This is a genomic window from Limnohabitans sp. (genome assembly GCF_040400975.1).
Classification (GTDB): Bacteria; Pseudomonadota; Gammaproteobacteria; order Burkholderiales; family Burkholderiaceae_C; genus Limnohabitans_A.
Map to the genome: position 1 here is coordinate 1 of NZ_JBBAPF010000023.1, position 47,180 is coordinate 47,180.

Here is a 47,180-nt window from a genome sequence, read left to right on the forward strand (position 1 = left end):
GTGAACCTGCGCCAGACCAGTGGCCCGGTGCTCGAAAAGCCCAAAGATTTGGCCGCGCTTCTCACCAACTTGGAGCGCAACGATGTGCTCTTCATTGACGAGATCCACCGCCTGTCGCCTGTGGTCGAAGAAATCCTCTATCCCGCGCTGGAGGATTATCAGATCGACATCATGATCGGCGAAGGACCTGCGGCACGCAGCATCAAACTCGATTTGCAGCCCTTCACCCTGGTGGGGGCCACCACCCGCGCGGGCATGCTGACCAACCCGTTGCGCGACCGTTTTGGCATCGTCTCGCGCCTGGAGTTTTACACCCCCGAAGAGCTGACCCGCATCGTGACCCGCAGCGCCGGTTTGCTCAAAGCACCGATTGACTCGGAAGGCTCCTTTGAGATCGCCCGTCGTTCACGCGGGACGCCGCGCATTGCCAACCGACTGCTGCGCCGGGTGCGCGACTACGCCGATGTGAAGGGCGATGGCACCATCCACAAAGGCTTAGCGCAAAAAGCGCTGGTCATGCTGGATGTCGACCCCGAAGGCTTCGATTTGATGGACCGCAAGTTGCTGGAAGCGGTGATCCACCGCTTTGACGGCGGCCCGGTTGGGCTGGACAACATCGCCGCCAGCATCGGCGAAGAGCGCGACACCATCGAAGACGTGATCGAGCCGTATTTGATCCAGCAAGGTTATTTGCAGCGCACCCCGCGCGGGCGCATCGCCACGCTGGCAGCGTTCCGGCATTTGGGTGTCACGCCGCCGAAAAACTTTGGGCAGTGAGTCGGCGGGGGCTGGCCAGGCTTGGCCCCGATAATCACACCATGAATGAAACCCCCCAAGACGCGAGACCAACGGGCTTTGCCCAGCTGAAACTGGCCCCTGCCACCCTTCAAAATCTGGAACAACTGGGCTACAACCAGATGACGCCCATCCAGGCGGCCAGTCTTCCGCTGACCTTGGCGGGGCAAGACCTGATTGCCCAGGCCAGCACTGGCAGCGGCAAAACCGCGGCCTTTGGCCTGCCCTTGATCGAGCGCTTGCAAACGGCGGGCTCGCCCAGCGCCGCCATTCAATCGGTGATTTTGTGTCCCACGCGTGAGCTGGCCGACCAGGTCACGCAAGAAATCCGCCGCTTGGCCCGTGCCCGCCAGAACGTGAAAGTCGTTACCCTGTGCGGCGGTGTGGCTCTGCGCGGCCAAACGCTGAGTTTGGAGCACGGCGCCGCCGTGGTAGTGGGTACACCTGGCCGCATCCTGGACCACCTGGAGCGCGGCTCTTTGAGTTTGGCGGGCGTCAACACGCTGGTGCTGGACGAGGCCGATCGCATGCTGGACATGGGCTTTTTTGACGACATCGCCAAAGTGGTGCGCCAATGCGCCAAAGACCGCCAAACCTTGCTGTTTTCGGCCACTTATCCCGAAGGCATTGCCAAGCTGGCCGCGCAGTTCATGCGTTCGCCACAGACCGTGAAAGTGGAGGCGCAGCACAGCGCGCACAAGATCCGACAAATCTATTACGAAGTGAGCGAAAGCCAGCGGCTGGATGCCGTGTCCAAATTGTTGGCGCATTTCCGCCCCGAGCGTACGCTGGCCTTTTGCAACACCAAGCAGCAGTGCCGAGATCTGGTGGCGGTGTTGCAGGCCCAGGGCTACAGCGCGCTGGCGTTGTTTGGCGAGCTGGAGCAGCGCGAACGCGACCAGGTGCTGGTGCAGTTTGCCAACCGCAGTTGCTCGGTGCTGGTGGCCACCGACGTGGCTTCGCGCGGGCTGGATGTGGAGGGCCTTGAAGCCGTGATCAACGTGGATGTGACGCCTGACCCGGAAATCCACATCCACCGCATTGGCCGCACCGGTCGGGGGGATGCTGAAGGGCTGGCCTTGACGCTGGCCAGCTTGGACGAGATGGGTGCGGTGGGCAAGATCGAGGTGATGCAAGGCCGCGAATCCAAGTGGGAGCCCCTCTCGGGCCTGAAGCCTGCAGCCGGAGGGCCCCTGCAAGCGCCCATGCGCACCTTGCAAATTGTGGGTGGACGCAAGGAAAAGATCCGTGCTGGTGACGTGATGGGCGCGCTGGCGGGCGAATGCGGCCTGACGCGAGAGCAGGTGGGCAAAATCAATGTGAACGAATTCTCGACCTATGTGGCAGTGCAAGCCGCCTTGGCCAAAAAGGTCGAGTCGCAGCTGTCGCACGGCAAGATCAAAGGCAAGACTGTGAAGGTGCGTTTGCTCTGAGGCATTTATGGAAACCAAATGGCTGGAAGATTTTGTGAGCTTGGCTGAAACCCGCAGTTTCAGCCGTTCGGCGCAGCTGCGCCATGTCACGCAACCGGCGTTTTCGCGCCGTATTCAGTCGCTGGAAGCGTGGGCGGGCGCCAACTTGGTCGACCGAAGCTCTTACCCGACCCAGCTCACCCCAGCAGGCGTGACCTTGTATGCGCAGGCGCTGGAGATGTTGCAGGCCTTGCAAAACACGCGGGCCATGCTGAGGGGGCACAACGCCGTAGGGCAAGACTTCATTCAGTTTGCTGTGCCGCACACCTTGGCTTTTACTTTTTTCCCGGCATGGATGGCGGCCTTGCGTGAGAGTTTTGGTCCGATCAAAAGCCGGTTGAGCGCGCTCAATGTGCACGACGCGGCCATGCGCATGGCCGAAGGCGGGTGCGACGTGCTGATCGCCTACCACCACCCATCCCTGCCTTTGCAGATCGACCCGGAACGTTACGACATGGTGGTGCTGGGCCATGAGGTCTTGGCCCCTTACTCCCCCACTCGCCCGGATGGGCGTGCGCTGTTCAGCTTGCCCGGTTTGGCGGCCAAGCCTTTGCCTTATTTGGGCTATGCGCCAGGGGCTTACTTGGGGGACATCACCGACTGGATTTTGAAGCAGGCCGGTATCCCTGTGCATTTGGAGCGTGTTTACGAAACCGACATGGCCGAGGGCTTGAAGGTGATGGCTTTGGAGGGTCATGGCGTGGCCTTCTTGCCCCGCAGCGCGGTGAAAAAAGAAGTGCAGTCGGGTGCGCTGGTGGAGGTGACTCTGCCTGAAGGGCAAGCTTTGGCGCTCAGCATGGAGGTGCGGGCTTACCGGGAAAAGCCCTTGTCCAAATCGCCCACGCCCGGGCCCGCACAGCTGCTTTGGCAGCATTTGACCCAAAGCAGCGGCCCCGTTCACTCCTCTCGTTGAGTGTTCATCTTTTGTTAATGCGTTTCCAGCCTGATGCTCAGGGAAAACCTGAGGCGAAGGGGTTTTAAAATTGACTATATTCACACCCTTGACTGGGCAGGCACGCTTTGTGCAAAAGACCGGTGTGGAGGTGATGGGCTGGCGCCAACTGGGTGCGGGCCTGAACCGAAGCCCTTGTCCATCAAAAGTCCTAGGGAACTTACCTAGGTGATCCATGTCTGGATTTGGCATCTAATCAAGTGGTGGTGATTTGCCGCTCAAACGTTCATCAGAGGATTCAACCCATGAAAAAATACACACAGACCGTGATCGGTACCGTGTTGGCAACAGCCGGTTTGTTGGCCGCGACATCTGCCATGGCCGGTAAAACACTGGACCAAATCAAGCAGCGTGGCCAGATTGTCTGCGGCGTCAACACCGGTTTGGCCGGTTTTTCGGCCGCTGACTCCAGTGGCAACTGGTCGGGTCTAGATGTGGACCACTGCCGTGCTGTGGCCGCCGCTGTCCTGAGCGACGCCACCAAGGTCAAATACGTGCCCTTGACCGCCCAGCAGCGTTTCACCGCTTTGCAGTCTGGCGAGATCGATGTGTTGGCCCGCAACAGCACCAGCACGCTCAGCCGTGACGCCTCTTTGGGCCTGCACTTTGCCGGCGTGAACTACTACGACGGCCAAGGCTTCATGGTTCCCAAAGGCAAGATCACCAGCGCCAAGCAGCTCAAGGGCGCTACGGTCTGCGTGCAGTCCGGCACCACCACCGAGAAAAACCTGACCGATTACTCGCGCGCCAACAAGCTCAACCTGAAGCCTGTGGTGTTTGAAAAAGTTGAAGCCGCTACCGGCGCTTACTTCGCTGGCCGTTGCCAGGCTTACACCACCGACACATCGGGCTTGGCCTCTGTGCGTGCCAAGGAAGCCAAAGACCCTGCAGCCCACGTGATCTTGCCCGACCTGGTCTCCAAAGAGCCCCTGGGCCCGATGGTTCGCCGCGGTGACGACGAGTGGTTGGCCATCAACAAGTGGGTCTTGGCCGGCTTGATCGAAGCCGAAGAGTACGGCATCACCCAAGCGAATGCTGACCAGATGAAGACCAGCGACAACCCACAAGTCGGTCGTTTGCTCGGCGCGACGGAAGATTTGGGCAAGCATTTGGGCCTGGACAAAGAGTGGCTCTACCGCGCGATCAAGGTCACCGGCAACTACGGTGAAATCTTTGAGCGCAATGTGGGCCCCAAGACCTCCATCAACCTGCCACGTGGCATGAACCGTCAATGGAACCAGGGCGGCTTGCTGTACTCGGCACCGCTGCGTTGATGTCCTGCCTCTTTTGAAGGCTCTGAATACGCCCCTTTTTGGGGCGTATTTTTTGCCAAACCGTTTTTATTCAGGCAGCCAACATGTCCCATTTTTCAATGATCGAGGCCAGACCCTCACCCGACAAGAAAAACCGGTCGATTTCGTGGAAAAGTCGCGAAGGGCGCTCGGTCATCTACCAAATCGTGGCGATCTTGTCGGCTTTTGCGCTGGTGGCTTTGTTGGTGCGCAACACGCTGGCCAACATGCGTTTGCGCGGTATCCAAAGTGGCTACGATTTTTTATTCCAACCGTTTGGCTTTGACATCAGCGAGACGGTGATCGAGTACGCACACAACAGCTCTTACTTTGTGGCGTTTGCGATCGGCATGCTCAACACCTTGAAGGTGGCCATCATCGGTATTGCCTTGGCCACCGTGCTGGGGGTCTTGATTGGTGTGGGCCGTTTCTCGACCAACTTTTTGGTGAAGAAAATTTGTTATGCCTTTGTGGAGTTTTTCCGCAACGTGCCGGTCTATTTGCAGTTGCTGATTTGGTATTTGGTGTTCGCAGAAGCTTTGCCTGATTTGGACAAAGCCTGGAATGCCGGCCATTTCTACCTGAGCAAAAACGGTATTTCTTTCCCTTGGCCCGTCTGGCAACTGGGGCAAACACTGGCCTTGGTGGGGGCGGGTTTGGGCCTGGTGTTCGGGCTGTATTACCGGCGCTTGGCACGCGCCCACTTTGACCGAACAGGTCAGCCGCGTCCCGTGTTGTGGGTGGCCTTGGCCGCGACCCTGGGCTTGTCTGTGTTGGGCTGGCTGGCAGGGGGGGCCCCTTCGGAGTGGGATTTGCCCAAGGTGGGTGATTTCCAAATCGAAGACGGTGGCGCCTTCAGCCCCGAGTTCATGGCCTTGCTCTTTGGCCTGGTGTTTTACACGGCAGCTTTCATTGCCGAGGTGGTCCGTTCGGGCATCGCCTCGGTGTCGCTGGGACAGCACGAGGCCGCCGCCTCTTTGGGCTTGACCAAAAACCAGTCCATGCGTCTGGTGGTCTTGCCGCAGGCATTGCGCGTGATCATTCCGCCGCTCACCAGCCAGTACCTGAACTTGACCAAAAATTCGTCTTTGGCCGTGGCGATTGGCTACCCCGAACTGGTGTCGATTGCCAACACCACACTCAATCAGACGGGCCGTGCCATCGAGGCTTTGTCGATCGTGATGTTGGTGTACCTGACCTTGTCTCTCATCACCTCGGCGCTCATGAACTGGTTCAACGCCAGTGCCGCCATCCAGGAGCGCTGACATGACCACTGTTTTTAAATCCTCTGAAGCGCGGCCCATGCCAGGTCGCAGCGAAGGTCTGTTGGCCTGGTTCCGGGCCAACTTGTTCTCCAGCATGGGCAACACTGTGCTGTCTGTTTTGTTGCTGGCTTTGGGCGTGTGGGTCCTGTCTGCTTCGATGGACTGGTCCGTGGTGCAAGCGGTTTTCGGTGCCAATTTGCAGGCTTGTAACGACGTGCGCGGCGTGGGCGCCTGCTGGGGCGTGATCACCGAAAAAGGCCGTTTGATCGTGATGGGTCGGTACCCAGAAGCCGAGCACTGGCGTCCTGTGATCGCCACAGCCTTGATGCTCGGCGTGGTCGTCATCAGCTGCATGCCGCGTTTTTGGAACAAGGCTCTGCCCCTGATTTGGGCCCTGATGCTGGTGGTTTATTTCATCCTCATGAAGGGTGGCTGGATGGGTCTGACCGAGGTCGACACCGACCAGTGGGGCGGCTTTCCGCTCACGGTCATGCTCACGGTGATCTCGATGACGCTGGCCTTCCCGCTGGCCATCTTTGTGGCGCTGGGCCGTCGCTCCAACATGCCCGCCATCAAGGCTTTGTGCACCCTGTATGTCGAGTTGATTCGCGGCGTGCCGCTGATCACCGTGTTGTTCATGGCCTCGTTCATGCTGCCTTTGTTCATGCCCGAGGGCGTGAAGATTGACGTGCTGGTGCGCGTGGTGGTGGGCATCACCCTGTTCTCGGCGGCTTATATGGCCGAGGTGATTCGAGGTGGCCTGCAGGCTTTGCCCAAAGGCCAGACCGAGGCTGCAGCCACTTTGGGCCTGACGTATTGGCAGACCCAACGCATGATCGTTTTGCCCCAAGCTTTGGCCACCGTGGTGCCGTCCATCATGAACACCTTCATTGGCTTGTTCAAAGACACCTCGCTGGTGACCATCGTGTCGCTCTATGAGCTCACGGGTGCTTTGGGCTTGGCGCTCAACTCGGATGCCGACTGGCGCCCCTTCAAGATCGAAGCCTACCTCTTCATCACCTTCATTTATTTCGCGTTCTGCTTTGCCATGTCTCGCTACAGCCTGTGGATTGAAGAACGCACGGCCGTGAGCAAAGTCCGCTGATCGAAAGACACCTATGACCTCCAACGCGACCCCTATCATTGAATTCAAAGGCGTGAACAAGTGGTATGCCAGCAATGGCTACCACGTGCTGCGCGATGTCAACCTGCAGTTCGCCAAAGGCGAAAAAGTGGTCATTTGTGGCCCCTCGGGCTCGGGCAAATCTACCCTCATCCGATGCATCAACGCCCTGGAGGAATACCAGGAAGGCACCCTCACTGTGGACGGCACTGTGTTGGGCGATGACGTCAAAGGCATCGACCAGGTGCGCCGCGAAGTCGGCATGGTGTTCCAGCAATTCAACCTGTTCCCGCACCTGACGGTGATGGAAAACCTGATCTTGTCACCCACCTGGGTGGCCAAGATGCCACGCAAGGAAGCCATCGACAAAGCCATGGTGCAACTGGAGCGTGTGCGCATTGCCGAGCACGCCCACAAATACCCCCTGCAGTTGTCCGGTGGCCAGCAGCAGCGCGTGGCGATTGCCCGTGCGCTGTGCCTGACGCCCAAGATCATGCTGTTCGATGAGCCGACTTCGGCGCTCGACCCCGAGATGATCAAGGAAGTGCTCGACGTGATGATCGAGTTGACCAGCCAGGGCATGACCATGCTGTGCGTGACGCATGAGATGGGCTTTGCCAAGGCGGTGGCCGACCGTGTGATCTTCATGGACCAAGGCCAGGTGGTTGAACAAGCCCCGCCCCAGCAGTTCTTTGATTCGCCGCAAACCGACCGGGCGCAGGATTTCCTGTCCAAGATCCTGGGGCACTGAGGCCAGTTGACCCCAAACTTTCGCGCCAGAGGTGGGGTCACGGGTTGGGGCGATTTTTGCGAGCGGACCGAGTATGAGCCCCGGCCCGTGACCCCGCCTCGGGCACCGCCCGGGCCAGTTCACCTGAACCCAGTCGGGACAAAGCCACAGCCCCAGTGACAGGTTTGAGACAATACGCCCCATGACCCAAGAACTCTCCCTCATCCGGCCCGACGACTGGCACCTGCATGTGCGCGATGGCGCCGCCCTGAACGTGGTGGTGCCCCATACCGCTGCGCAATTTGCCCGCGCGATCATCATGCCCAACCTCAAGCCGCCCGTGACCACGGCCGAGCAGGCCTTGGCCTACAAAAACCGCATCTTGGCCGCTGTGCCCCAAGGCATGGTCTTTGAGCCGCTGATGACGCTGTACCTGACCGACAACCTGGACCCGGCAGAGATCGCCCGTGCCAAAGCCGCAGGCGTGGTGGCTTGCAAGTTGTACCCCGCCGGTGCCACGACCAACAGCGACGCGGGCGTGACCGATCTGCGGAAGATTTACCCTGTGCTCGAAGCCATGCAACGTGAAGGCGTATTGCTCTTGGTGCATGGCGAAGTCACCACGTCCGACATCGACCTGTTTGACCGTGAAGCGGTGTTCATCGAGCGGCACTTGATGCCTTTGCGCCGGGATTTTCCGGCCCTCAAAATCGTGATGGAGCACATCACCACCGCCGAGGCCGTGCAGTACGTGTCTGCAGCCGACAGCCACTTGGCAGCGACCATCACGGTGCACCATTTGCTGTACAACCGCAACGCCATCTTCACGGGGGGCATTCGCCCGCATTACTACTGCCTGCCTGTGCTCAAGCGCGAGACGCACCGTCAGGCGCTGGTGCAGGCCGCCATCTCGGGCGACCCACGCTTCTTCTTGGGCACCGACAGCGCTCCGCACCCAGCCCATCTGAAAGAGCACGCCACGGGCTGCGCCGGTTGCTACACAGCGCACGCGGCCATTGAGATGTACGCCGAGGCCTTTGACCAGGCCGGCGCATTGGACAAGCTCGAGGGTTTTGCCAGTTTGTTTGGCGCTGATTTTTACGGCTTGCCGCGTAACACCGACCGCATCACTTTGCGCCGTGAAAACTGGACCCCGCCCGAGAGCTATGCTTTTGGCGAGGCCGAACTCAAGCCCCTGCGCTCCGGTGAGAGCCTGCCGTGGCGTTTGTTGAGCGCCTGAATCCCAACCGCGCAGGCAGTCGCTGCACAGTCGCCTCGGTGCTGGGCGTGAGCGACATCGATTGGTGTGCCCCTTGGTTGGCCGACTGGCGCGCTGTGGGAGAACCCATCGCCCAGCAGGTTGTTGAGGGTTGCCCCCAGCACCAAGCCCTGAACATGCCGCATCTGGCGCCCGTGCGTTTTGTTACTCAAGACGATTTGCCAGAAGGCCAAGCCTACGAGGACTTCATCTTTGCCACCGGCCAAGTGCCCACCCGCGAAGGCTTGCACGACTTTTTCAACGCCTTGTGCTGGATGCATTTCCCTTTGGCCAAGCAGCGCTTGAACCAGTTGCAAGCCCAAGAAATCGCACGTGCCGGCGTGGGGCAGGTGCGCGGTAAAGTGCGTGATGCCGCAACCGTGTTCGATGAGAACGCCTTGTTGATCCAGCCCTCGGATGCGCTGTGGGCTGCGCTGACCGAACACCGATGGTCTGATGCATTGGTGGGTTTGAGAAGTGAGTGGGCGCACACACGTGTGTGGGCCTTTGGCCATGCAGCCTTAGAAAAAGCGGTACAGCCCTACAAATCGATCACCGTGCACATGTGGCGTGTGCCACAGGATGTGCCACCACAAGACATCGATGCTTGGTTGGCGCAAGATCTGACCGAGGTCAAGCTGTCACAAAAGCCCTTCAGTCCTTTGCCCATGCTGGGCTTGCCCGGTTGGTGTCCTGGCAACGAAGACCCTTCTTTTTACGCTGACCCCAGCGTTTTCAGGCCCAAACGGCGCGCATTCGCCATTGAAAAACCACACGCCGATCAGGATTTCGACGCCCTGCCTTGAATTTGGTTTTTGAGACCCTAATATTCAATCCCACGTGCCCTCGTCTTTCGGGCTGAAAGTGAAACTCAACATGAAACGCATTTTTCTCTTTGTGATGACCAACCTGGCCGTGGTGGTCGTGCTGGGCATTGTGGCCAACTTGCTGGGCGTGAACCGATTCCTCACGGCCAACGGTTTGAACTTGGGCGCACTGCTCGGTTTTGCGCTGATCATGGGTTTTGGCGGCGCCATCATTTCTTTGCTCATCAGCAAGCCCATGGCCAAGTGGACATCCGGTGTCAAGGTCATCACCCAGCCTGCCAATGCCGACGAAGCCTGGATCCTGGACACGGTGCGCAAATTCGCTGACAAGTCTGGCATCGGCATGCCCGAAGTCGGTATCTTTGAGGGTGACCCCAACGCATTTGCCACCGGTGCCTTCCGCGATTCGGCCTTGGTCGCTGTGTCCACAGGTTTGCTGCAGAACATGACGCACGAAGAAATCGAGGCTGTTATTGCCCACGAAGTGGCGCACATTGCCAACGGTGACATGGTGACCATGACGCTGATCCAGGGTGTCATGAACACCTTTGTGGTCTTCATTTCGCGCGTGGTGGGTTATGCGGTGGACAGTTTCCTGCGCAAAGGAGACAGCGAGAACACCGGACCCGGCATGGGTTACTACATCACCACCATCGTGATGGACATTTTGTTGGGCTTCGTGGCCGCCATCATCGTGGCCTGGTTCAGCCGCCAGCGTGAGTTCCGCGCCGATTCGGGGGCCGCGCAGCTCATGGGCCGCAAGCAGCCCATGATCAACGCCTTGGCCCGTTTGGGCGGCGTGCACACCGCCGAACTGCCCAAAACCATGGCCGCCATGGGCATTGCGGGGGGCATTGGTCAGTTGTTCAGCACCCACCCGCCGATTGAAAAGCGCATCGCCGCGCTGCAGAACAGCGGTTCATAAAGACGATTCGTCTTTGGCCAGTGCGTCCAGGTGGGATGTGTCACCCCATCCCACCAAGGACAAGCCCTCAGGTGTCCAGAGCAAGCGGTTGACCGCTGTGTTGGTGAGCGACCAGGTGCGCGGGGCTTGAAGATCGAGGCGTGTGGCTGCGCGGTACAAGACGTCCAGTACACCGCCATGCGCCACCAGCACCATTTGCTGTCCGGTGTGTTGGGCGGCCAACTCGTTCACGGTGTCCACAATGCGTTCGTGCAAGCGCAGCAGCGACTCGCCCCCGCCCGGAGGTGTCCAGTCGGGTATCCGTTTGCGCCATTGCACAGCGTGCTCGGGCCACTCGGCTTCGACTTCCGCAAAGGTGTGCCCTTGGAACACACCAAAATGTCGCTCGCGCAAACCCACATGGGTGCGCACGGTGTGTCCCATGGCATGGGCCAGCGCTTGTGCCGTGGTGTGGGTCCGAGACAGGTCACTGGCATAGATGGCGTCCACCATTTCACGTCCAGTCAATGCGCGGGCCAAGCGATCGGCTTGCAGCAGCCCGGTGTCGTTGAGAGGGATGTCCAAGTGGCCTTGGAGGCGTGTTTCCACGTTCCAAGCGGTTTCTCCGTGGCGAATCGCCAAAATCCGGGTGACGTTCATGGGGCTGAAGCGCTCAGCGCGGCAATTCGATGTTGACCCGCCGTAAGCCTGCAGGTGGATTGGGGAAATTGGCCAGCGCGGCTTGAAACAGCGTGGCAAAAATCGGCACGCTGTCGCTCCACGGGCCCGCGTGGCTGGCACGTGTTTCGTAGACCACTTGGCCTGATTTGAGGTCACGCAGGATCAAGCTGACTTCGCGGCGGTAATGGGTGGGCGGAGGAAAGCGCATGCCCATGCCTATGCCGATGTGGGAGCCGAAGCCGCCGCCAAAACCCGTACCAATGGAGATGTTGCCATGCGGCGACCAGCCTGGTCCGAGAGGTCGGCCCCAAGGGTCGGCCAAGTAACTGTTGCCGCTGAAGCCCACCATCACACTCAGTTGGGCCCCCGCATCGTCACGCACCAAGCCCACGGCGGTCATAGCGGCTTGGGCTTGTTGTTCGGCCAGGCCCGCTTCGGGGTTGTTGGCCTGGGAAGGCAAACGTTCAAACCGGTAGGTGGCGCCTTGCAAGCTCATGCCGGGCGGCACCGCTGCCAATGAAACCACATCGCTGTCGATCAGGCGCATGGACGCACATCCCGACAGCAGACCCAAGGCCGCTGTGGCCAAGGCCAACAAAAAACGCCGAACGATCGTGTTCATGAAGATGCTCTCCTGAGGGTTCACATTGAGATGACCTGGATGCCCGGCAAGGAGGATTCCTTGAACTCTTCTTCGTCAAAAGCCTTGTCGCCGTCATCCGATTCGATGCCCGTGATTTTCAGGTCCTTGAAGCCGTGCAGTTTGGCGTCCATCAAATGCGAGGGCACCACATTTTGCAAAGCTGAGAACATGTTTTCAATCCGACCAGGGTGCTTCTTTTGCCACTCGCGCAGCATGTTGCCCACTTGCAGACGTTGCAGGTTTTCTTGGCTGCCACACAGAGTGCACGGAATGATGGGGAACTGTCGGTGCGCTGCCCAACGGATCAGGTCGGATTCGGCCACATAGGCCAGTGGGCGGATCACCATGAACTCGCCGTTATCACTGACCAGCTTCGGGGGCATGCCCTTGAGCTTGCCGCCAAAAAACATGTTCAAAAAGAAGGTCTGTAGCATGTCGTCGCGGTGGTGGCCGAGCGCCAGCTTGTTGCACTTCAACTCACGCGCCACGCGGTACAAAATGCCCCGGCGCAGACGCGAGCACAGGCTGCACATGGTCTTGCCTTCGGGGATCTTGTCCTTCACGATCGAATACGTGTCTTGCGTCTCGATGTGGAACTCCACGCCCAGCTCTTTGAGGTATGCAGGCAGGATGTGCTCAGGGAAGCCCGGCTGCTTTTGGTCCAGGTTGACCGCGACCAGCTCGAAGTCGACCGGGGCGCGGGCCTTCATCTTGAGCAGGATGTCCAGCATGCCGTAGCTGTCTTTGCCGCCCGACATGCAGACCATGATGCGGTCGCCTGCTTCGATCAGATTGAAGTCACTGATGGCCTGACCCATTTGGCGGCAAAGGCGTTTTTCGAGCTTGTGGGTTTCGCGCTCGATCTTGATGGTTTTGGCGGCCTCTGATTCAGCTTGTGCTTGTACCCAGGCGTTGTCGGCTTCTGTGTCTGTGTTCATAAGGTTCACCACTGTCCGGTTTCCATGCGAATGGCCACTTCGCAGTCTTCAAAAATTTCAAGTTTGGCAATCTTGACGCGCACGCCCAGCACGCCGGGCAATTGCATCAGGCGGTTCGAGACTTTGCCGATCAGCGTTTCCAGCAGGTTGATGTGCTCAGCCGTGCATTCATCGATGATGATCTTGCGCACTTTGCGGTAATCCAGCACCGAGTGGATGTCGTCGTCGCTGGGCAGCAGGGGTTGCGTGCCCAGGTTCAGCTCGGCGTCCACCTGAATCGGTTGTGGGTCGGTTTTTTCGTGTTCCAGGATGCCCAGGTTGGCGTCAAAGCGCAAACCGGTCAGCTCCAGGGTTTGATGTCCGGCAGGGGTTTTCATGTCGGGCTTTTGGTCTGAAAAATTTCAACCCCAACCGCTTCGCAGTCCGGGTACACATCGGGTTTGCAGCTCGACAGGCGCACCGCCTGCACTTGCGGGTGGGCGATCAGCTCGCGCATCAGGTCGTCGCACAAAGTCTCTTGCAACACGATGTGGCCCTGGGCCACGCGGCGGGCAATCACCTCGCGGATGAAGTCGTAGTCCACCACCTCGGCCAGGTCGTCCTGGGCAGGGGTCGATGCGCTGTAGGGCACAAACAGCTCGACATTGAAGACGATGCGCTGGGGGCCGAGCTTTTCAAAGTCGTGCGCGCCGATGCGCACGTCCACCGTGTGGTTGCGCAAAAACAGGCGGCGGCAGTTCAGCGCCAAATCGGTCATCAGGTCGCTCATGCAACGCCTTTCGGGTCGGCCAAAAACATCACGTCTCGCGCCAAAGGCACCAAGTGCTGGCCGTTGTCCACGCACACCGTGGTGCCGGTGATGCAGGGGTTTTGCGCCAGAAAAACGCAAGTCGCCGCCACCTGTGCCGGGTCGATTGGCTCGCGCAGCAGGTTCACGCGGCTGGCGCGATCAAAGTTCTCTTGGGTTTGCGGGCCGCTCAAAAACATCAGGCCCGGGGCCACGCCGCACACCCGCAAGGGCGCCAAGGCTTGCGCCTGCAGGGCCACAGCGCGTTCCAGCGCCAGTTTGGACACGGTGTACGAAAAATAGTCCGGATTCAGGTTGAACACCTTCTGGTCCAGGATGTGGACCACGCTGCGCTGGCCGGGTGTGGCCTTGGGCGCGGCTTGCTGGGCCATGAGTGAAGCCAGAATCATGGGCGCGATCAAATTCACTTCCAGCTGCAGACGGGCACCGGGCAAGTCCATGTGGGTGCCCTCGTCTGGCTCGAAGAGCGAGGCGTTGTTGACCAGGCAATCCAGCGGTCCGTGGCTCTGTGCGATCTGCGCCATCAACTGTTCGACTTGTTCGCTCTGGGCCAGATCAGCTTGCACGCATTCCACGTGGCCTCCTGCAGCTTGCAGTTCAGCCTGCAGCGCCTTGGCCGCATCGGCCGAGCGTTGGTAGTGGCACCACACGCGCCAACCCGCCGCAGCAAATTGGCGAACGATCTCTGCGCCCAGGCGGTGAGCGCCTCCGGTGACCAGAACTTGTTTCATGAAGGGGGCTGGGCAGATGGCTCTGCGCAGGAACATCCGAGGTGACAAAGGGCTGAATTATCGGGCAAGCCATGGATGAGGCCCCCGGCAACCTGGCAAACCCCCGTACACCTTCGGCGACAATCACCGCGTGAGCTCGCCGAATCCCCATCCCCCTTCCGAATTGACCCCGCTGATCCACCAGGCCATTGCCCAAGCCGGTGGCTGGATCGGTTTTGACCGTTTCATGGCCATGGCTTTGTATGAGCCGGGCTTGGGGTACTACGCCAACGCCCTGCAAAAGTTCGGCGCCATGCCCGCTTCGGGCAGCGATTTTGTGACCGCGCCGGGCATGTCCCCCTTGTTTGGCCAAACCCTGGCCATGCAGGTGCGCCAGGCGCTGCAGGCCACAGCTACCGATGAAGTTTGGGAGTTTGGTGCGGGCACCGGTGCCTTAGCCCTGCAACTGCTGGACAGCTTGGGCGATGCGGTGCGCCGTTACACCATCATCGATTTGTCGGGTAGCTTGCGAGCGCGCCAAGCCGACACCTTGTTGAAACACGCCGACAAAGTGCGCTGGCTCGACGCTTGGCCCGATGCCATTGAGGGCGTGGTGGTGGGCAACGAAGTGCTCGACGCCATGCCGGTGCAGCTCCTGCAGCGCACGCAAGGCGTCTGGCATGAGCGTGGCATCATCAGCGCGGGTGAGCAATTCGCTTGGCAAGATCGCTTGACCGATCTGCGCCCGCCTTTGGACATCGACGGCGAGCACGACTATTTGACCGAAATCCACCCCCAAGCCGAAGCTTTCATCACCAGCTTGGCCGAGCGTTTGCAGGCTGGGCGGGGTGGAGCGGCGTTTTTTCTGGATTACGGTTTCCCTGAGGCCGAGTACTTTCACCCCCAGCGCCACATGGGCACCGTGATGTGCCACCAACTGCACCAAGCCGACGACAACCCCTTGGTGGCGGTGGGCCATAAAGACATCACAGCCCATGTCAACTTTACGGGGGTCGCCTTGGCAGGGCAAAACGCGGGGCTGAATGTCTTGGGATATGCCAGCCAAGCTTGGTTTTTGTTGAACCTGGGGCTGGCCGAGCGCATGGCCGCCGCCAGCTTGGCTGAGCGCAGCCAAGCCCAGCGCCTCATCAACGAGCATGAAATGGGCGAGTTGTTCAAAGTGCTGGGGTTCGCCACAGCGTCCGATTGGGCGGCTCAGGGCTTTGCCCGAGGCGACCGTTCGCACCGCCTGTAAACGGCATTCAGGCAAGCTGTGTTGCGCTGGCTCATCGTCGTGTTTTTGGCCCTGATCATTTTCAGTGGCTTGCAAAAGTGGCTGGAAAAGCTGGGTTTTGGCCGCTTGCCGGGCGACTTCCGGTTTCGTCTGTTTGGGCGCGAATGGTTCATTCCCCTGACCAGCACACTGCTGTTGAGCATGGTGGCCGCGGCCATTGCGCGGTGGGTCTGAGGTGGAGTCGGTCTGGGCCTGCCACACGAACGTGTTACAGTGCGTCACGCCTTTGGCGACTGATGCCCATCTAGCTCCTTGCGAGCCGATAGCGCATCCCGGCAGAGGGATGCCAGTCCTGTCCTCCACTGTGCACATCGCCCGCCATGCTTTCAAAGCTGGGCCCAGACGATTTTTTGCTTCCCTTTTCATGCACCTCTGCACGGTGCGGTTGTTCGCCTAGCTTTGCAGCTGGCATTCGAGGGAGCTTTTTGGCAGCAGGACACGCCAAGAACCGTACCGCCAGACAGCTCCTCAGAGGGCCTTGTGTGCGGTTCGACCCCCTTCGTTAAAATACATGACTAACTTCTACTGTTCACACCAACCCATCTCCATGGGAAAATTCCGAATTCAACCGTGCTCCAGGGCTTTGCCCAATGGCGCATTTGGCGCGCAAGTGTCTGTGGCCAGTGGCCGCGGCAGCGCCAGCACAGACCGGGTGATGCGTTTTGTGCCTGAATTTGCAACGCCTGCCGCCGCCAGCCAATACGCCCTCGATGAAGGCGTGTTGTGGGTGGAGCGCCAGACGAACAAACCGATCCTGCTTTGAGAAAGACGTTTTAAATGGCTAAAGAAGAACTGATTGAACTGATGGGCGTGGTCAACGAGGTGTTGCCCGACACCCGTTTTCGCGTGACGCTGGACAACGGCCACCAATTGATTGCTTATTCCGCTGGCAAGATGCGCAAGAACCACATTCGTATTTTGGCGGGTGACCGTGTGACGCTCGAGCTGTCGCCTTATGACCTGAGCAAAGGCCGCATCAGCTTCCGTCACTTGGCTGGCCGCGCTCCCATGGCACCGCGCCGCCCACCTGCACGCTGATATTGTTTGGCGCCGGGTCTTGACCTGAGTCAGGGTCTCCCGGCATTGAATCGTGCAGCATGGCCCCCAAGTGGTTTTGAAACACAGGGGATTCCATGACCAATTCAGTCAGCACTTTGCACATTGTTTGTCCGCATTGCCACACCACCAACAGGGTGCGTGAGGCTGACCTGCACAACGCCCCCGATTGCGGACAGTGCCATCAAGCTCTTTTTGACGGACATCCGCTTTCGCTGGACGCGGCCAACTTTGACAAGCACATCGGTCGCAGCCAAATCCCGGTGTTGGTCGACTTTTGGGCCCCTTGGTGCGGCCCCTGCCGCATGATGGCTCCGGCTTATGAACAAGCCGCTGGCCTTTTGGAGCCCCAAGTGCGGGTGGCCAAACTCAACACCGAAGAAGCGCAAGCCATCGCTGCTCGCTTCAATATCCGCAGCATCCCCACGCTCGCATTGTTTGTGGGTGGCAAAGAAGTCGCCCGCCAAGCCGGCGCATTTCGCACGGCTCAAGACATTGCCGATTGGACGCGTTCGCACGTGTGAGAGGTTCAGGGCTCCTACAGAGAAGCTGCGACCGCTTTGACGCGTGCTTTGGAGATTTGTTCGCCAATTTGAGGACCTTTGAGGCCCTGAGCCGCCGCCGCTTGGGCAATGGGGGCGGTCTCCACAGACAACGCCGCCTTCTGCGCCTGCAACAGCCGGGCCGCTTGCGGGTATGCCGCTTCTTCAAACCCTTGCCGTCCGCGCGCATCGCATTCGCAGGCTTGCAGCACCTGCGCAAAACGTTCGGGTTGGCGTATTGCATCGCAGCGTTCCAGCAATCGCACCACCGCTTCGGCGTTCAGCTCGCCGCTGCGGTGGATGTTGCCGTGTTCGCGCGCCACCACTTCGGCCAGCTCTTTGCAGTCGGTCGGCACGCGCAGGCGCTCGCACACTTTTTGCAAGAGCTTGACGCTGCGCCCTTCGTGGCCGATGTGGCGTGGCAGCACGTCGGCAGGCGTGGTGCCTTTGCCCAGGTCGTGCATCAGGCAAGCCACGCGCACAGCAAGCGGCATGTTCAGCCGGGCGGCCATGTCCATCACCAGCATCATGTGCAAGCCCGTGTCGATCTCGGGGTGGTATTCGGGGCGTTGGGGCACGCCCCAAAGACGTTCCAGCTCGGGCAGTAAGGCCTTGAGCGCACCGCATTCGCGCAGCACCTCGAACATGCGAGAAGGCTTTTCGCTCATCAGTCCGCGAGCCAGCTCTTGCCAGACGCGCTCAGGCACCAAATGGTCGGCCTCGCCGTTATCCACCATATGGCGCATCAGCGCCATGGTGTCGTCTGCCACGCTGAAGTCGGCAAAGCGCGCTGCAAAGCGGGCGACGCGCAGGATGCGCACCGGGTCTTCGGCAAATGCGTGCGTGACATGACGCAGCACCTTGGCCTGCAAATCGCGCTGTCCGTTATAAGGGTCGACGATCTGGCCTGCCCAAGCGTCGTGCGCGGCATGGGCCAGCGCCTCGGGCACGGCCATGGCGTTGACGGTGAGGTCGCGTCGGGCCAGATCTTCTTCCAGCGTGACGCTGGGGTCGGCTTGAACCGCAAAGCCTTTGTAGCCGCGCGCCGTCTTCCGCTCGGTACGGGCCAGGGCGTATTCCTCGCGGGTCTGCGGGTGTAAAAACACCGGGAAGTCCTTGCCGACCGGGGTGAAGCCCAGGGCAGTCATGGCTTCGGGCGTGCTGCCCACCACCACCCAGTCGCGGTCGTTGACGCTTTGGCCCATCAAGGCATCGCGCACCGCACCGCCAACGACAAAAACGCCCATGGTGGCTTTCAGCGATGGAGCCGGAAAGGCTCTTCAAAATCGATGAAGTCCTGCTCTGCCAACGCGCCATCGATCCAGGCTTTCACACCGGGCAGGGCGCACACGCGCTGCATGTAGGCGGCCACATCGCTGGGCACTGGCAAGGCGTAGGTCTTGATGCGCATGACCACAGGGGCAAAGTAAGCGTCTGCCACACTGAAGCTGCCAAACAGCATGGGACCGCTGTGCTGTGCCAGCAAGCCGCCCCAAAGGCTGCAAATACGGTCCAAGTCGGCACGAAGCGCGGGTTTGTCGCGCAGCGCCAAAGCGCCGATCTCGGGCAGGTGCGCTTCGATGTTCATCGGGCAGGCGCTGCGCAAGGCCATGAAGCCGCTGTGCATTTCGGCGCAAACGCTGCGTGCACGGGCTCGGGCAGCGCGCTCTCTCGGCCAAAGTTGTTTTTCTGGGAACTGCTCGGCCACATACTCCGCAATCGCCAAGGTGTCCCAAATGGCCAGGCCATCGTGCACCAGCACAGGCACCTTGCCCACCGGGTTGATGTCTTTGAGCGCGGTCTTGAACTGAGAGTCAGGCGCAAAGCTGTCAAACCTCACAAAGACCTCTTCAAAGTCAATGCCCGCCTGGCGCAGCAGCACCCAGGGGCGCATGGACCAAGACGAGTAGTTTTTGTTGGCGATGTAAAGCTGGATCATTGTTTTCTCCCGTGAATCAGAGCCCACATGTTAGCGGTCATGCCGGTCGTCAACCGGCCGAATCAGCCACTCAAATGTGTGAGGGCAAGCGGCGGGTGACGATTTTCGGTACCCCGTCATGAGGAACCCGCTGCGTGCCATCGCACATCCACCCAAGCGGCTTGCAAGAGGAATCAGCGCCCCGCGCCCGATCGCCAGCGGTTCAACTTGCTGCGTGGACCGCGGTGCCCCAAATAGGTCGGTGCCACGCCTGCAGCCGATGCGGCTGTGATGCCCAAGGCCTCAAGACCTGGCAGCAGGCCCGTGGCCACGTTGTCCACTTTCATGGACGCCAGGTTATCCCGGCTCATCAAAGGCTCACCCGGAGCCAACTCCATGGCCGCCGCTTGCAGCCAGCCCACCCACATCGGTAGACCGATGACCGGGCGACCCCGGCCGTGGTTCACGCCTGCCCACTGGCCAGCGCGTTGCACCAAGTCGCCCAAGTTCAGCACGTCCGGGCCGCACAGCTCGTAGGTCTGACCGATGGTGGCGGGCTGTTGCAAGCAGGTCACGACCGCGCGCGCCACATCCCCCACCCACACCGGGGCAAAGCGTGTGCCGCGGCCTGCCAGAGGCATGAAAGGGGCCACCGCCTGCAGGTCGGCAAACAGGTTGAGGAATTTGTCTTCAGCCCCAAAAATCACGCTCGGGCGCAGCAGAGTCAGTTGCAAGCCTGCACCTTGCAAAACCGCTTCCCCGCGCGCTTTGCTGCGTTGGTACATCGACGGTCCCTGCAGATCGGCGCCTAGGGCGCTGACGTGAACCAGCCGCTGCACGCCCGCTCTTGTCATGGCGTTGGCGATTTTGCCGGGCAAGTTCACATGCACGTTCTCAAAGCGGTCTTCTTTGCCGTGCAGCACCGCCACCAAATTGACCACCGCATCATGTCCGGGCATCAGCCGGGCCAGATCGGCTTCGCTGTGCACAGAAGCTTCGATCACCGTGAGCCCGGGCAAACTTTGCACCTTGCCAGCGTTCACGGCGCGGCGGGTGGGTACGGTGATCTGCCAGCCCAAGCGGGCGAGTTGTTCGCACACTTGGCGGCCGACAAAGCCGGTACCGCCCAGCACCAGAATGCGTGGCGCGCTCATGTCGCGCTCAAACCGCTGACGGCTTGGTGCATGGCGTCCATGGCCTGAGCCACGATCTGGGAACGCCAATCGTCGGTGTCGACGTAAAACGCGTCCATCAGGTCTTGTTTGATCTGCTTTTTCAGGGCTTCAGGCGCTTCGGGGTGCAGGTGCAGCCAATGGTCGCCGCGCAGGGCGCCGATGACCTTGTCTTGGGTTTGCGTGCCGTATTCCATGGCAATGCCGGTGTACTCGGCTTGCGGGCATTCTTGGTAAGCCGCCATCCACATCAGGCCTGTGAGGAATGCCGAGGTGGATGAGCCGTCGTAAATGGAGGTGATGCCATGACCCCACCAGGCTTTGGCCCGGGCATAGGCCGCAGCATCGTCGGCGCAAGCAAAAATGCGCTCACCCACCCCGCTGGGGCCCAAGCCCGTGTGCAGGTCGATCCAGCCCATTTTTTGGCAGGACTGGGCGTACTTCTGCAGCACCTTGCGCAAAGTCAGGTTGCTCCAGGTGGGGGCCTGGCCACCAAAGAACAGGCCGTCCGGAAATTCATGCTGCCCTTGGGAGACGGCGGCCTGAAAGGCTTTCATGCCGCGCTCGGCGATGTACTGGGCGGTGGCCACCGCATTGGCGGCATCGGGTGGCCAGATCTTGGGCAACAACAAGGGGTGGATTTCGCGGTAAGCCGCGTTGTCGGGCAAGGGCTTGGAGAAGTCCTGGAAATTGCGGTTGATGTCCACGTTTTCGTGGGTCACCCGGCGCACATGCGAAAAACCGTGCGGGTTGAGCGCATGGATGTAAAGCACGGCCACACCCTGGGCTTTGGCCGCTGCGCGCCAGGCGCTGTTGTGCAGGGCATGGATTTGCACGCCGGAGCCGCAATAACCCTCTACACCGTGGCAAGCGCTGCTGATGACCAAAAGCTGCTGGGCATCGGCCGCGCCGTCCAGCACCACGTCCATGGCCAGAGTTTCACCGTCCCGACCGGACAGGGGGTGGAGGTTCGAGTCCACCTGCAGGCCAGCGACTTGGGCAGCGTTCAGGAATTTTTCACGGGCCTGCGCGTAGCTTTTGGAAAAGCCATGTTGGATGTCGTTCATTCGGGGCCCGGTCAAGCAGATTGGGTCGGGCTAGCCAGCCATTGCGTGGCCAGTTCGACCCAATAGGTGCCGCCCAAGGGGATCAGGTCGTCGTTGAAGTCGTAGCTCGGGTTGTGCAGAGTGCAAGGACCGCCGCCGTGGCCCATCTCGCGGTGCGCGCCGTCGCCGTTGCTGATGAACACATAGGCGCCCGGCTTGGCCTGCAGCATGTAAGAGAAGTCTTCCGCGCCCATGGTCGGCTCTTGAGACATCACGTGCTCAGCGCCCACGATGCCATTCATGACCTGGCGTGCGAAGTCGGCCTCCAAGGCGCTGTTGATGGTGGGTGGGTAGTTGCGCTCGAATTCGAATTCGCATTGCGCACCAAAAGCGGCGCAAATCGACTCGGCCACTTGCTTCATGCGGGCTTCGATCAGGTCCAGCACTTCAATGCTGAAGGTGCGCACCGTGCCCTGCAGTTCGCACGAGTCGGGCACCACGTTGGTGGCTTCCCCTGCATGGATCATGGTGACCGAGATCACGCCCGCATCCACCGGCTTTTTGTTGCGGGTGATGATGGTTTGAAAGCCCTGCACCATCTGGCAGGCGATCGGCACCGGGTCAATGCCGTTGTGTGGCAGTGCGGCATGGCTGCCCTTGCCGCGGATGGTGATCTTGAACTCGTTGCTCGACGCCATGACCGGGCCGGGGCTGACCGCAAAAGTGCCCACGGGTGCGCCGGGCCAGTTGTGCATGCCAAACACGGCCTGCATGGGGAATTTGTCGAACAAACCGTCTTTGATCATCTCGCGGGCACCGCCGCCGCCTTCTTCGGCGGGTTGGAAGATCAAATACACCGTGCCGTCAAAGTCGCGGTGCTTGGAGAAATGCTTGGCAGCGGCCAACAGCATGGCCGTGTGGCCATCGTGGCCGCAGGCGTGCATCTTGCCTTGGTGTTTGCTGGCGTGGGCGAAGGTGTTGAACTCCTGCATGGGCAGGGCGTCGATGTCGGCGCGCAAGCCAATGCCCCGCCCGCTAGCGCCGCCATCACGACCGTGCACGATGCCCACCACGCCGGTGGTGCCCATGCCGCGGTGGATGGGGATGCCCCAGTCGGTCAGCTGCTGGGCGACCACGTCGGCCGTGCGCACTTCTTGGAAGCACAGCTCGGGGTGGGCGTGGATGTCTTTGCGGATGGCTGCGATGCTGGCCGCATCGGTGAGGATGGTGTCGATGAGTTTCATGGTGTTCAGTCTAGCGATAGTGAGGCTATTTTGCCAACTCCCGCTTCGCCACCCGCAGCGCATCGGGGACATGCGCGTCTTTTACCCCGCACAGCGCATCGGCCACAATCGGGTTCGCGCTTTTTGGAAGACCTTTCATGTTGCCCCAGCCAGCTGCCCATGTGGCCCTTGACACCCCACAGACCGTGCGCGGCGCTTGCCCGCACGATTGTCCCGATACCTGCGCTTTGCTGACCACGGTGGAAAACGGCCGCGCCACCAAAGTGCAGGGTAACCCGGCGCACGCCCCCACCGATGGTGTGCTGTGCACCAAAGTCTCTCGCTACACCGAGCGCACTTACCACCCGGATCGCCTATTGACGCCGATGAAGCGCATCGGACCCAAAGGCGCGGGCCAGTTTGAGCCCGTGAGTTGGGACGATGCCCTGGACGAAATCGCGACACGCCTGAAAGCCATTGCCGCACGCGATCCGCAGGGGGTGCTGCCTTACAGCTATGCAGGCACGATGGGCTTGGTGCAAAGCGAGTCGATCGCGGCGCGGTTTTTCCACCAACTGGGCGCATCGCTCTTGGACCGCACGATTTGCGCCTCGGCCGGGGCCGAAGCCCTGACCCAGACCTTGGGCAACAAAGTGGGCATGAAGGTCGAGTTTTATGCCGAATCCAAGCTCATCGTCATTTGGGGCAGCAACTCGATTGGCAGCAACCTGCACTTTTGGCGCATCGCCCAAGAAGCCAAGCGCAACGGGGCCAAGCTGGTGTGCATCGACCCCCGGCGGAGCGAGACGGCCGAAAAATGCCACGAACACATCGCCCTGCGACCTGGCACCGATGCGGCGCTGGCGCTGGCCCTCATGCACGAGCTGATCATGAATGGCTGGCTCGACCAAGATTACATCGACCGTCACACCTTGGGCTGGGATGCCCTGAAGGCCCGAGCCCTGCAATGGTCGCCCGAGCGCGCCGCCGAGGTCTGCGGTGTGCCGGTCGAACAAATTCGCCAGTTGGCCCGCGACTGGGGCACGACCCAACCCGCCGCGATTCGCCTGAACTACGGCATGCAGCGCGTGCGCGGGGGCGGCAACGCGGTACGGGCGATCGCTTGCCTGCCTGCGCTGACCGGAGCATGGCGACACCGAGCTGGCGGCGTGCTGCTCAGCAGTTCGGGGCATTTCCCGGTGCGCCGGGCGGCTTTGCAGCGACCTGATTTGCTGGGTGAGCGGCGTCCCCGCACCATCAACATGAGCACCATTGGCGACGATTTGCTGCGCCCGGCATCGCCAGCGTTCGGCCCGCAAATTCAAGCCTTGATCGTTTACAACAGCAACCCAGTGGCCGTGGCCCCCGAGTCGGGCAAGGTGGTGCAGGGCTTTGGCCGCGAAGACCTGTTCACCGTGGTGCTGGAGCATTTCCAGACCGACACGGCCGATTACGCCGATTTCATCCTGCCCGCCACCACGCAGCTGGAACACTGGGACATCCACACCAGCTACGGCCACACCGATGTCTTGCTCAACCGACCTGCCGTTGCGCCGGTGGGCGGTGCGCGCACCAACACCGACATCTTCAGGGCACTGGCCGTGCGCATGGGGTTTGACGACCCGTGTTTCGCCGAGACCGACGAAAGTCTGTGCCGCAGCGCCATGGACGACGAAAAAGACTTTGAGCAGTTGCTGGCGCACGGCTTTGCCTCTTTGCCCGTGCCCGATGCGCCCTTTGCCCAAGGCGGATTTCCCACGCCCTCGGGCCGCTGCGAGTTTTTCAGCCAGCGCTTGGCCGACCAAGGCCTAGACGGTTTGCCCGACCATCTGCCCAATTACGAAGCGGTTGGCAGCGATGCGCGCTACCCGCTGGCGATGATTTCGCCACCTGCGCGCAACTTTCTCAATTCGACCTTTGTCAACGTGCAAAGTCTGCGCGACATCGAAGCCGAACCGGTGCTGGAAATGCACCCACAAGACGCGCAGGCCCGGGGCATTGCCGACGGCGCGGTGGTACGCGTGTTCAACGACCGGGGCACATACCACTGCAAGGCCAAGCTGAACCAGCGGGCGCGCCCCGGCGTGGTCCATGGTTTGGGTATTTGGTGGCGCAAGCTGGGCTTGAACGGCACCAATGTGAACGAACTGACCAGCCAGCACCTGACCGATTTGGGCCGTGCGCCCGTGTTTTACGACTGCTTGGTGGAGGTGGCTGCCGATGCAGAGTTCGTGCCCACCATCCATGTCGGCGCCACATCGAAAGAACCCCATGCCTGAATTGAAAATTGAACGTGAACACGCCCTGGGCCTGGACGGCGCGCGTTTGGTGGCCGAACGCTGGCGCGAGCAGGCAGAACGAGATTGGGGCATGACCTGCGCATCAGAGCCTGGCGAGGCCTTGGACCGCATGCACTTTGAGCGCAGTGGTGTGAGTGGCGAACTCTGCGTCAGCGCCACCCGCTTTGACCTGCAGATCAAGCTGGGATTTTTGCTGGGCGCCTACAGCGGCAAGATCGAAGAAAAAATCAAGGCCAACTTGGACGCCTTGTTGGGACCAGCCGCCTGATGCGCCTCAAGGCAGGTCATTGTTCACCGACGCCATGTTGTTGCGTGGCCCGATCTGCCCCAAACGTGCTTTGAGCGATTGCGGCTGGCGCGTCAGGATGGCGGCGTAGTTGGTGGTGTTGGCCAGCACTTTTTTAACGTAATCACGCGTTTCGGAAAACGGGATGTTTTCAGCCCAGATGGCCGCTTCGAGCACCGGTCCCTTGCGCCAGTTTCGGGGCCTGCTGGGGCCTGCGTTGTAGGCGGCGGTGGCCATGGGCATCGAGCCTTCAAAGTCGTCGAGCACCAGTTTCAAATAAGCCGTGCCAATCGTCACATTGGTTTCGCGTTCGTTGATTTGTTGGGGCGTGAATCCTGCGAGGCCGATTTTTTGGGCGGTCCATTTGGCCGTGGCGGGCATCACCTGCATCAGGCCCGAGGCGCCCACATGTGAGCGCGCATCCATGATGAAGCGGCTCTCTTGCCGGATCAGCCCATACACATAGGCCGGGTCCAGCCGGATGTCGCCAGCGCGGCGCACCACCAGCTCGCGCAAGGGCATCGGAAAGCGTTGTTCGTGGTCAAACACCTCCTTGGTGCGCTCGCTGGTGTTGATGCAGCGGTCCCACACTTGGCGCTGACAGGCCAAGTCAGCAGCTGCCAGCAGTTCGCGGTCGTTCATGCCGCCAGGCGTGTGCAGGTTGGTGCTGTAGTTCCATTCGCGGTTGCCCTCGGCCCTCAAGCCCAAGGCGATGGCATACAAGGCACGCTGCAGACCGGGGTGGGTGAGTGCAGCGGTTTTTTCTGAGGGTGTCAGGGGCGAGGGGCGCTCGGGTGTGCCAATGGTTTGGCCCAACTCTTCCAATGCCAACTGCTCGTAAAAACCGCGAACGCTGGCGATCTGGGTCAACAGGGTTTGCGCTTCGTGGCGCTGGGATTCGGTGGGCTCTAGGGCCAGCAGGGCGCGGGCGCGCCAATAGATCCAGGCCGGGTCGCTGCGCGTGGCCGCGCTCATCGCTTGGGTCGCTGAAAGCACTTGCTGCCATTGGCCTTGACGCAGGGCCGCACGCACCTTCCATATCAGCAAATCGTCGTTCAGGTCGCTGTCTTTTTGAACCTTGGCAAAGTAACTGCTGGCATTGTCTTGCAGCTTTTGTGCGGCTTGCTTGCCGATCACGGCCCAAGTCCAGTTGCGCTCTTCGGCACTCAGTTGGCGCCCCCATTGTTGTTCCAGCAATAGAGCTGCTTGTTCGGGCTGACTGGCCGCCAGGCGAATCAGCGCCAACACGGCCAATTCTTTCTGGTTGCGTGTGATGGCCAAAATGCGCTTGGCCAGATAACCCGAGGGGTCGGCGTGGATTTTGTTCACTTGCTCGCTGGCGCGCGGGGCCTCAATGTCCACCGCCGCTTGGGCGGTGCGAGGTCGGTTGGCGTCCATGGCGATGCGGGCTTTGCGCCAAATGTCCAGTGCGTTGATTTGGCGTCCAGAGTGCAGGTGTTCGGCCACATAAGTGCAGCCGTCGTCCGCCTCTCGCAGCGAATACCAAATGCGTTTGGCCTCTTCGGCCACATCGGCTTTGGTGTTCATGGCTTCGGTGGCCAACGCATAGCAGCGCACTTCGCGGTCATCGCGCATGCGATAGCGAGGGTACTCGGCGGTGAACGTGGCCCAGTTGCGGCGCTTGCCCAGTTGTTGCAACCAATCGTTGCGCAGGCGGTCTTCGTAGTAACTGCCTGCATAGGTGTTCAAAAAGTGGCGTATTTCCGTGTCTGATGCGGTGTCCAGCCGAACCCGCATGTCCCAATAGGCGGCCAAAGGCTCCAGCACGTGGCCACGCATTTGCGGCAGCAGGGCGGACAAGCGTTTGGCGTCGTTCTTGCCGTAGGCCCTGTGCATCTCCAGCAAGACCTCATCGCCCTTGTTTTGGGCCAGCGCAGGCGGACTGAACAAGCCTGTGGTGACCAGGCCAGCCAGCAGTGTCAAAATCAGTGTCAATTTCATGGGTGGATTATGGACAAAGCTGAAGCCAAAAAGGCCTTGCGCAAGGCCTTGATTGAAGAAAGACTGCATCTGCCAGATCGCCTGTCTCGGGCCGAAGCCTTGCAGCGCGTCATGCGTATTTGGTTGTTTGACCGCCCTGACACCGTGATTGGAGCCTATTGGCCCATCAAGGGCGAGTTTGACCCGCTGCCCGCGCTGCACCGCTGGAAAGAAGATGGCGAGCTGCATGGTGAGCCGCAGCGCCGCCAAATTGGTTTGCCCGTCATCAACAAACAGCACAAAACCCTGACTTTTCACACCTGGTACCCCGGTTGCCCGATGGAAGAAGACGCCTACGGCATTCCCAAACCCAAAGACACCGAGGTCATCGTGCCCACCTTGCTGTTTGTGCCCTGTGTGGGTTACGGCATTGGCGGCTACCGCTTGGGTTACGGCGGCGGCTTTTACGACCGCACCTTGGCCACGCTGCAGCCCAAACCCTTCACAGTGGGCTTGGGTTATACCCACGGCTTTTTGGACGATCTGGAGCCCGAAGACCACGACGAGCCGCTGGATGCGATCCTGAACGACAACGGGGTGGTGTGGCCGGTTTGAGCCAGACCCTAGAAAACCATGGCCCGACCCAAATCCGCAACCCACGACATCAAGCGCGACGCGATCCTGGACATTGCCGCGCAATGCTTTGCCCAGCGCAGTTACCCGGCCGCCAGCATGAACGAGATCGCCTCCGCGTGCGGCACTTCCAAAGCCAGGCTGTACCACTATTACGAGAGCAAAGAGGCCATTCTGTTTGATTTGCTGGATCGCCACACCCAGCAGCTTTTGGCCGTGATTGCGCAAACCGAAGCCACGGCCCAGCGCAAAGACCTGAACGAACGCGCTGCTTTGCACGAGCTGGTGCGCTCGTTTTTGCAGGAATACGAGACTTCGGCCACCCGGCATGCGGCGCTGCTCAACGACACGCAATTTTTGAGCGATGTGCCCGACCCCGCTTTGGGCGCGGCGCCCGTATCGCCGCGTGAATTGATCCTGAACCGCCAGCGCGACATCGTCGCGGCCATGACCCGTTTCATGAAGCGCGCCTACCCCGAGCGCCTGACCCCGACCAACCAAACGGCCCTGACCATGATGCTGCTGGGCATGATCAACTGGACCTTCACCTGGCTGCGCCCAGGGGGGCCGATCAGCTATGCGGCGTTTGCCGATGAGGTGATCGGCATGTTGGAGAAAGGTTTGGGCTGAGGATGAGGGGCAGGCTTGACTTGAGGGTTGGAATTTAACAATCCGTAATGGATTTCGTTTAGGTAAAATCACCTCCTCACTGATCGGAGCCTTTTCCATGTCCCAAACACCCGCCAAAGCCCCCACCAAAGCCTTCGCCAGCCAGGCGGACTTGACCGAAAAAAAGATCACGTTTGAGCAACTCAGCCCCCACTGCTGGGCTTATACCGCCGAAGGCGACCCCAATTCAGGCGTGATCATCGGGGACCGTTTCATCATGGTCAGCGACGCCACGGCGACGCCTGACATGGCGAAAGACCTGATCAAGAAGATCCGCACCGTCAGCGACCTGCCCATCAAATACGTGCTGCTGACCCACTACCACGCAGTGCGCGTGCTGGGTGCCTACGCCTATGCCGCAGAAGGTGCCACCGAGATCATCGCCAGTGAAGGCACTTTGGACCTGATCAAAGAGCGCGGCGCGCAAGACATGAAGAGCGAAATGGAGCGCTTCCCGCGCTTGTTCCGGGGCGCTGACAGCATTCCCGGCCTGACCTGGCCCACCATGGTGGTGGGCGGTGACAACCCCACAAAAGGCGAAGTGCCCGGCAAGCTCAGCATCAACTTGGGCGGCGTGGTGGTGCAAATCTGGCACCCAGGCCCGGGTCACACCCGTGGCGACACCATCGCCTGGGTGGAAGAAGAAAAAGTGCTGTTCTCTGGCGACTTGGTCGAGTACGAAGCCGGTGTCTACACGGGCGACGCCCAATTAGAAGAGTGGCCTGCCACGCTGGAAGCCCTGCGCGAACTGAAAGCTGAATTCATCGTGCCCGGTCGCGGCGAAGCCATGAAGGGTAACGCCAACGTCAACAAGGCGCTCGATTACACGCAGCGCTGGGTGACCACTTTGTTCCAAGCGGGCAAAGAGGCGGTTGCAGGCAAGATGGACCTCAAAGCCGCCATGGCCCACACCCGCAAGAGCATGGACCCGGTCTTTGGCCATGTGTTCATTTATGAGCACTGCCTGCCGTTTGACGTGACCCGGGCCTATGACGAAGCCAGTGGCATCAAGAATCCGCGGATCTGGACCGCCGAGCGCGACATGGCGATGTGGAAAGCGCTGCAAAGCTGAAGCCAGGCACTAACCCATAAATAACCCCGCACAGTCAGACTGGCGGGGTTTTTTGTTGGGAGGCCACAGCGTGTGCTGGTCCAGTCCGGTGTTCAGGGCCGGGTCAGGTCTTGGATGTCCCGCTCGTAAGCCCGCAAGCGCCGAGCCACCCGTACACGCTGCTCGGGTGTGGTGGTGTTGTGCAGTTGAGCCAGGTTCTCACAAGCCCTTTGCGACAGACTTTGCAAAACGGCACACTGTGCCGCATCCGTGGGGTTCAGCCAGCGTTGCCAAACGCCCCACAACTGGGCTTCGGCTTGGGCCGGTGTCATGCCACTTTGGGCCACGCGTTGCAGAGTGGACAGCAAGTCTTGTTGGCGGCGTTGACGGTCGCGTCGCCCCCATTCGGCGGTCCAAGGCGACTGTGCCAGTTGTGCCCTGACCATGCTGATTTGGGCCGAGTTCAGATCACCGTAAAACGAGTTGAAGCGGTTCACCGCCTTGTCCAAGCGGCGGTCCAGCCGGGCTTGTGCGTCACCCTGCAACCATTCTTTTTCCCAATCTTCGTTTTTGCTTTCCCATTGGCGAGCGATGTGGCTCAGTTGCCTTGGGCCCAGCGCCAACACCACCGGCGCCGCTTGCACCACCGCTTGACGCATCAGGACATCCAGACGGGTTTGGACCTCGGTGGCCACGCTGCAGACTTGATCGGCTTGCACAGGACCGGTGGACAGCTGCCCGATGCGTTGGAGCACCTCGCCATAACCGCCCAACTCTTCGCGGCGGTGCCACTGGTAAAGCTTGTCGATGGCCTCTTTGGCCGCAGGCGTCTGGGCGCCACTGAACGACACCGTGCTGTCGAGCCACCAATACGACAGGGTGGGCAGCTGTTGGTAACCCAGTTTGATGGCGCTGCAGCCTTGCAATAAGACTAGACAAAGCAGAAGCAGGCTTCGGTTGATCAATTGAGACCCTTCAGGGAAAACGACCAACCATCAAAAAATCCCGTCGTATTGTTATTGGTCTCATCCAAAATGACTAAGCGCCATTGCTGTGAAGTGTTTGTTGAATTGAAACCGGTGTTGGCAATGGTGTAAGTCCATGGGGTGCCTGATGATCCGGTTCCACATGAGCCAGATGGGGATGCTTGATTTAGTTTGGGGAGAGTCAGGGGCGTTAATTCAGTGCCTCGGTAAAGTTTGAGGTTCAATTCATTGGTATCAGCGTGCTGAATACAGACTGTCAATTGGACTGAGTTCAATTGCTTAAGGTTGCAATTTTGTAAAGTCCAATTGACTTCGGCGCTTGGTGTGATGCTTTTGGCGCTGAAACTTTGATTACCTAATCCAGACCCGTTTGCCCAAGACCATGGCTGTACGCATGAAGTTTCGGCCAATGAACCGCTTGGTGTGGAGCCCCCACCGCAGCCTGCCAAGACCAAGGATCCAGCCAAGCCAGCGACAGCCAGTTTTAAAGAAAATTGACGCATATTGAGAGTGCCTTTTGGTCGGATCATAGGCCCGATGCGGGGCAGCGATAATTTAACCATGCGCGATCATCTTTAAAAATCGCCGGGTACATCAGAAAGTTTGTTGTTCATGAAAGCCTCTTTTCCCCCCATCGACGTCGTCATCATGGCCGCCGGCAAAGGCACCCGCATGAAAAGCCGCCTGCCCAAAGTGCTGCAGCGCTTGGCGGGTGTGCCGCTGGTGCAGCATGTGCTCAATACTGCGGCGCAATTGAACGCCCGCTCGGCCGTGGTCATCACCGGCCACGGCGCTGACCAAGTGGAGCCATTGGTGCTGGCCCCGGGCCAGTCGCTGGCGGTGCAATGCGTGCGCCAAGAGCCGCAGCTGGGCACCGGCCACGCTGTGCAGCAGGCCGTGCCCGTGCTGCCCGACGATGGGGTGGTGGTGATTTTGTCGGGCGATGTGCCGCTGACCGAAGCCGATACGCTGCAGGCGCTGATCGACCAATGCGGCGGAGATAAGCTGGCGCTGCTGACCCTCGACATGGCCGACCCCACGGGTTATGGCCGCATCGTTCGAAAGGTTGACGCGGTGCAAGCCATCGTCGAGCACAAAGATGCCACCGAGGCGCAGCGCCAGATTCAAGAGGTGTACAGCGGCATCATGGCCGTGCCCGCCCGGCAGCTCAAAGCCTGGCTGGACCGCATCGACAACCAAAACGCCCAAGGTGAGTACTACCTGACCGATGTGGTCAAGCTGGCTGTGGCCGATGGTGTGCCGGTGGTGGCGCACAAGATCAACGACCCGGTGCAGGTGGCAGGCATCAACAGCCCGGTGCAACTGGCCGAGCTGGAGCGCGCCCACCAATTGCGTCAGGCGCATCGCCTCATGGCGCAAGGCGTGCGCCTGAAAGACCCGGCCCGCTTTGACCTGCGTGGCCAGCTCGACTGCGCGCAAGATGTCGAGATCGACGTGAACTGCATCTTCGAAGGCCAAGTGTCCTTGGGCGAAGGCGTGAAGGTCGGCGCGAACTGCGTGATCGCCAATTGCAGCATCGCAGCGGGTGCGGTGATCCACCCCTTCACCCACATCGACGGCGAAAAACTCGGCGTGTCGGTGGGCGAGGGCGCACTGATTGGCCCCTTTGCCCGCCTGCGCCCCGGCGCACAGCTGGCTGCCGAGGTACATATCGGCAACTTCGTGGAGGTCAAAAATTCCACAATGGCCAAAGGCGCCAAAGCCAACCACTTGGCCTATTTGGGCGACGCCACTGTGGGCGAACGGGTGAACTATGGTGCGGGCAGCATCACCGCCAACTACGACGGCGCCAACAAACACCGCACCGTCATCGAGGCCGATGTGCACATCGGCAGCAACTGCGTGCTGGTGGCCCCAGTGACCATTGGCGCGGGCGGCACCGTGGGCGGCGGCTCCACCATCACCAAGAGCACAGAGCCTGGGGCACTCAGCGTGGCGCGCGGCAAGCAAATCAGCATTGCCAACTGGGCGCGGCCTGAGAAAAAGCCGAAAGCCTGAACCCCTTGTTTTGAGGTGCTGACTTAGCCACCAGTCTGTTGAAGCACCGGCCAAGCCGTCGTGAACTTGGCCCGTTTGGTTGCAAAAAAAGCTTTCACATTCCGCACATTGGCGTCTTGGGTGAACAGGGTTTGGCTGATCGCCAAATAGTGCGGCATGTCGCGGGCCTGCACCACCAGCACAAAGTCGGGGCCTGGGGAAACGCGCCAGCACTGTTGCACCGCATCGTGCGCCACGGCGCGGGCCTCAAACGTGTCCAGGTGTTCGCTGCCTTGCCGATCCAGCGACACCTCGATCAGCGCGCTCAATCCGTGGCCCATGCTGGCTGCCAGTTTGTCGCAGCTCAACACCGCCACCTGGCGTTCAATCCAGCCGCCCTCGGTCAGTCGTTTGACGCGGCGCAGGCAGGTGGGCGGCGACACATTCACCCGTTCGGCCAGCGCCACATTGCTGATGCTGGCGTTGCGTTGCAGGGTGTCGAGCAGTTGCAGGTCGATGAGGTCGAGCTCAATTGATTCCATGAATAGTATTTTATTGAAATTTAATTTCAATTGTTGGTATGAGAGAAATTATCAAACTATTCAATCTTAAAAATTGATCTGAAATTTCAAAATGGCAAGCCTAAGATCGCACCAGTTTTGATAAAACACCCCATTCAGGAGCTTCAACATGTGTGGCATCGTCGGCGCCGTTTCTTCCCGCAACATCGTTCCCATCCTGGTACAAGGCCTGCAGCGGCTGGAATACCGTGGCTATGACTCCTGCGGCGTGGCCGTGCATGCGGCCAGTCTGGGGGGTCAAGGTGGCTTGCAACGCGCCCGCAGCACCTCACGCGTGGCCGAGCTGATGGACCAGGTCACGGCCGACCACATCGAAGGCGGCACCGGCATCGCCCACACCCGCTGGGCCACGCACGGCGCGCCTGCGGTGCACAACGCGCACCCGCACTTCAGCCACGGCACAGGCGCAGCAGACGCCAAACCGGGCAAGGTCGCTCTGGTGCACAACGGCATCATCGAAAACCACGAAGAACTGCGCGCCGCCCTGCAGTCCAAGGGCTATGTGTTTTTGAGCCAGACCGATACCGAAGTCATTGCCCACCTGGTGGACAGCGTGTACGACGGCGACTTGTTTGAGGCGGTGAAGACCGCCATCCGCCAACTGCACGGCGCCTACGCGATTGCCGTCTTCCACAAAGACGAGCCGCAGCGCGTGATCGGCGCGCGTGCAGGCTCGCCGCTGATCTTGGGCGTGGGCCAAGGCGAAACCTTCCTCGCCAGCGACGCGATGGCCTTGGCCGGTGTGACCGACCAGATCGTCTATTTGGAAGAAGGCGACGTGGTCGACATTCAGCTGGGCAAATACTGGGTGGTGGACCGCGAGCACAAGGCTGTGACCCGCGCCGTGAAGACTGTGCACGCGCACAGCGGCGCGGCAGAACTTGGGCCCTACCGCCACTACATGCAAAAAGAAATTTTCGAGCAGCCCCGCGCCATTGCCGACACGCTTGAAGGCGTGGAGGGCATCACGCCTGAGCTGTTTGGCGACGGCGCCTACAGCACCTTCAAGGCGATTGACAAGGTGTTGATCTTGGCCTGCGGCACCAGCTATTACAGCGGCTGCGTGGCCAAGTACTGGATCGAGGCGATTGCCAAAGTGCCTTGTCAAGTCGAGATCGCCAGCGAATACCGCTACCGCGAATCGGTGCCCAACCCCAACACGCTGATCGTCACCATCACCCAAAGCGGCGAGACCGCCGACACCTTGGCCGCGCTGCGCCATGCGCAAAGCCTGGGCATGACGCACACGCTCACCATTTGCAACGTGTCCACCAGCGCCATGGTGCGCGAATGCAAGCACGCCTATGTGACCCGCGCAGGTGCTGAGATCGGCGTGGCCTCCACCAAGGCTTTCACGACCCAGTTGGCCGGTTTGTTCTTGCTCACGTTGGCTCTGGCGCAGACCAAAGGGCGCCTGTCCGACGAAGAAGAAGCCGGGCACATCAAAGACATGCGCCACCTGCCCGCCGCGCTGCAAGCCGTGCTGGCGCTGGAGCCGCAAATCATCGCTTGGGCGCAAGAATTTGCCAGCAAAGAAAACGCGTTGTTCCTGGGCCGTGGCACCCACTACCCCATCGCGCTGGAAGGTGCGCTCAAGCTCAAAGAAATCACCTACATCCACGCCGAGGCTTATGCGGCGGGTGAGTTGAAACACGGCCCCTTGGCCTTGGTGACCAGCGCCATGCCCGTGGTGACCGTGGCCCCCAACGACCAGCTGCTCGAAAAACTCAAGAGCAACATGCAAGAAGTCCGCGCCCGCGGCGGCGTGCTGTATGTGCTGGCCGACGGCGACACGAAGATCGAAAGCAGCGAAGGCGTGAACGTGATCCGCATGCCTGAGCACTATGGTGTGCTCTCACCCATCCTTCACGTGGTGCCCTTGCAGCTGCTGAGCTATCACACGGCTTGTGCTCGGGGCACGGATGTGGACAAGCCACGGAACCTGGCGAAGAGTGTGACGGTAGAGTAGATCAGCTAGTGAGCAATTTCGATAATGCTAAATTCATCAAAGTCCTCATTAAAGTTGGCACTGGCTTAATTTACAAAGGTCCATACACAACTATTCAGGAGTGGTTGTTTGAGCGTGTCAGAGCGCTTCGAGAAGATCAGAAACTTTCTTTCAACGCAATCGCTGCAAATTGAGCTAAGTTTGGATTGAAGTCTGCTCGAGTTAAGACATTGGTTGCCGGTAGTTATTAAAAATTAAAAATCTGCGCACAGTGAGCACTTTGCTGGGCGATCGTGTGAGAAGCCAGCATCTGATCGACGCTGGGGCTGAGCGACAAGATCGAACCGGAGTGGAGGTGCTGCCGTATGGACAAGCCGACACGCTGGTCTAGTGCCCATCGCCTTGAACCCCAAACGGTTAATTCTCGGTCTGGTTCAGCTTGGTGTTAATTTCTGCACTTTCGCGCGCCCTGCGCATTCAACCCGCACCGATCCATGACGATTCATACCGACTTGCCGCACCCGCGCACCCCGTCTTCGGGCTTGTCCCATGTTCGAGGGTTTGACGATCAGCCCTTGAGTCACGCTTGTTTGCACGAATTGCTGGCCCAAGCTGTGCTGCGCTGGCCTGAGCGCGATGCCGCGATTTTTTGTGCCGAAGGCATACGATGGAGTTGGGCTGAATTTCAAAACCAAGTGAATGCCGCCGCAGCCGCCTTGCATGCACTGGGAGTCCAGCGGGGCGACAGGGTGGGCATTTGGTCACCCAACCGATCCGAGTGGTTGGTCACGCAATTTGCCACGGCCCGTCTGGGAGCGATTTTGGTCAACATCAACCCCGCTTACCGGGTAGCCGAGTTGGCTTATGCGCTCAACAAGTCCAGCGTATCGGTTTTGGTCAGTGCCAGCCGGTTCAAAACCAGCGATTACCTGGGCATGCTGGTTCAACTGGGCTTTGGCACTGCGGACACCCAACTGCCGACTTTGCGGCATGTGATTCGCTTGGGTGCAGGGGGCCATGCCGACATGCTGGATTGGTCGGCCTTGATGGCACAAGGCCACACCCGCTTGCCCGATGCGCAAAGCCTGAATGCCCACCAACCTATCAACATCCAGTTCACCAGTGGCACCACGGGCGCGCCCAAAGGGGCGACCCTCACCCACCACAACATCGTGAACAACGCCATCGCGGTGGCTGCTTGCATGCGGCTGTCTGAGCAAGATCGCCTTTGCATTCCGGTTCCGCTGTACCACTGCTTTGGCATGGTGTTGTCGGTCTTGGCTTGTACATCGGTCGGGGCGGCCATGGTATTTCCGGGTGAGGGGTTTGATCCGGTGGAGACTTTGTCGGCTGTGCAAGCCGAACGCTGCACGGCTTTGCATGGCGTGCCGACCATGTTCATTGCCGAGCTCGACCATCCCGAGTTTTCTAAGTTCGATTTGAGCACCTTGCGCACCGGCATCATGGCGGGTGCGCCTTGCCCCATTGAGGTGATGCGGCGGGTTCAGTCGCTCATGCACATGCGCGAGGTGACCATTGCTTATGGCATGACGGAGACCAGCCCGGTGAGCTTTCAAAGCGCCACCGACGACCCACTCGACAAGCGGGTCACCACGGTGGGCCGCGTCTTGCCTCACTTGGAAGTGCGCATCGTCGATGCGCAGGGCCAAACCGTGCCGATTGGTGAAACGGGTGAACTCTGTACCCGGGGTTATTCGGTCATGCAGGGCTATTGGGACGAGCCAGAACGCACGGCCGACACCATCCAAGACGGCTGGATGCACACGGGCGACTTGGCCACCATGGACGCGGAGGGCTACTGCAACATCGTCGGGCGTCTCAAGGACATGGTGATCCGCGGTGGCGAGAACATTTACCCGCGTGAGATCGAGGAGTTTTTGTTTCGCCATCCCAAAATAGCCGCGGTCCAGGTTTTCGGTGTGCCGGACGAGCGTTATGGCGAGCAACTGTGTGCTTGGGTGGTGCAGCGCCCGGGGGCCGACTGCACCGAGCAAGAGCTGCGGACCTTTTGCGAGCAGAACATCGCGCACTTCAAAGTGCCACGTTACATCCGCATGGTTGAAGAGCTCCCGGTCACGGTGACGGGCAAGCCGCAAAAGTTTTTGATGCGCGAGGCCATGGTGGCCGAATTGGGCCTGAACCGCCCGGCGTCGGCCTGAACCTGAAGCCTTCGTGAAGCCTTCACCATCGTCCAGATCCATCGAGGTCCTGTCTTCGGGCGTTCATGGCAAGGGTGTTTTTGCCACACGGCACATGGCCGCAGGTGAACGGGTTATTGAGTACGTGGGTGAGCGCATCAGCATGGCCGAAGCCATTCGCCGCCACCCGCACGATGCGGCCAACCCAGACCACACTTTTTACTTTCACTTGGACGATGGCCAGGTGATCGATGCGCTGTACGGTGGCAATGACTCTAAATGGATCAACCATTCGTGCCGCCCCAATTGCGTGCCCGATGAAGTCAAGGGCCGCATTTACATTGTGACGCGCAGGGTTGTTTACAAAGGGGAGGAGCTGAGCTTTGACTATGGCCTGTTCAGCGACGAGCCCATGACCGATGCGCTGAAAGCCCGGTATGCCTGCCGCTGTGGTGCCCCCAAGTGCCGGGGCTCGATGTTGTCAGACGGAGCGCTCAGACCCTGAAGCCTGCCCCTGCCGATCAAAAGCCCTGGCGTTTTTGGTCGCGCAGCATGAACAGGTAAAGGCTTTCCACCTTCTCGCGTGCCCATGGGGTTTTGCGTAAAAATTTCAGGCTGGAGCCCACGCTGGGCTCGTGGGTAAAGCAGCGTACAGGGATGCGTTGGCCCAGATCGTCCCAACCATAAAAGTCGGCCAGTCGGGTCACGATGGCTTCCAAGGTCAGGCCGTGCAGCGGGTTGCGTGGTTGTGATGGCTGATGGGGCCGCTGTGCTCGGGTGCTTGAATCCGGGGTGGTTGGCAAAGGGTCAGGCGTTGGGGTGGTGTCGTCGGCTTGCATGGCCCGATTGTCAGCGCAAAAAGCCACGCCAATCGATATTTGGGCCTGTCGGTGGCTTGGCGCACAGTGCTTGAGCCGCTCGGAGCCCTAGGCTCAGGCTTTGTCAAGAGCGCGATGTCCGATGACTGTTGCCGAACTGATCCCCTCCGACTTGCGCCTGACCGTGGACCCCGCCTCGTTGGGCTTTGAGGACACGTCCGAGTTGCGTGGGCTTGCCCTGTCATGGGTCGGTCAAGAGCGTGCCGAGACGGCGGCCCGGTTTGGTTTGCAGATGCGCCAGCCAGGCTACAACCTGTTGGTGTTGGGCTCGGCAGGCATGGGTAGAACCCGCATGCTGACCCGCATGCTGCACGAACAAGCGGCCTTGCGCCCCGTGCCCCCGGACCTGTGCGTTTTGAACAACTTTGCACAAACCGATCGGCCATTGGTACTGCGGGTACCTGCGGGCCAAGGTCGACTGTTGCGCCAAGGCATGGCTTTATGGGTGCAAGCCATTCAGGAGGATGTGCCGCAGCGTTTGCTAGAGGCTGATTTTTGGGCCGCACGCCAAGAGCTTGTGCAGACTTTCAAGGCCCAAACAGAGGTCGCTTATACAGCGCTGACCGCCTACGCGCAGGCGCACCATTTTGCGGTGGTGCGCGATCAAGGGCACATGGTGTTCACACTGAAAGACGCCCAAGGGGCGCCGGTGACCGCGACCAAAGCCTTGTTGCTCAGCCTTGCCGAGCGCACGGCCCTGAACGCAGCCGAAGAGGCGCTGCGGGCGGAGCTGGACCATTACCTTGAGACCGTTCGTGTCACAGAGCAGGCCATGGCTCAAGCGCTGGATGTTTTGCGTCAGCGCTTTTTGCGGCCGGTTTTGGCGGATGGATTGACTCAGTTGCGCCAACAGCTGAATTTGCCACCTGACAGCGATATCCGTTTGGCGGCCTACATGGAGCAGGTCTTGCAAGCCTTGCTTGAAAAACACCGCCTGCTGATGCCCGGTGAGGATGAAGCTACGCGGCGTACCGACTTGGCGGTGCTGCTCTCAAGCCTCAGCGTGAACTTGGTGGTGGACCACCATGCCTCTCAAGGGGCGCCGGTGGTTGTGGAGGAGAACCCCGTGTTCAGAAATCTGTTGGGCGGCATGGTCGATGACGAGGCGCTGATGAGCAACTTTGCGGATTGGCGTGCGGGCAGTTTGCTGCGGGCCCATGGCGGCTTTTTGTTGTTGCACCTGCAAGACCTGTTGGCCGATGCGGCTGTCTGGGAAAGCCTGCGGCGCCTGATGCGCAGTGGACGGCTGGAGTCATCAGGGGCTTCACCCCGTTTTTCTCCAGGTCAGACCTGCGAGGCGATGGGTGTGGATGTCAAGCTGGTGCTGATCGCTTCGGTCGCAGCTTTTGATACCGTGCAAGAGGCTGACCCTGAATGGGTTCGCCGTTTTGCTTGCAAGGTGGACTTTGCCGAGACTTTCAAGGCCACACCCCAAACGGCGCACGCCATGGCGGTGGGGGTGGCACACACCTGCGAGCGCTTGGGTTTATTGCATTGCTCTGCTGCGGCTGTAGCGCAGATCATGGAGGAAAGTCACCGAGCAGCGGGTGACCAAACGCGCCAATGCGGCCGTGTGGGATTGACGCGGGCTTTGGTGGTGGAAAGCCATGCACTGGCCCAAGCGCGAGGTGCGGCACGGGTGGAAGCGCAGGATGTGCTGGCCGCCAGCCAGGCCCAGAGGGCGCGGCGGGATGGTTTAGAGACAAGGGTCCAAGACAGCATCGCCAGCGGTGAACGCTTGTTGGTGGTCAGTGGCGAACGGGTGGCGCAAGTCAATGGTTTGACCGTCATGGACCAGGGCGACCACAGTTTTGGGGTGCCTGTGCGGGTCACAGCCCGTTCGTTCGCAGGCGACGAGGGCCTGCTCAACATCGAGCGCGAGGTCGACATGTCTGGGCCTATTCACGACAAAGGGGTGCTGATCTTGCACAGCTATTTGTCAGGCCTGTTTGCCCACATTGCGCCCTTGTCCATGAATGCCGCAGTGGTGTTTGAGCAAGAGTACGGCGGTGTGGAGGGCGATTCGGCCTCTTGCGCCGAGTTGTACGCCTTGTTGTCCAGTTTGTCGGGCTTGCCTTTGCGACAAGGCATCGCGGTGACGGGGGCGGTCAACCAGCAAGGGGATTTGCTGCCGGTGGGCAACATCAACGAGAAGATCGAGGGTTACTTTCGCAGCTGTGAATCACTGGGTTTGGATGGCCAACAAGGGGTGTTGATGCCAGCGCGCAATCGGCGGCATTTGATGCTGGCGCCCCAGGTGGTGCACGCCGTGGCACGGGGAGACTTTCACATCTATGTGGCCAACCAGGTGAGCGAGGGCATGAGCTTGCTCACCGGTTTTCCTTACGGCCATTGGGGGCCGGGGGGGTATGCGCTGGGCTCGGTGCTGGGCCGTGTCCAAACCACGCTGCAGCGTTTTCGCCAAGCCTGTGAGTTGTTGGCCTCGAACCGATCTCCGCGCCGATCGCGCTCGCCCCGGTGATCGATGGGGCTGGCATCGTTTGCAGGTGGCTGGGGTTCAGTACTGGTTTGAAAGTAATGATTTTGATTTTTTCAAGGATTTTCGTTTGGCCTGTTCAGGGCTATCGTGGTGAACAGCTCTTGTTCCCAGTTGTGCTGGGCAGTGTGTGCAGTGTTTCAGAAAGAAAAGAAGATGAGCATTGAACTGGTTTTGGCCGATCCCCAGCCGGTGCTGTTGGCGGGTTTGTCGCAGGTGTTTCAGGCATGCCCCGAGTTTTCGGTCAAGGCCTGTGCCAGCACCGGTGACGATGCGCTGGCTGCCGTCAAAAAACACCAACCGGACATTTTGGTGATGGATATTTCCTTGGCCAATCGAAGCGGCTGGTCGGTCTTGGAGGACGTGCAGCAACACCACCCGCTGACCCGACCAGTGGTGTTCACGGATGCACCGATTGAAGATGTGATGCGCGTCATCGATCAGGGCGTACAGGGTTTGGTGGGCAAAGACAAGTCACGGCAAGCCTTGGCGCATTGCATTCAGGCCGTGCATGCAGGCCACCAATGGCTGGACCGAGACCTGACCCTGAAGAGCCTGTCTGTGCTGATGGCGCAGCAGAAAAAAAAGCCTGTGCCCATCACGCCCCTGACGCCCCGCGAGTTGACCGTGGCCCGCATGGTGACCCAGGGTTTGCCGAACAAAAAAATCGCCAGCCAGCTGTTCATCAGTGAGGGCACTGCCAAGCTGCACCTGCACCATATTTACCAAAAATTGCAATGTCCCGGACGCATGTCTTTGCAGCGCTACATGCAAGACAACGGCTTGATGTGAAGCGTGTCGATTGCATTTCAACCAAGAAGAGGAGCCCCCATGGCAGAGGACCCAAAAAAACATGAAACCGAGTACGTGCAAAACATGAGCCAGCATTACAAGCAGGCAGCAGAAGAGTTGCTGCACGCTTATCAACGCAACAAGGAGGCCGCTCGCCACCACGAGGCGGGGGCTTTCAAGGCCGCTTTGCATCACGCCAAGCTGTCCAAGCACCACAGTTTCAATGCGCACGCGCATTTGTCCGATGCACTGGGCATGGCCGAAAAAATCGATGCTGCACAAGCGTGGCCTGGCTTGGCTGTGCGCCCGCCATCCGGCTCGGGCGTTCACTGAGCCACAGATGCGTGCTTTGTGTGCTGTTGCGAACAGACAGAAACCGGAATCCTGCCTACATTGAACCCAGTACCTGAATTGGCACACCTGCACCCATGTGCAGGACCCGCAGTTGCTGTACTGGATCAATCAAAGGAGTGTTGCCATGTCCATCCGTGTTCTGTTGTCATCGAAGCACAAAGTGGTGTCAGAGGGCATTGCTGCTGTCTTGCGAACTCACCCTGACATCCACTTGCTGGGGATCGCCGATAACGACGAAAGCACGCAAGCCCTTTGTGCCGAATCGGGTCCCGATGTGCTCTTGCTGGGACTGCACGCCAATGGCCAACAAGACTTGTCTTTGTTGCAAAAAATTGCGCAACAACCGATCAGCCCGCACATGGTGGCTTTTTCGGGAGACACCCATCGGCACTCGATCATCGAAATTCTGGATGCGGGCGCCAAAGGTTACGTCTCGACGACCAGCAGCATTGACGAGTTGATGTCGGCCATACGATCAGTGGCTTCGGGGCGGCATTATTTGTGTCAGACCGCTGCCTCTGAAATGATGGCCTCCGTGCGCAAAATGCGTGCGGGTGACAGTTCAGGGAAAAGCCATTTGGGCAGCCGAGAAGAGCAAGTCTTGCGTTTGATTGCAGACGGATTTTCTTCCAAAGAAATTGCGCGAAATTTGCAAATTGCACCGAGCACAGTGGAAGTGCACCGACGCAACATCATGCGCAAAGTGGGCCTGCACAAGGTGGCCGATTTGACCCGTTATGCCATCCGCAATCAGATGGTTTCGGTCTGATCGTGACCAGTGCCCAAAGCTTTCTTTAGCGCACACTGTGCACGGTGAGTTTCAGCTCGGCTGGGCTGCTCGTGCCAAGCCGGGCAGGTCCAGCACATGCACTTGGCCGCGTGAATAGGTCAAGAGCCCTTGGTCGCGCAGTTGGCCTGCGGCCAGCGTGATGCTCACGCGCCGAACCCCCAGCATGCGGGCCAGATGTTCATGGGTCATTTGCAAGGTGTTTGTTTGGGCGGTCTGGGCCGAAAGCACAAGCCAGGCCGCCAGTCTGGCTTGGATGTCCAGTGTCTGGATACTGGCCGCCAAATAGGCCACATGCGTGACCAGCAACCACAACTGGTGTGAAATGGCATTCAATATGGCAGGGTGCTCCAGTGCCAGTGTTTGGAGGGTTGCGGCCTGGACGTACCAAGCCTGGCCTGCGCTTTGCACAAGGTGCTGAATGCTGTGTGGGCCGCTGTTGAGCACATGGTCCAGTCCTACCGCATGCGCAGCCCCCAGCAAGCCAACAGCCAAGCCACTGTGGTGCTCGTCCTGAACCATCATGGCCACAGTGGCACCCGCCAAAAAATAAACCAGCGGCTCACTGTCCTGCGAATTGAGCCATTGCCCTGCCTTCAAGGAAACGGGCAGGCAAGTGTTCAACAGCAGCGATTGCTCCTGCACAGGCAGTTGAGAAATGAGCCCGTTGTCTTTAAGGTTCACAATAGAAACCCGTGCAGATGGAAAGCGTGAGCTGACATGGTCACAAATTGAATGTGGGATTTAAGGGCATGGATGGAGGAGTGTGAGTATAGGTTCGGTAAATCCTGAGTAAATCACGTTTTTAATCCATATTTGTGTTCGATAAAGAACATAAAATCCATATAAACAAGATTTATCATCCTTAAGATTTAAAACAGTGACCCTCTCCCATTCGACCAATTCATTGATGCAGCATTTGCAACAGGCGGCCCCTGAACTTGTGTCAGCCTGTGAGCGGGTCGATCTCAAGCCAGGGCCTTGGCCGGGTCCGGATGGCATGACCGATGACTGCCTGTACTTTCCTGAAACGGCTTTACTGGCTTTGTCTTTGCCTTCTTCGGCGGGCGGATTCAGCACAGCCCAAAGCGCACGTCTGGCTTTGCTGGGTCGCCACAGCGTCTGGTCACCCCGTCAGGCGCTCTCCAGCGATTTTCTGGCCGAGGTGCTCGTCCCCGGTCATGCCATGCGGGTGTCCGATTCGGTGGTTCGTGCCGTCAAAACGCCCTTGGCAACGTGGTGGTTGCAGGTGGCGACCAGCAACCAACATTTGATTTCCCAAATGGCTCGCATGACCTTGTGCGCGCACAAGCACAGCGCACCACAAAGCCTGGCCAGCTGGTTGCTGATGGCCCAGCACAACAGCGGCGCCAGCCCGCTGCAGATACCCATGGTGACCTTGCGTGACTGGCTGGGATGGGCCCCCGATACATGGCAAAGCGCCTGGGGTGCACTGGAAAGCCAAGGGGTGGTGGACCTGATGGGTCAGGGCCCATCGGCAAAAATTCAGATCAAGGCTTTGGAGGCGTCTGGTTTGGCCTGTGCCTGTCACCAAGTGGCCAAACTGCATGACCCAGGCCAAGGCTCATGGGGCTGAGGCATTGGCCAGCATGGCCTGAGCCAAAGACTCGGCCACCTTGATGCCATCGACCCCGGCCGACAAAATGCCCCCCGCGTAGCTGGCACCTTCGCCTGCCGGGTAAAGGCCCCGGGTGTTGGTGCTTTGGTGGTCGTCGCCACGCGGGATGCGCAGGGGCGAAGAGGTGCGTGTCTCCACCCCGGTCATGACCGCATCGGCCATGTCATAGCCCTTGATCTTGCGGCCAAACACCGGCAGCGCTTCGCGCATGGCTTCTATCGCGTAGTCTGGCAACACATCGGCCAAATCGACGAGCTTCACGCCGGGTTTGTAAGACGGCAGTACGCTGCCCCAGGTGGTGGAGGGGCGCAGCGCCAAAAAGTCGCCCACCAGTTGGCCGGGCGCTTCGTAGTTGCTGCCGCCCACTTCAAAGGCGCGGGATTCGAGTTGCCGCTGCAGCACGATGCCGGCCAGCGGATGGGCCTGAGGGGGCTGCTGTGCGGCCCAGGCCTGGGCTTCTTGCGCCAGTTGAGCGCCTTCTTGTTCGCCAAAGGCGGCTTGCCAGGCGGCGGTGCCCAGAGGGTAGTCGGGCGGGTCGATGGCCACCACAATGCCTGCGTTGGCGTTGCGCTCGTTGCGCGAGTACTGGCTCATGCCGTTGGTGACCACGCGACCCGGCTCGCTGGTGGCCGCCACCACGGTGCCGCCGGGGCACATGCAAAAGCTGTAAACCGCGCGGCCGTTTTGCGCGTGGTGCACCAGTTTGTAATCGGCCGCGCCCAAAAGGGGGTGGCCCGCGTGGCGACCCCAACGGGCCTGGTCGATCACGCTTTGCGGGTGCTCGATGCGCACGCCAATCGAAAAAGCCTTGGCCTGCATGGCCACGCCACGGCGGTGCAGCATGACAAAAGTGTCGCGCGAACTGTGGCCCAGGGCCAGCACGGCATGGCGCGTGTGCAGTGTCTGGCTTTGACCTGTGCGCAGGTCTTGCACCTGCAGCCCGGTGAGCTGCTGGCCATCTGCATAGGGCGCGAGCAGCACATCGCTCACGCGCTGCTCAAAGCGAATTTCGCCACCCAGCGCGATGATTTGTTCGCGGATGTGCTCGACCACCTTGACCAGTTTGAAGGTGCCGATGTGCGGGTGCGCAGCGTACAGGATGTCGGCAGGCGCGCCGGCTTTGACGAACTCGTCCATCACCTTGCGGCCCAGGTGACGTGGGTCCTTGATCTGGCTGTAGAGCTTGCCATCACTGAAGGTGCCTGCGCCGCCTTCGCCAAACTGCACATTGCTCTCGGGGTTGAGCACCTTTTTGCGCCACAGGCCCCAGGTGTCTTTGGTGCGTTCACGCACGGGCTTGCCGCGCTCCAGCACGATGGGCTTGAGGCCCATTTGCGCCAGCGCCAATGCGGCGAACATGCCGCACGGCCCAAAGCCCACCACCACCGGGCGCTCGCCTTCTTCCGAGCCAAAACTGGCCGGAACCTGGCAAGGCGGATGCCAAGCCATGTCGGGCGTGGCTTGGATGTGGGGGTTCTTTTCAAACTGCTGCAGCAAGCGGTTTTCGGTCTCTGCATCAGCCAGCGAAAGGTCGACGATGTAGACCGCCAGCAAGTCGGCCTTGCGGGCGTCAAAGCTGCGTTTGAAGACCTGCAAAGTGGCGATGCTGGCGGCGTTGATGCCCAAGGCTTGGGCCGCCAGTTGGCGCAGCGCATCGATGGGATGCGGCGTGGGCAGCCGGTCCTCGTCGGTTTCGGAGGGTGCATCGGCGGCGCGGCGCGATTCAATCGGCAGGGCCGACAAGGGGAGTTTGAGTTCTGAAATCCGGATCATGGCAACCTCTGTGGCTTGTGGTTATCAAGCAAGAAGCGCTGATTATCCTTGAGGCAAAAAGCCATCGACCGACAAATAACGCTCGCCCGTGTCGTAGTTAAAACCCAGCACGGTGGCCCCTGCAGGCAGCTCCGGCAGCTTTTGCGCGATGGCCGCCAGCGTGGCGCCCGATGAAATGCCGACCAACATGCCTTCTTCGCGGGCCGAGCGGCGGGCGTATTCGCGGGCTGCTTCGGCGTCGATCTGGATCACGCCATCGAGCAAGGACGTGTCGAGGTTCTTGGGAATGAAGCCCGCGCCAATGCCCTGGATGGGGTGGGGTGCGGGTATCCCACCGGAAATCACAGGCGAAGCAGCAGGCTCGACCGCAAACACCTGCAGATTCGGAAACTTGGCCTTGAGCACACGAGCCACACCCGTCAGGTGTCCGCCTGTGCCCACACCCGTGATGAGAGCGTCAATGCCCTGTGGAAAGTCAACCAGGATTTCCTCTGCGGTGGTGCGCACATGCTCATCGATGTTGGCCGGATTTTCAAACTGCTGGGGCATCCAAGCGCCGGGCGTGCTGGCGACCAAGGCCTGGGCACGGGCAATCGCCCCTTTCATGCCTTCGGCGCGGGACGTCAGGTCAAAACGGGCGCCGTAGGCCAGCATCAGGCGGCGGCGCTCGATGCTCATGCTGTCGGGCATGACCAACACCAGCGGATAGCCCTTGACGGCGGCCACCATGGCCAAACCGATGCCGGTGTTGCCCGAGGTGGGCTCGACGATGGTGCCGCCGGGCTTTAAGGCGCCAGATTTTTCAGCGTCCTCGACCATGGCCAGCGCGATGCGGTCCTTGATGGAGCCGCCCGGGTTGCTGCGTTCGGACTTGACCCACACATGGGCACCCGTGCCAAACAGGCGCTGGATGCGCACATGCGGCGTGTGGCCGATGGTGTCGAGGATGCTGTAGGCTTTCATGGCGGCTCCAAGGGGGTTGATGCGGTTTTGAACCATTGTGAGCGAGGGGGCCGAATGCCGATGTCTTGCACAGCACCAACAGAACTTGGCCCATGACGTTGTGAGGCACCATATCCGAGGGAGCGCTCAGGTCATAATGACCGGGTGAAGCTCGCCAGACCGCCGCTGGTGCAATTTCCGAAAGGAAGCACTGGAGGAACGTCCGGACTGCACAGGACAGCGTAGGAGGCAACGCCTCTCCACCGTGAGGTGAGGATAAGAGCAACAGAGACGAGCCGATTGAGTTCGGGTGAAAC

General features: G+C 60.1%; 48 protein-coding genes. 29 read left to right on the forward strand and 19 right to left on the reverse strand.

The window, feature by feature from the left end; translation table 11 throughout:
• The 10 genes from ruvB to htpX form a co-directional block, all read left to right on the forward strand.
• On the forward strand, positions 1-777 hold a 777-nt coding region (gene ruvB / locus ABWQ00_RS12435), incomplete at its 5' end, for a Holliday junction branch migration DNA helicase RuvB (RefSeq protein ID WP_353238995.1).
• 41 nt (positions 778-818) lie between these two features.
• The gene (dbpA, locus tag ABWQ00_RS12440; protein ID WP_353238996.1) at positions 819-2,228 is read left to right on the forward strand and encodes an ATP-dependent RNA helicase DbpA; all 1,410 of its coding nucleotides are present in this window, start codon (positions 819-821) and stop codon (positions 2,226-2,228) included.
• A gap of 7 nt (positions 2,229-2,235) precedes the next feature.
• Complete coding sequence (locus ABWQ00_RS12445; RefSeq protein WP_353238997.1) at positions 2,236-3,180, forward strand: LysR substrate-binding domain-containing protein; 945 nt, start codon at positions 2,236-2,238, stop codon at positions 3,178-3,180.
• A gap of 284 nt (positions 3,181-3,464) precedes the next feature.
• A complete protein-coding gene (locus ABWQ00_RS12450) occupies positions 3,465-4,493 on the forward strand; it encodes an amino acid ABC transporter substrate-binding protein (RefSeq protein WP_353238998.1) in 1,029 nt (342 codons plus the stop codon).
• Between the two features lie 83 nt (positions 4,494-4,576).
• Positions 4,577-5,776 (forward strand): amino acid ABC transporter permease, encoded by a 1,200-nt coding sequence (locus ABWQ00_RS12455; protein ID WP_353238999.1) that lies wholly within the window; start codon positions 4,577-4,579, stop codon positions 5,774-5,776.
• A gap of 1 nt (position 5,777) precedes the next feature.
• Positions 5,778-6,881 carry an amino acid ABC transporter permease gene (locus ABWQ00_RS12460; RefSeq protein WP_353239000.1) on the forward strand — a complete coding sequence of 368 codons (1,104 nt, stop codon included), beginning with the start codon at positions 5,778-5,780 and terminating at the stop codon, positions 6,879-6,881.
• Positions 6,882-6,894: 13 nt separating this feature from the next.
• Positions 6,895-7,650 (forward strand): amino acid ABC transporter ATP-binding protein, encoded by a 756-nt coding sequence (locus ABWQ00_RS12465; RefSeq protein ID WP_353239001.1) that lies wholly within the window; start codon positions 6,895-6,897, stop codon positions 7,648-7,650.
• Between the two features lie 181 nt (positions 7,651-7,831).
• The gene (gene pyrC, locus ABWQ00_RS12470) at positions 7,832-8,869 is read left to right on the forward strand and encodes a dihydroorotase (RefSeq protein ID WP_353239002.1); all 1,038 of its coding nucleotides are present in this window, start codon (positions 7,832-7,834) and stop codon (positions 8,867-8,869) included.
• Between the two features lie 47 nt (positions 8,870-8,916).
• Entirely contained in the window at positions 8,917-9,693 is a 777-nt protein-coding gene (locus ABWQ00_RS12475; protein WP_353239040.1) for a DUF3025 domain-containing protein, read from the forward strand.
• 70 nt (positions 9,694-9,763) lie between these two features.
• Positions 9,764-10,639 (forward strand): protease HtpX, encoded by an 876-nt coding sequence (gene htpX / locus ABWQ00_RS12480; RefSeq protein ID WP_353239003.1) that lies wholly within the window; start codon positions 9,764-9,766, stop codon positions 10,637-10,639.
• Here htpX and ABWQ00_RS12485 read toward each other — a convergent pair.
• From ABWQ00_RS12485 to ABWQ00_RS12510, 6 genes are read right to left on the reverse strand one after another with little or no spacing between them, the layout of a single operon-like run.
• Complete coding sequence (locus tag ABWQ00_RS12485) at positions 10,634-11,278, reverse strand: histidine phosphatase family protein (RefSeq protein WP_353239004.1); 645 nt, start codon at positions 11,276-11,278, stop codon at positions 10,634-10,636. The two genes, htpX and ABWQ00_RS12485, sit on opposite strands and share 6 nt — an antisense overlap.
• Before the next feature lie 13 nt (positions 11,279-11,291).
• Positions 11,292-11,921, reverse strand: coding sequence for a DUF4136 domain-containing protein (locus tag ABWQ00_RS12490; RefSeq protein ID WP_353239005.1), 630 nt, complete (start codon positions 11,919-11,921; stop codon positions 11,292-11,294).
• 20 nt (positions 11,922-11,941) lie between these two features.
• Positions 11,942-12,880, reverse strand: coding sequence for a tRNA 2-thiocytidine(32) synthetase TtcA (ttcA, locus tag ABWQ00_RS12495; RefSeq protein ID WP_353239006.1), 939 nt, complete (start codon positions 12,878-12,880; stop codon positions 11,942-11,944).
• A gap of 5 nt (positions 12,881-12,885) precedes the next feature.
• Entirely contained in the window at positions 12,886-13,257 is a 372-nt protein-coding gene (locus ABWQ00_RS12500) for a dihydroneopterin aldolase (RefSeq protein ID WP_019426540.1), read from the reverse strand.
• Positions 13,254-13,649 carry a dihydroneopterin aldolase gene (locus tag ABWQ00_RS12505; RefSeq protein WP_353239007.1) on the reverse strand — a complete coding sequence of 132 codons (396 nt, stop codon included), beginning with the start codon at positions 13,647-13,649 and terminating at the stop codon, positions 13,254-13,256. Before ABWQ00_RS12505 ends, ABWQ00_RS12500 begins: the two co-directional genes overlap by 4 nt.
• Complete coding sequence (locus ABWQ00_RS12510) at positions 13,646-14,419, reverse strand: SDR family oxidoreductase (protein WP_353239008.1); 774 nt, start codon at positions 14,417-14,419, stop codon at positions 13,646-13,648. Before ABWQ00_RS12510 ends, ABWQ00_RS12505 begins: the two co-directional genes overlap by 4 nt.
• A 163-nt stretch (positions 14,420-14,582) precedes the next feature.
• Between ABWQ00_RS12510 and ABWQ00_RS12515 the strand changes: the two genes are divergently transcribed.
• The 5 genes from ABWQ00_RS12515 to trxC all read left to right on the forward strand — a co-directional run bounded on the left by ABWQ00_RS12515 (position 14,583) and on the right by trxC (position 17,272).
• Positions 14,583-15,653 (forward strand): class I SAM-dependent methyltransferase, encoded by a 1,071-nt coding sequence (locus ABWQ00_RS12515; RefSeq protein ID WP_353239009.1) that lies wholly within the window; start codon positions 14,583-14,585, stop codon positions 15,651-15,653.
• Positions 15,654-15,671: 18 nt separating this feature from the next.
• A complete protein-coding gene (locus ABWQ00_RS12520) occupies positions 15,672-15,866 on the forward strand; it encodes a DUF2905 domain-containing protein (protein ID WP_353239010.1) in 195 nt (64 codons plus the stop codon).
• 373 nt (positions 15,867-16,239) lie between these two features.
• Positions 16,240-16,455: a DUF6566 family protein gene (locus tag ABWQ00_RS12525; protein WP_353239011.1), complete on the forward strand. Its 216-nt coding sequence runs from the start codon at positions 16,240-16,242 to the stop codon at positions 16,453-16,455.
• 14 nt (positions 16,456-16,469) lie between these two features.
• Positions 16,470-16,730, forward strand: a complete 261-nt coding sequence (gene infA / locus ABWQ00_RS12530; protein WP_019426546.1) for a translation initiation factor IF-1 — start codon at positions 16,470-16,472, stop codon at positions 16,728-16,730.
• Positions 16,731-16,825: 95 nt separating this feature from the next.
• Complete coding sequence (gene trxC / locus ABWQ00_RS12535) at positions 16,826-17,272, forward strand: thioredoxin TrxC (protein ID WP_353239012.1); 447 nt, start codon at positions 16,826-16,828, stop codon at positions 17,270-17,272.
• A 14-nt stretch (positions 17,273-17,286) separates the two neighbouring features.
• Here the strand turns inward: trxC and ABWQ00_RS12540 are convergent, their stop codons facing one another.
• From ABWQ00_RS12540 to ABWQ00_RS12560, 5 genes are all read right to left on the reverse strand, one after another.
• Positions 17,287-18,537, reverse strand: a complete 1,251-nt coding sequence (locus ABWQ00_RS12540; RefSeq protein ID WP_353239013.1) for a multifunctional CCA addition/repair protein — start codon at positions 18,535-18,537, stop codon at positions 17,287-17,289.
• 8 nt (positions 18,538-18,545) lie between these two features.
• The gene (locus ABWQ00_RS12545; RefSeq protein WP_353239014.1) at positions 18,546-19,229 is read right to left on the reverse strand and encodes a glutathione S-transferase family protein; all 684 of its coding nucleotides are present in this window, start codon (positions 19,227-19,229) and stop codon (positions 18,546-18,548) included.
• A 173-nt stretch (positions 19,230-19,402) separates the two neighbouring features.
• Complete coding sequence (locus tag ABWQ00_RS12550) at positions 19,403-20,362, reverse strand: complex I NDUFA9 subunit family protein (RefSeq protein WP_353239015.1); 960 nt, start codon at positions 20,360-20,362, stop codon at positions 19,403-19,405.
• A complete protein-coding gene (locus ABWQ00_RS12555) occupies positions 20,359-21,447 on the reverse strand; it encodes a M14 family metallopeptidase (RefSeq protein WP_353239016.1) in 1,089 nt (362 codons plus the stop codon). Before ABWQ00_RS12555 ends, ABWQ00_RS12550 begins: the two co-directional genes overlap by 4 nt.
• A gap of 11 nt (positions 21,448-21,458) precedes the next feature.
• Positions 21,459-22,670 (reverse strand): M20 aminoacylase family protein, encoded by a 1,212-nt coding sequence (locus tag ABWQ00_RS12560; protein ID WP_353239017.1) that lies wholly within the window; start codon positions 22,668-22,670, stop codon positions 21,459-21,461.
• Between the two features lie 137 nt (positions 22,671-22,807).
• Between ABWQ00_RS12560 and ABWQ00_RS12565 the strand changes: the two genes are divergently transcribed.
• Positions 22,808-24,928, forward strand: coding sequence for a molybdopterin-containing oxidoreductase family protein (locus ABWQ00_RS12565; protein ID WP_353239018.1), 2,121 nt, complete (start codon positions 22,808-22,810; stop codon positions 24,926-24,928).
• Positions 24,921-25,217: a polyhydroxyalkanoic acid system family protein gene (locus ABWQ00_RS12570; protein ID WP_353239019.1), complete on the forward strand. Its 297-nt coding sequence runs from the start codon at positions 24,921-24,923 to the stop codon at positions 25,215-25,217. Before ABWQ00_RS12565 ends, ABWQ00_RS12570 begins: the two co-directional genes overlap by 8 nt.
• A gap of 6 nt (positions 25,218-25,223) precedes the next feature.
• Here the strand turns inward: ABWQ00_RS12570 and ABWQ00_RS12575 are convergent, their stop codons facing one another.
• Complete coding sequence (locus tag ABWQ00_RS12575; protein ID WP_353239020.1) at positions 25,224-27,197, reverse strand: lytic transglycosylase domain-containing protein; 1,974 nt, start codon at positions 27,195-27,197, stop codon at positions 25,224-25,226.
• 9 nt (positions 27,198-27,206) lie between these two features.
• Here ABWQ00_RS12575 and ABWQ00_RS12580 point away from each other — a divergent pair, with 9 nt between their 5' ends.
• The 3 genes from ABWQ00_RS12580 to ABWQ00_RS12590 all read left to right on the forward strand — a co-directional run bounded on the left by ABWQ00_RS12580 (position 27,207) and on the right by ABWQ00_RS12590 (position 29,550).
• Positions 27,207-27,791, forward strand: a complete 585-nt coding sequence (locus ABWQ00_RS12580) for a 5-formyltetrahydrofolate cyclo-ligase (RefSeq protein ID WP_353239021.1) — start codon at positions 27,207-27,209, stop codon at positions 27,789-27,791.
• Positions 27,792-27,809: 18 nt separating this feature from the next.
• Complete coding sequence (locus ABWQ00_RS12585) at positions 27,810-28,439, forward strand: TetR/AcrR family transcriptional regulator (protein WP_353239022.1); 630 nt, start codon at positions 27,810-27,812, stop codon at positions 28,437-28,439.
• 97 nt (positions 28,440-28,536) lie between these two features.
• Positions 28,537-29,550 (forward strand): MBL fold metallo-hydrolase, encoded by a 1,014-nt coding sequence (locus ABWQ00_RS12590; RefSeq protein ID WP_353239023.1) that lies wholly within the window; start codon positions 28,537-28,539, stop codon positions 29,548-29,550.
• A gap of 92 nt (positions 29,551-29,642) precedes the next feature.
• On the opposite strand, the gene ABWQ00_RS12595 is transcribed toward ABWQ00_RS12590, so the two are convergent.
• Together ABWQ00_RS12595 and ABWQ00_RS12600 are read right to left on the reverse strand one after the other, a co-directional pair.
• Positions 29,643-30,455, reverse strand: coding sequence for a DUF6279 family lipoprotein (locus tag ABWQ00_RS12595; protein ID WP_353239024.1), 813 nt, complete (start codon positions 30,453-30,455; stop codon positions 29,643-29,645).
• A 35-nt stretch (positions 30,456-30,490) separates the two neighbouring features.
• A complete protein-coding gene (locus ABWQ00_RS12600; protein WP_353239025.1) occupies positions 30,491-31,078 on the reverse strand; it encodes a hypothetical protein in 588 nt (195 codons plus the stop codon).
• Positions 31,079-31,127: 49 nt separating this feature from the next.
• Here ABWQ00_RS12600 and glmU point away from each other — a divergent pair, with 49 nt between their 5' ends.
• Positions 31,128-32,534, forward strand: coding sequence for a bifunctional UDP-N-acetylglucosamine diphosphorylase/glucosamine-1-phosphate N-acetyltransferase GlmU (glmU, locus tag ABWQ00_RS12605; RefSeq protein ID WP_353239026.1), 1,407 nt, complete (start codon positions 31,128-31,130; stop codon positions 32,532-32,534).
• Positions 32,535-32,557: 23 nt separating this feature from the next.
• On the opposite strand, the gene ABWQ00_RS12610 is transcribed toward glmU, so the two are convergent.
• Positions 32,558-33,055, reverse strand: coding sequence for an Lrp/AsnC family transcriptional regulator (locus ABWQ00_RS12610; RefSeq protein WP_353239027.1), 498 nt, complete (start codon positions 33,053-33,055; stop codon positions 32,558-32,560).
• 148 nt (positions 33,056-33,203) lie between these two features.
• Between ABWQ00_RS12610 and glmS the strand changes: the two genes are divergently transcribed.
• From glmS to ABWQ00_RS12625, 3 genes are all read left to right on the forward strand, one after another.
• Positions 33,204-35,063 (forward strand): glutamine--fructose-6-phosphate transaminase (isomerizing), encoded by a 1,860-nt coding sequence (gene glmS / locus ABWQ00_RS12615; RefSeq protein WP_353239028.1) that lies wholly within the window; start codon positions 33,204-33,206, stop codon positions 35,061-35,063.
• Between the two features lie 473 nt (positions 35,064-35,536).
• On the forward strand, positions 35,537-37,222 hold the full coding sequence (locus tag ABWQ00_RS12620) for an AMP-binding protein (RefSeq protein WP_353239029.1): 1,686 nt from the start codon (positions 35,537-35,539) through the stop codon (positions 37,220-37,222).
• Between the two features lie 13 nt (positions 37,223-37,235).
• Positions 37,236-37,706 carry an SET domain-containing protein gene (locus ABWQ00_RS12625; RefSeq protein WP_353239030.1) on the forward strand — a complete coding sequence of 157 codons (471 nt, stop codon included), beginning with the start codon at positions 37,236-37,238 and terminating at the stop codon, positions 37,704-37,706.
• Between the two features lie 16 nt (positions 37,707-37,722).
• Here the strand turns inward: ABWQ00_RS12625 and ABWQ00_RS12630 are convergent, their stop codons facing one another.
• Positions 37,723-38,040 carry a VF530 family protein gene (locus ABWQ00_RS12630; protein WP_353239031.1) on the reverse strand — a complete coding sequence of 106 codons (318 nt, stop codon included), beginning with the start codon at positions 38,038-38,040 and terminating at the stop codon, positions 37,723-37,725.
• A 121-nt stretch (positions 38,041-38,161) separates the two neighbouring features.
• Here ABWQ00_RS12630 and ABWQ00_RS12635 point away from each other — a divergent pair, with 121 nt between their 5' ends.
• From ABWQ00_RS12635 to ABWQ00_RS12650, 4 genes are all read left to right on the forward strand, one after another.
• Positions 38,162-40,561, forward strand: coding sequence for an AAA family ATPase (locus ABWQ00_RS12635; protein ID WP_353239032.1), 2,400 nt, complete (start codon positions 38,162-38,164; stop codon positions 40,559-40,561).
• Between the two features lie 171 nt (positions 40,562-40,732).
• Positions 40,733-41,368 (forward strand): LuxR C-terminal-related transcriptional regulator, encoded by a 636-nt coding sequence (locus ABWQ00_RS12640; protein WP_353239033.1) that lies wholly within the window; start codon positions 40,733-40,735, stop codon positions 41,366-41,368.
• A gap of 39 nt (positions 41,369-41,407) precedes the next feature.
• On the forward strand, positions 41,408-41,701 hold the full coding sequence (locus tag ABWQ00_RS12645) for a hypothetical protein (protein ID WP_353239034.1): 294 nt from the start codon (positions 41,408-41,410) through the stop codon (positions 41,699-41,701).
• Between the two features lie 145 nt (positions 41,702-41,846).
• Complete coding sequence (locus tag ABWQ00_RS12650) at positions 41,847-42,491, forward strand: LuxR C-terminal-related transcriptional regulator (protein WP_353239035.1); 645 nt, start codon at positions 41,847-41,849, stop codon at positions 42,489-42,491.
• Positions 42,492-42,542: 51 nt separating this feature from the next.
• Here ABWQ00_RS12650 and ABWQ00_RS12655 read toward each other — a convergent pair whose 3' ends face one another.
• Positions 42,543-43,133 carry a Crp/Fnr family transcriptional regulator gene (locus ABWQ00_RS12655; protein ID WP_353239036.1) on the reverse strand — a complete coding sequence of 197 codons (591 nt, stop codon included), beginning with the start codon at positions 43,131-43,133 and terminating at the stop codon, positions 42,543-42,545.
• Positions 43,134-43,419: 286 nt separating this feature from the next.
• On the opposite strand from ABWQ00_RS12655, the gene ABWQ00_RS12660 reads away from it, so the two are divergent.
• Positions 43,420-44,106, forward strand: coding sequence for a cyclic nucleotide-binding domain-containing protein (locus ABWQ00_RS12660; RefSeq protein WP_353239037.1), 687 nt, complete (start codon positions 43,420-43,422; stop codon positions 44,104-44,106).
• Here ABWQ00_RS12660 and ABWQ00_RS12665 read toward each other — a convergent pair.
• Positions 44,095-45,921 (reverse strand): NAD(P)/FAD-dependent oxidoreductase, encoded by a 1,827-nt coding sequence (locus ABWQ00_RS12665; protein WP_353239038.1) that lies wholly within the window; start codon positions 45,919-45,921, stop codon positions 44,095-44,097. The two genes, ABWQ00_RS12660 and ABWQ00_RS12665, sit on opposite strands and share 12 nt — an antisense overlap.
• A 42-nt stretch (positions 45,922-45,963) precedes the next feature.
• A complete protein-coding gene (cysK, locus tag ABWQ00_RS12670) occupies positions 45,964-46,884 on the reverse strand; it encodes a cysteine synthase A (RefSeq protein WP_353239039.1) in 921 nt (306 codons plus the stop codon).
• Between the last annotated feature and the right edge of the window lie 296 nt (positions 46,885-47,180).

What these genes read in the sequence shown, in the direction of transcription:
- dbpA (WP_353238996.1), top strand. Translation starts at nt 819, where the DNA reads ATGAATGAAACCCCCCAAGACGCGAGACCAACGGGCTTTGCCCAGCTG.
- ABWQ00_RS12445 (WP_353238997.1), top strand. Translation starts at nt 2,236, where the DNA reads ATGGAAACCAAATGGCTGGAAGATTTTGTGAGCTTGGCTGAAACCCGC.
- ABWQ00_RS12450 (WP_353238998.1), top strand. Translation starts at nt 3,465, where the DNA reads ATGAAAAAATACACACAGACCGTGATCGGTACCGTGTTGGCAACAGCC.
- ABWQ00_RS12455 (WP_353238999.1), top strand. Translation starts at nt 4,577, where the DNA reads ATGTCCCATTTTTCAATGATCGAGGCCAGACCCTCACCCGACAAGAAA.
- ABWQ00_RS12460 (WP_353239000.1), top strand. Translation starts at nt 5,778, where the DNA reads ATGACCACTGTTTTTAAATCCTCTGAAGCGCGGCCCATGCCAGGTCGC.
- ABWQ00_RS12465 (WP_353239001.1), top strand. Translation starts at nt 6,895, where the DNA reads ATGACCTCCAACGCGACCCCTATCATTGAATTCAAAGGCGTGAACAAG.
- pyrC (WP_353239002.1), top strand. Translation starts at nt 7,832, where the DNA reads ATGACCCAAGAACTCTCCCTCATCCGGCCCGACGACTGGCACCTGCAT.
- htpX (WP_353239003.1), top strand. Translation starts at nt 9,764, where the DNA reads ATGAAACGCATTTTTCTCTTTGTGATGACCAACCTGGCCGTGGTGGTC.
- ABWQ00_RS12485 (WP_353239004.1), bottom strand. Translation starts at nt 11,278, where the DNA reads ATGAACGTCACCCGGATTTTGGCGATTCGCCACGGAGAAACCGCTTGG.
- ABWQ00_RS12490 (WP_353239005.1), bottom strand. Translation starts at nt 11,921, where the DNA reads ATGAACACGATCGTTCGGCGTTTTTTGTTGGCCTTGGCCACAGCGGCC.
- ttcA (WP_353239006.1), bottom strand. Translation starts at nt 12,880, where the DNA reads ATGAACACAGACACAGAAGCCGACAACGCCTGGGTACAAGCACAAGCT.
- ABWQ00_RS12500 (WP_019426540.1), bottom strand. Translation starts at nt 13,257, where the DNA reads ATGAAAACCCCTGCCGGACATCAAACCCTGGAGCTGACCGGTTTGCGC.
- ABWQ00_RS12505 (WP_353239007.1), bottom strand. Translation starts at nt 13,649, where the DNA reads ATGAGCGACCTGATGACCGATTTGGCGCTGAACTGCCGCCGCCTGTTT.
- ABWQ00_RS12510 (WP_353239008.1), bottom strand. Translation starts at nt 14,419, where the DNA reads ATGAAACAAGTTCTGGTCACCGGAGGCGCTCACCGCCTGGGCGCAGAG.
- ABWQ00_RS12525 (WP_353239011.1), top strand. Translation starts at nt 16,240, where the DNA reads ATGGGAAAATTCCGAATTCAACCGTGCTCCAGGGCTTTGCCCAATGGC.
- infA (WP_019426546.1), top strand. Translation starts at nt 16,470, where the DNA reads ATGGCTAAAGAAGAACTGATTGAACTGATGGGCGTGGTCAACGAGGTG.
- trxC (WP_353239012.1), top strand. Translation starts at nt 16,826, where the DNA reads ATGACCAATTCAGTCAGCACTTTGCACATTGTTTGTCCGCATTGCCAC.
- ABWQ00_RS12540 (WP_353239013.1), bottom strand. Translation starts at nt 18,537, where the DNA reads ATGGGCGTTTTTGTCGTTGGCGGTGCGGTGCGCGATGCCTTGATGGGC.
- ABWQ00_RS12545 (WP_353239014.1), bottom strand. Translation starts at nt 19,229, where the DNA reads ATGATCCAGCTTTACATCGCCAACAAAAACTACTCGTCTTGGTCCATG.
- ABWQ00_RS12550 (WP_353239015.1), bottom strand. Translation starts at nt 20,362, where the DNA reads ATGAGCGCGCCACGCATTCTGGTGCTGGGCGGTACCGGCTTTGTCGGC.
- ABWQ00_RS12555 (WP_353239016.1), bottom strand. Translation starts at nt 21,447, where the DNA reads ATGAACGACATCCAACATGGCTTTTCCAAAAGCTACGCGCAGGCCCGT.
- ABWQ00_RS12560 (WP_353239017.1), bottom strand. Translation starts at nt 22,670, where the DNA reads ATGAAACTCATCGACACCATCCTCACCGATGCGGCCAGCATCGCAGCC.
- ABWQ00_RS12565 (WP_353239018.1), top strand. Translation starts at nt 22,808, where the DNA reads ATGTTGCCCCAGCCAGCTGCCCATGTGGCCCTTGACACCCCACAGACC.
- ABWQ00_RS12570 (WP_353239019.1), top strand. Translation starts at nt 24,921, where the DNA reads ATGCCTGAATTGAAAATTGAACGTGAACACGCCCTGGGCCTGGACGGC.
- ABWQ00_RS12575 (WP_353239020.1), bottom strand. Translation starts at nt 27,197, where the DNA reads ATGAAATTGACACTGATTTTGACACTGCTGGCTGGCCTGGTCACCACA.
- ABWQ00_RS12580 (WP_353239021.1), top strand. Translation starts at nt 27,207, where the DNA reads ATGGACAAAGCTGAAGCCAAAAAGGCCTTGCGCAAGGCCTTGATTGAA.
- ABWQ00_RS12585 (WP_353239022.1), top strand. Translation starts at nt 27,810, where the DNA reads ATGGCCCGACCCAAATCCGCAACCCACGACATCAAGCGCGACGCGATC.
- ABWQ00_RS12590 (WP_353239023.1), top strand. Translation starts at nt 28,537, where the DNA reads ATGTCCCAAACACCCGCCAAAGCCCCCACCAAAGCCTTCGCCAGCCAG.
- ABWQ00_RS12600 (WP_353239025.1), bottom strand. Translation starts at nt 31,078, where the DNA reads ATGGTTAAATTATCGCTGCCCCGCATCGGGCCTATGATCCGACCAAAA.
- glmU (WP_353239026.1), top strand. Translation starts at nt 31,128, where the DNA reads ATGAAAGCCTCTTTTCCCCCCATCGACGTCGTCATCATGGCCGCCGGC.
- ABWQ00_RS12610 (WP_353239027.1), bottom strand. Translation starts at nt 33,055, where the DNA reads ATGGAATCAATTGAGCTCGACCTCATCGACCTGCAACTGCTCGACACC.
- glmS (WP_353239028.1), top strand. Translation starts at nt 33,204, where the DNA reads ATGTGTGGCATCGTCGGCGCCGTTTCTTCCCGCAACATCGTTCCCATC.
- ABWQ00_RS12620 (WP_353239029.1), top strand. Translation starts at nt 35,537, where the DNA reads ATGACGATTCATACCGACTTGCCGCACCCGCGCACCCCGTCTTCGGGC.
- ABWQ00_RS12630 (WP_353239031.1), bottom strand. Translation starts at nt 38,040, where the DNA reads ATGCAAGCCGACGACACCACCCCAACGCCTGACCCTTTGCCAACCACC.
- ABWQ00_RS12635 (WP_353239032.1), top strand. Translation starts at nt 38,162, where the DNA reads ATGACTGTTGCCGAACTGATCCCCTCCGACTTGCGCCTGACCGTGGAC.
- ABWQ00_RS12640 (WP_353239033.1), top strand. Translation starts at nt 40,733, where the DNA reads ATGAGCATTGAACTGGTTTTGGCCGATCCCCAGCCGGTGCTGTTGGCG.
- ABWQ00_RS12645 (WP_353239034.1), top strand. Translation starts at nt 41,408, where the DNA reads ATGGCAGAGGACCCAAAAAAACATGAAACCGAGTACGTGCAAAACATG.
- ABWQ00_RS12650 (WP_353239035.1), top strand. Translation starts at nt 41,847, where the DNA reads ATGTCCATCCGTGTTCTGTTGTCATCGAAGCACAAAGTGGTGTCAGAG.
- ABWQ00_RS12660 (WP_353239037.1), top strand. Translation starts at nt 43,420, where the DNA reads ATGCAGCATTTGCAACAGGCGGCCCCTGAACTTGTGTCAGCCTGTGAG.
- ABWQ00_RS12665 (WP_353239038.1), bottom strand. Translation starts at nt 45,921, where the DNA reads ATGATCCGGATTTCAGAACTCAAACTCCCCTTGTCGGCCCTGCCGATT.
- cysK (WP_353239039.1), bottom strand. Translation starts at nt 46,884, where the DNA reads ATGAAAGCCTACAGCATCCTCGACACCATCGGCCACACGCCGCATGTG.